At 69.5% G+C, this 54,340-nt stretch carries 66 protein-coding genes (1 of these 66 cut by a window edge); 47 read left to right on the plus strand and 19 right to left on the minus strand.

Translation table 11 applies throughout. The features are described from left to right. Positions 1-317: integrase core domain-containing protein (locus G555_RS0103920; protein WP_028707855.1), on the plus strand; the 317-nt coding region annotated here is incomplete at its 5' end. Here the strand turns inward: G555_RS0103920 and G555_RS0103925 are convergent. Next, positions 318-689, minus strand: a complete 372-nt coding sequence (locus G555_RS0103925) for a hypothetical protein (RefSeq protein WP_028707856.1) — start codon at positions 687-689, stop codon at positions 318-320. 125 nt (positions 690-814) lie between these two features. Between G555_RS0103925 and G555_RS17855 the strand changes: the two genes are divergently transcribed. The 7 genes from G555_RS17855 to G555_RS0103960 all read left to right on the plus strand — a co-directional run bounded on the left by G555_RS17855 (position 815) and on the right by G555_RS0103960 (position 8,495). Beyond that, positions 815-2,842: a thioredoxin domain-containing protein gene (locus tag G555_RS17855; protein WP_084634696.1), complete on the plus strand. Its 2,028-nt coding sequence runs from the start codon at positions 815-817 to the stop codon at positions 2,840-2,842. Positions 2,843-3,099: 257 nt separating this feature from the next. Beyond that, positions 3,100-3,471: a 30S ribosomal protein S12 gene (gene rpsL, locus G555_RS0103935; RefSeq protein ID WP_028707857.1), complete on the plus strand. Its 372-nt coding sequence runs from the start codon at positions 3,100-3,102 to the stop codon at positions 3,469-3,471. Further along, a complete protein-coding gene (gene rpsG / locus G555_RS0103940; RefSeq protein WP_028707858.1) occupies positions 3,471-3,941 on the plus strand; it encodes a 30S ribosomal protein S7 in 471 nt (156 codons plus the stop codon). The genes rpsL and rpsG overlap by 1 nt, the downstream gene beginning before the upstream one ends. Before the next feature lie 77 nt (positions 3,942-4,018). After that, positions 4,019-6,130 (plus strand): elongation factor G, encoded by a 2,112-nt coding sequence (fusA, locus tag G555_RS0103945; protein WP_028707859.1) that lies wholly within the window; start codon positions 4,019-4,021, stop codon positions 6,128-6,130. A gap of 155 nt (positions 6,131-6,285) precedes the next feature. Beyond that, positions 6,286-7,482, plus strand: coding sequence for an elongation factor Tu (tuf, locus tag G555_RS0103950; protein WP_028707860.1), 1,197 nt, complete (start codon positions 6,286-6,288; stop codon positions 7,480-7,482). A 205-nt stretch (positions 7,483-7,687) separates the two neighbouring features. Beyond that, on the plus strand, positions 7,688-8,038 hold the full coding sequence (locus G555_RS0103955; RefSeq protein ID WP_028707861.1) for a thiamine-binding protein: 351 nt from the start codon (positions 7,688-7,690) through the stop codon (positions 8,036-8,038). 88 nt (positions 8,039-8,126) lie between these two features. Further along, positions 8,127-8,495, plus strand: a complete 369-nt coding sequence (locus tag G555_RS0103960; RefSeq protein ID WP_028707862.1) for a hypothetical protein — start codon at positions 8,127-8,129, stop codon at positions 8,493-8,495. Between the two features lie 80 nt (positions 8,496-8,575). On the opposite strand, the gene G555_RS0103965 is transcribed toward G555_RS0103960, so the two are convergent. The 4 genes from G555_RS0103965 to G555_RS0103980 form a co-directional block, all read right to left on the minus strand. Further along, entirely contained in the window at positions 8,576-10,267 is a 1,692-nt protein-coding gene (locus tag G555_RS0103965) for a glutamine--tRNA ligase/YqeY domain fusion protein (RefSeq protein WP_028707863.1), read from the minus strand. A 53-nt stretch (positions 10,268-10,320) separates the two neighbouring features. Next, entirely contained in the window at positions 10,321-11,721 is a 1,401-nt protein-coding gene (gltX, locus tag G555_RS0103970) for a glutamate--tRNA ligase (protein WP_245581191.1), read from the minus strand. A 267-nt stretch (positions 11,722-11,988) separates the two neighbouring features. Further along, positions 11,989-12,228 carry a hypothetical protein gene (locus G555_RS0103975; protein ID WP_028707865.1) on the minus strand — a complete coding sequence of 80 codons (240 nt, stop codon included), beginning with the start codon at positions 12,226-12,228 and terminating at the stop codon, positions 11,989-11,991. Continuing rightward, on the minus strand, positions 12,225-12,896 hold the full coding sequence (locus tag G555_RS0103980) for a DsbA family oxidoreductase (RefSeq protein ID WP_028707866.1): 672 nt from the start codon (positions 12,894-12,896) through the stop codon (positions 12,225-12,227). Before G555_RS0103980 ends, G555_RS0103975 begins: the two co-directional genes overlap by 4 nt. A gap of 379 nt (positions 12,897-13,275) precedes the next feature. On the opposite strand from G555_RS0103980, the gene rpsJ reads away from it, so the two are divergent. From rpsJ to rplO, 21 genes are all read left to right on the plus strand, one after another. Then, entirely contained in the window at positions 13,276-13,587 is a 312-nt protein-coding gene (gene rpsJ / locus G555_RS0103985; protein WP_028707867.1) for a 30S ribosomal protein S10, read from the plus strand. An 8-nt stretch (positions 13,588-13,595) separates the two neighbouring features. Beyond that, entirely contained in the window at positions 13,596-14,255 is a 660-nt protein-coding gene (gene rplC, locus G555_RS0103990) for a 50S ribosomal protein L3 (protein ID WP_028707868.1), read from the plus strand. Then, entirely contained in the window at positions 14,252-15,016 is a 765-nt protein-coding gene (gene rplD / locus G555_RS17860; RefSeq protein WP_084634701.1) for a 50S ribosomal protein L4, read from the plus strand. The genes rplC and rplD overlap by 4 nt, the downstream gene beginning before the upstream one ends. Before the next feature lie 8 nt (positions 15,017-15,024). Then, a complete protein-coding gene (gene rplW, locus G555_RS0104000; RefSeq protein ID WP_028707869.1) occupies positions 15,025-15,324 on the plus strand; it encodes a 50S ribosomal protein L23 in 300 nt (99 codons plus the stop codon). Positions 15,325-15,351: 27 nt separating this feature from the next. Then, complete coding sequence (gene rplB, locus G555_RS0104005; RefSeq protein WP_028707870.1) at positions 15,352-16,188, plus strand: 50S ribosomal protein L2; 837 nt, start codon at positions 15,352-15,354, stop codon at positions 16,186-16,188. A gap of 22 nt (positions 16,189-16,210) precedes the next feature. Then, entirely contained in the window at positions 16,211-16,492 is a 282-nt protein-coding gene (gene rpsS, locus G555_RS0104010; protein WP_028707871.1) for a 30S ribosomal protein S19, read from the plus strand. A 27-nt stretch (positions 16,493-16,519) separates the two neighbouring features. Continuing rightward, complete coding sequence (rplV, locus tag G555_RS0104015; RefSeq protein WP_051208412.1) at positions 16,520-16,921, plus strand: 50S ribosomal protein L22; 402 nt, start codon at positions 16,520-16,522, stop codon at positions 16,919-16,921. A 2-nt stretch (positions 16,922-16,923) separates the two neighbouring features. Further along, positions 16,924-17,739 carry a 30S ribosomal protein S3 gene (rpsC, locus tag G555_RS0104020; protein ID WP_028707873.1) on the plus strand — a complete coding sequence of 272 codons (816 nt, stop codon included), beginning with the start codon at positions 16,924-16,926 and terminating at the stop codon, positions 17,737-17,739. 3 nt (positions 17,740-17,742) lie between these two features. Next, positions 17,743-18,162, plus strand: a complete 420-nt coding sequence (gene rplP / locus G555_RS0104025) for a 50S ribosomal protein L16 (RefSeq protein WP_028707874.1) — start codon at positions 17,743-17,745, stop codon at positions 18,160-18,162. Continuing rightward, positions 18,162-18,407 (plus strand): 50S ribosomal protein L29, encoded by a 246-nt coding sequence (gene rpmC / locus G555_RS0104030; protein WP_036921188.1) that lies wholly within the window; start codon positions 18,162-18,164, stop codon positions 18,405-18,407. Before rplP ends, rpmC begins: the two co-directional genes overlap by 1 nt. Next, entirely contained in the window at positions 18,404-18,673 is a 270-nt protein-coding gene (rpsQ, locus tag G555_RS0104035; RefSeq protein WP_028707876.1) for a 30S ribosomal protein S17, read from the plus strand. The genes rpmC and rpsQ overlap by 4 nt, the downstream gene beginning before the upstream one ends. Before the next feature lie 58 nt (positions 18,674-18,731). Further along, complete coding sequence (rplN, locus tag G555_RS0104040; protein ID WP_028707877.1) at positions 18,732-19,100, plus strand: 50S ribosomal protein L14; 369 nt, start codon at positions 18,732-18,734, stop codon at positions 19,098-19,100. Position 19,101: 1 nt separating this feature from the next. Further along, entirely contained in the window at positions 19,102-19,479 is a 378-nt protein-coding gene (gene rplX, locus G555_RS0104045) for a 50S ribosomal protein L24 (protein ID WP_036921191.1), read from the plus strand. Further along, positions 19,476-20,099, plus strand: coding sequence for a 50S ribosomal protein L5 (gene rplE / locus G555_RS17865; protein ID WP_425413823.1), 624 nt, complete (start codon positions 19,476-19,478; stop codon positions 20,097-20,099). The genes rplX and rplE overlap by 4 nt, the downstream gene beginning before the upstream one ends. A gap of 12 nt (positions 20,100-20,111) precedes the next feature. After that, positions 20,112-20,297 (plus strand): type Z 30S ribosomal protein S14, encoded by a 186-nt coding sequence (locus tag G555_RS0104055; protein WP_028707879.1) that lies wholly within the window; start codon positions 20,112-20,114, stop codon positions 20,295-20,297. An 87-nt stretch (positions 20,298-20,384) separates the two neighbouring features. Continuing rightward, the gene (rpsH, locus tag G555_RS0104060) at positions 20,385-20,792 is read left to right on the plus strand and encodes a 30S ribosomal protein S8 (RefSeq protein WP_028707880.1); all 408 of its coding nucleotides are present in this window, start codon (positions 20,385-20,387) and stop codon (positions 20,790-20,792) included. Between the two features lie 18 nt (positions 20,793-20,810). Beyond that, positions 20,811-21,353: a 50S ribosomal protein L6 gene (gene rplF, locus G555_RS0104065; protein ID WP_028707881.1), complete on the plus strand. Its 543-nt coding sequence runs from the start codon at positions 20,811-20,813 to the stop codon at positions 21,351-21,353. Continuing rightward, the gene (rplR, locus tag G555_RS0104070) at positions 21,353-21,736 is read left to right on the plus strand and encodes a 50S ribosomal protein L18 (protein ID WP_028707882.1); all 384 of its coding nucleotides are present in this window, start codon (positions 21,353-21,355) and stop codon (positions 21,734-21,736) included. Before rplF ends, rplR begins: the two co-directional genes overlap by 1 nt. 16 nt (positions 21,737-21,752) lie before the next feature. Next, positions 21,753-22,364, plus strand: coding sequence for a 30S ribosomal protein S5 (gene rpsE, locus G555_RS0104075; RefSeq protein ID WP_028707883.1), 612 nt, complete (start codon positions 21,753-21,755; stop codon positions 22,362-22,364). Further along, positions 22,364-22,546, plus strand: coding sequence for a 50S ribosomal protein L30 (gene rpmD / locus G555_RS0104080; RefSeq protein WP_028707884.1), 183 nt, complete (start codon positions 22,364-22,366; stop codon positions 22,544-22,546). The genes rpsE and rpmD overlap by 1 nt, the downstream gene beginning before the upstream one ends. A gap of 1 nt (position 22,547) precedes the next feature. After that, positions 22,548-22,988 carry a 50S ribosomal protein L15 gene (rplO, locus tag G555_RS0104085; protein WP_028707885.1) on the plus strand — a complete coding sequence of 147 codons (441 nt, stop codon included), beginning with the start codon at positions 22,548-22,550 and terminating at the stop codon, positions 22,986-22,988. 147 nt (positions 22,989-23,135) lie between these two features. Here the strand turns inward: rplO and G555_RS0104090 are convergent, their stop codons facing one another. From G555_RS0104090 to G555_RS0104105, 4 genes are all read right to left on the minus strand, one after another. Then, entirely contained in the window at positions 23,136-24,095 is a 960-nt protein-coding gene (locus tag G555_RS0104090; RefSeq protein WP_028707886.1) for a sugar-binding transcriptional regulator, read from the minus strand. Between the two features lie 14 nt (positions 24,096-24,109). Next, the gene (locus tag G555_RS0104095) at positions 24,110-25,141 is read right to left on the minus strand and encodes a 2-hydroxyacid dehydrogenase (RefSeq protein WP_028707887.1); all 1,032 of its coding nucleotides are present in this window, start codon (positions 25,139-25,141) and stop codon (positions 24,110-24,112) included. A 166-nt stretch (positions 25,142-25,307) separates the two neighbouring features. Beyond that, positions 25,308-25,967: an IMPACT family protein gene (locus G555_RS23010; RefSeq protein WP_425413824.1), complete on the minus strand. Its 660-nt coding sequence runs from the start codon at positions 25,965-25,967 to the stop codon at positions 25,308-25,310. Then, positions 25,958-26,611 (minus strand): SGNH/GDSL hydrolase family protein, encoded by a 654-nt coding sequence (locus tag G555_RS0104105; RefSeq protein ID WP_028707888.1) that lies wholly within the window; start codon positions 26,609-26,611, stop codon positions 25,958-25,960. The genes G555_RS23010 and G555_RS0104105 overlap by 10 nt, the downstream gene beginning before the upstream one ends. 290 nt (positions 26,612-26,901) lie before the next feature. On the opposite strand from G555_RS0104105, the gene secY reads away from it, so the two are divergent. The 15 genes from secY to G555_RS17880 all read left to right on the plus strand — a co-directional run bounded on the left by secY (position 26,902) and on the right by G555_RS17880 (position 39,946). Further along, positions 26,902-28,206 (plus strand): preprotein translocase subunit SecY, encoded by a 1,305-nt coding sequence (gene secY / locus G555_RS0104110; RefSeq protein WP_028707889.1) that lies wholly within the window; start codon positions 26,902-26,904, stop codon positions 28,204-28,206. Beyond that, the gene (locus tag G555_RS0104115) at positions 28,203-28,775 is read left to right on the plus strand and encodes an adenylate kinase (RefSeq protein WP_028707890.1); all 573 of its coding nucleotides are present in this window, start codon (positions 28,203-28,205) and stop codon (positions 28,773-28,775) included. The genes secY and G555_RS0104115 overlap by 4 nt, the downstream gene beginning before the upstream one ends. Further along, the gene (map, locus tag G555_RS0104120) at positions 28,772-29,614 is read left to right on the plus strand and encodes a type I methionyl aminopeptidase (RefSeq protein WP_084634703.1); all 843 of its coding nucleotides are present in this window, start codon (positions 28,772-28,774) and stop codon (positions 29,612-29,614) included. Before G555_RS0104115 ends, map begins: the two co-directional genes overlap by 4 nt. 282 nt (positions 29,615-29,896) lie before the next feature. Further along, a complete protein-coding gene (locus G555_RS0104125; protein WP_028707892.1) occupies positions 29,897-30,919 on the plus strand; it encodes a zinc-binding dehydrogenase in 1,023 nt (340 codons plus the stop codon). Positions 30,920-30,994: 75 nt separating this feature from the next. After that, positions 30,995-32,620, plus strand: a complete 1,626-nt coding sequence (locus G555_RS17875; RefSeq protein WP_245581189.1) for a circularly permuted type 2 ATP-grasp protein — start codon at positions 30,995-30,997, stop codon at positions 32,618-32,620. Then, positions 32,614-33,540: an alpha-E domain-containing protein gene (locus G555_RS0104135; RefSeq protein WP_028707893.1), complete on the plus strand. Its 927-nt coding sequence runs from the start codon at positions 32,614-32,616 to the stop codon at positions 33,538-33,540. Before G555_RS17875 ends, G555_RS0104135 begins: the two co-directional genes overlap by 7 nt. Then, positions 33,537-34,379 carry a transglutaminase family protein gene (locus G555_RS0104140; protein ID WP_028707894.1) on the plus strand — a complete coding sequence of 281 codons (843 nt, stop codon included), beginning with the start codon at positions 33,537-33,539 and terminating at the stop codon, positions 34,377-34,379. Before G555_RS0104135 ends, G555_RS0104140 begins: the two co-directional genes overlap by 4 nt. A 101-nt stretch (positions 34,380-34,480) precedes the next feature. Further along, positions 34,481-34,702: a translation initiation factor IF-1 gene (infA, locus tag G555_RS0104145; RefSeq protein WP_028707895.1), complete on the plus strand. Its 222-nt coding sequence runs from the start codon at positions 34,481-34,483 to the stop codon at positions 34,700-34,702. A gap of 76 nt (positions 34,703-34,778) precedes the next feature. Beyond that, on the plus strand, positions 34,779-34,892 hold the full coding sequence (rpmJ, locus tag G555_RS0104150) for a 50S ribosomal protein L36 (protein ID WP_013862061.1): 114 nt from the start codon (positions 34,779-34,781) through the stop codon (positions 34,890-34,892). Positions 34,893-35,083: 191 nt separating this feature from the next. Beyond that, the gene (gene rpsM / locus G555_RS0104155) at positions 35,084-35,458 is read left to right on the plus strand and encodes a 30S ribosomal protein S13 (protein WP_028707896.1); all 375 of its coding nucleotides are present in this window, start codon (positions 35,084-35,086) and stop codon (positions 35,456-35,458) included. Positions 35,459-35,485: 27 nt separating this feature from the next. Then, entirely contained in the window at positions 35,486-35,893 is a 408-nt protein-coding gene (gene rpsK / locus G555_RS0104160; RefSeq protein ID WP_028707897.1) for a 30S ribosomal protein S11, read from the plus strand. A gap of 23 nt (positions 35,894-35,916) precedes the next feature. Further along, positions 35,917-36,522, plus strand: a complete 606-nt coding sequence (gene rpsD / locus G555_RS0104165) for a 30S ribosomal protein S4 (RefSeq protein ID WP_028707898.1) — start codon at positions 35,917-35,919, stop codon at positions 36,520-36,522. A 78-nt stretch (positions 36,523-36,600) separates the two neighbouring features. Then, positions 36,601-37,617 (plus strand): DNA-directed RNA polymerase subunit alpha, encoded by a 1,017-nt coding sequence (locus tag G555_RS0104170; protein WP_028707899.1) that lies wholly within the window; start codon positions 36,601-36,603, stop codon positions 37,615-37,617. A 22-nt stretch (positions 37,618-37,639) separates the two neighbouring features. Beyond that, positions 37,640-38,236 (plus strand): 50S ribosomal protein L17, encoded by a 597-nt coding sequence (gene rplQ / locus G555_RS0104175; protein WP_028707900.1) that lies wholly within the window; start codon positions 37,640-37,642, stop codon positions 38,234-38,236. 444 nt (positions 38,237-38,680) lie between these two features. Further along, positions 38,681-39,946 carry an MFS transporter gene (locus tag G555_RS17880; RefSeq protein WP_036921218.1) on the plus strand — a complete coding sequence of 422 codons (1,266 nt, stop codon included), beginning with the start codon at positions 38,681-38,683 and terminating at the stop codon, positions 39,944-39,946. Positions 39,947-40,018: 72 nt separating this feature from the next. Here the strand turns inward: G555_RS17880 and G555_RS0104185 are convergent, their stop codons facing one another. The 9 genes from G555_RS0104185 to trmB form a co-directional block, all read right to left on the minus strand. Continuing rightward, positions 40,019-40,624 (minus strand): superoxide dismutase, encoded by a 606-nt coding sequence (locus tag G555_RS0104185; protein WP_028707901.1) that lies wholly within the window; start codon positions 40,622-40,624, stop codon positions 40,019-40,021. A 111-nt stretch (positions 40,625-40,735) separates the two neighbouring features. Continuing rightward, the gene (locus G555_RS0104190; protein WP_036921197.1) at positions 40,736-41,533 is read right to left on the minus strand and encodes an ECF transporter S component family protein; all 798 of its coding nucleotides are present in this window, start codon (positions 41,531-41,533) and stop codon (positions 40,736-40,738) included. 5 nt (positions 41,534-41,538) lie between these two features. Further along, the gene (locus G555_RS0104195) at positions 41,539-43,125 is read right to left on the minus strand and encodes an ABC transporter ATP-binding protein (protein ID WP_028707903.1); all 1,587 of its coding nucleotides are present in this window, start codon (positions 43,123-43,125) and stop codon (positions 41,539-41,541) included. Further along, positions 43,122-44,366 (minus strand): CbiQ family ECF transporter T component, encoded by a 1,245-nt coding sequence (locus G555_RS17885; RefSeq protein WP_051208416.1) that lies wholly within the window; start codon positions 44,364-44,366, stop codon positions 43,122-43,124. Before G555_RS17885 ends, G555_RS0104195 begins: the two co-directional genes overlap by 4 nt. Then, complete coding sequence (locus G555_RS0104205; protein ID WP_028707904.1) at positions 44,339-45,280, minus strand: hypothetical protein; 942 nt, start codon at positions 45,278-45,280, stop codon at positions 44,339-44,341. The genes G555_RS17885 and G555_RS0104205 overlap by 28 nt, the downstream gene beginning before the upstream one ends. Then, positions 45,277-46,398: a prenyltransferase/squalene oxidase repeat-containing protein gene (locus G555_RS0104210; protein ID WP_028707905.1), complete on the minus strand. Its 1,122-nt coding sequence runs from the start codon at positions 46,396-46,398 to the stop codon at positions 45,277-45,279. Before G555_RS0104210 ends, G555_RS0104205 begins: the two co-directional genes overlap by 4 nt. A gap of 264 nt (positions 46,399-46,662) precedes the next feature. Beyond that, the gene (locus G555_RS0104215; RefSeq protein ID WP_028707906.1) at positions 46,663-47,259 is read right to left on the minus strand and encodes a class I SAM-dependent methyltransferase; all 597 of its coding nucleotides are present in this window, start codon (positions 47,257-47,259) and stop codon (positions 46,663-46,665) included. Continuing rightward, positions 47,256-48,113, minus strand: coding sequence for a tRNA pseudouridine(38-40) synthase TruA (truA, locus tag G555_RS0104220; RefSeq protein ID WP_211223169.1), 858 nt, complete (start codon positions 48,111-48,113; stop codon positions 47,256-47,258). Before truA ends, G555_RS0104215 begins: the two co-directional genes overlap by 4 nt. Then, entirely contained in the window at positions 48,103-48,819 is a 717-nt protein-coding gene (trmB, locus tag G555_RS0104225) for a tRNA (guanosine(46)-N7)-methyltransferase TrmB (RefSeq protein ID WP_051208418.1), read from the minus strand. Before trmB ends, truA begins: the two co-directional genes overlap by 11 nt. A 70-nt stretch (positions 48,820-48,889) precedes the next feature. Between trmB and G555_RS0104230 the strand changes: the two genes are divergently transcribed. Then, entirely contained in the window at positions 48,890-49,303 is a 414-nt protein-coding gene (locus G555_RS0104230) for a YccF domain-containing protein (protein ID WP_028707909.1), read from the plus strand. Positions 49,304-50,069: 766 nt separating this feature from the next. Here the strand turns inward: G555_RS0104230 and G555_RS0104235 are convergent. After that, on the minus strand, positions 50,070-52,124 hold the full coding sequence (locus tag G555_RS0104235; protein WP_028707910.1) for an elongation factor G-like protein EF-G2: 2,055 nt from the start codon (positions 52,122-52,124) through the stop codon (positions 50,070-50,072). A 152-nt stretch (positions 52,125-52,276) separates the two neighbouring features. Here G555_RS0104235 and G555_RS0104240 point away from each other — a divergent pair, with 152 nt between their 5' ends. Next, positions 52,277-53,626: a sn-glycerol-1-phosphate dehydrogenase gene (locus G555_RS0104240; protein WP_028707911.1), complete on the plus strand. Its 1,350-nt coding sequence runs from the start codon at positions 52,277-52,279 to the stop codon at positions 53,624-53,626. 75 nt (positions 53,627-53,701) lie between these two features. Then, positions 53,702-54,340, plus strand: the beginning of a protein-coding gene (locus G555_RS0104245; protein WP_028707912.1) for a ribulokinase. 1,032 nt of this gene lie beyond the right edge of the window; the window shows 639 of its 1,671 coding nt (coding positions 1-639); its start codon is at positions 53,702-53,704; the stop codon falls past the right edge of the window.

A 54,340-nucleotide genomic window follows, 5' to 3' on the forward strand; every position in this document is an offset into this window, starting at 1 on the left:
GTACGGTGCACACCGACAGAGGGTCGCAATTCCGCAGCAGAAAATTCGTCGGTGCGCTCCACCGCCACTCGATGGTCGGATCGATGGGCAGGGTCGGTGCCTGCGGCGACAACGCCGCCATGGAGAGCTTCTTCTCCCTGCTCCAGAAGAACGTCCTCAACCGGCACGCCTGGACCACCCGCGAGGAACTCCGGATCGCCATCGTGACCTGGATCGAACGCACCTACCACCGACGCCGGCGCCAAGACGGGCTGGGCCGATTGACCCCCATCGAGTACGAGACCATCATGACCACGACAGCCACTCAGGCTGCGTGACTAACCACTGTCACCTGATCGTGCAGCAGACCCGGGCTGCTTGCCGCGCTCACGGCTATCGCGGAGGTACTCGTCGCCGAGCATCCGAATGGTCCGGGCGGCGCGGACGTCGGCGCCGGCGGGCGCCTCCTTCTCGGTGTCCAGAGCGGCTTCGGCCTGAGCGAAGATCTTGCGCGCCTCCTCCTCGGAGTTGGCTCGACGCAGCACCCGCTTCCACGGCTTGCCTTCGCCGGCGGGCGCGCGGAACATCACCTGATACTTCGTGCCGCCGTCCTCCGGGGCATACAGCCTCACGCGCCACGGGCGTGCGCTCCCGCCGAGCGTGCGGGGCTTGCCCTGGGCCAGCAGGGTGGGCTTCCTGCGAGTGACCATCGGCGTCCCTCCTAGGCTGGACGAGTGGGAGTCGTTCTAGACTCTCCGAGATTTGTTTCGTGTATCACTCTCGTGTATCACTCGGCCCAAGATGACACACGTGCCACTCGTCAGGAGTCAGAGGAATGGCCAACCGTCTCGTCAACGCGACAAGCCCGTATCTGCTCCAACACGCGGAGAATCCAGTGGATTGGTGGGAGTGGGGACCGGACGCGTTCGCCGAGGCGAAGCGCCGTGATACACCAATTCTGCTGTCAGTCGGCTACGCCGCCTGCCACTGGTGCCACGTGATGGCCCACGAGTCCTTCACCGATCCGGCCGCTGCGGAACTGGTCAACCGGGACTTCGTCGCGATCAAGGTCGATCGCGAGGAGCGTCCCGACGTCGACGCCGTGTACATGCTCGCGACGCAGGCGCTCACCGGCCAGGGCGGCTGGCCCATGACGGTCTTCCTCACGCCCGAGGGGCTGCCGTTCTTCGCAGGCACGTACTACCCGCCGCAGCGGCACGGGCAGATGCCGTCGTTCACCGAGGTCGTCGCTGCCATCGCGGACACCTGGGCGACCCGGCGCGACGAGGTGCGGGCGAGCGCCGACCAGATCGCGGCGGCGATCGCCGATCTTCCGCCCGCGTCCGACGCGACCGCGCCGGTCGGCCTCCGGGAGACGGTGGCGGCCGTCCTCGCCGACTTCGATCCCGTCCACGGCGGCTTCGGCGGAGCCCCGAAGTTCCCGGTCCCCACGCTGCTGGAGGCCCTCCTGGTGAAGGGCGAGCCGGCGTCCGTCGACGTCGCGCAGCGGACGCTGGAGGCGATGGCGCGCGGCGGAATCCACGACCAGCTCGGCGGAGGGTTCGCCCGCTACAGCGTCGACGCCGGATGGGTGGCGCCGCACTTCGAGAAGATGCTGTACGACAACGGTCTGCTGCTCGGCGTCTACACCCGCGCCTGGTGTCGCACGGCCGACCACGACGGTCTCCTGCGGGACTACTTCGCCGGTGTCGTCCGCGGCATCGTCACCTGGCTGGCGACCGAGATGCGCACCGACGAGGGCGGCTTCGCGGCGAGCCTCGACGCCGACAGCGCCGATGTGCGCGGCCGGGTCCACGAGGGCATCTACTACCTGTGGTCACCGGAGCTGCTGGAGGACGCCCTCGGCGCCGCCGACGCCGACTGGGCCGCCGGCGTCTTCCACGTCACGAGCACGGGCTCGTTCGAACACGGGCTGTCCACGTTGCAGCTCCGGGGCAACCCCGACCCGGCCCGGCTGGCGCGCGTGAAGGAGCGGATGCTGGCGGTGCGGGCGGAGCGGTTCCGCCCGATGCGCGTCGAGTCGGTGATCGCCGCGTGGAACGGGTGGACGATCGACGCCCTCGTCCGGGCCGCGCTCGTGTTCGGGGAGCCGGCCTGGCTCGACCTCGCGCGAGCCGCCGCCGCCGCCGTGTGGGAGACCCACTGGATCGACGGGCGGCTGCGGCGCATGTCGCGCGGGGGCACGGCCGCCGCGGCCGCCGGCGTCCTGGAGGACCACGCCGCCCTCGCCGGCGCCTACGTCACCCTCGCAGGGGCGCTCGGCGACGCGACCTGGCTCGACCGCGCCGGCGCGCTGCTGCAGGTGGTCGTCGACCGCTTCGGCGCCGGCGCCGGCTTCTTCGACACGGCCGACGACGCCGAGCCGCTGTTCCGCCGTCCCCGCGACCTCACCGACAACGCCGTCCCCTGCGGCACGAGCGCGGCGGTCTCCGCGCTCCACGCCTACGCGCTGGCGACGGGCGAGACCCGCTGGGCCGACCGGGCGACGGCCGCCGCCGGGACGCTCCGCGAGGTACTGGCCACCACCCCCCGCGCCGCGGGCGCGGCGCTCACGGACGCGCTCGTGTCCGACGAAGCGCGGGCCCGGCTGTTGCGGGGCGCCGTCGGTGTGGCGGCGTCCGATCCGTTCGCCGAACTGGCGCGTGCCGCCCATCGGATGGCTCCCGCGGGCTCGTTCATCCTCACAGCGCCGCCCGGGACGCCCGGGTTCGGCGGGCTGCTCGCGGGCGTCGACGCCCCTGTCGGCGGTGAGCCGGTCGCGGTCGTCCGGCGCGGCGACCGGCTCCTCGGCCCCGCCGACGGCCTGGAACGCCTGCGCGACGCCTTGTGGACGCGGGTGTGATCCGGCGCGGGCGGGCCGCGCTCCGGCTGCCGGCGCCCGTTTTTGACCCGGCGCGTCGGCGCGGCTAACCTAGCTACTCGGGTCAGGAGACTGACCCGAGTGTTCGCGTGCTCCGTCGGCTGCCCTGATGCGCCGAGGGTCCGCGTTCATGGCACTGTTCCGCTCCCGGTGGACGACTGAGCTGCCCAGTGCCCCACCTCACTGGATGCATCCGCGTCGGACGCATCCGGAACCACGACGGAAAGAGACAGCAGCCGGTGCCAACCATCCAGCAGCTGGTCCGCAAGGGCCGCACTGACAAGGTCAACAAGAACAAGACGCCTGCGCTCAAGGGCTCGCCCCAGCGCCGTGGCGTGTGCACTCGCGTCTACACGACGACGCCGAAGAAGCCGAACTCGGCTCTGCGGAAGGTCGCGCGCGTTCGGCTGTCCTCCGGCATCGAGGTGACCGCCTACATCCCGGGCGTCGGCCACAACCTGCAGGAGCACTCGATGGTGCTCGTCCGCGGCGGGCGTGTGAAGGACCTCCCGGGCGTGCGGTACAAGATCATTCGCGGTTCGCTCGACACCCAGGGTGTGAAGAACCGCAAGCAGGCTCGCAGCCGCTACGGCGCGAAGAAGGAGAAGTAATGCCTCGCAAGGGTCCCGCTCCGAAGCGGCCGGTGGTCGCAGATCCGGTCTACGGTTCGCCCCTGGTTTCGCAACTGGTGAGCAAGATCCTCCTGGACGGCAAGAAGACGACCGCGCAGCACATCGTCTACACCGCCATGGAAGGCACCCGTGAGAAGACGGGCATCGATCCCGTGCAGACCCTGAAGAAGGCGCTCGACAACGTGCGCCCCGCCATCGAGGTGAAGAGCCGCCGCGTCGGCGGCGCCACCTACCAGGTCCCGGTGGAGGTCAAGCCCGCCCGCGCCAACACTCTCGCGATGCGCTGGCTCGTCACCTTCTCCCGGCAGCGCCGCGAGAAGACGATGGCGGACCGGCTGATGAACGAGCTGCTGGACGCCAGCAACGGTCTGGGCGCGGCCGTGAAGCGCCGTGAGGACACCCACAAGATGGCCGAGGCGAACCGCGCCTTCGCCCACTACCGCTGGTGATTCCTCGTCACAGCGTCCGGCGACGCCGGATCTGTTCGAGCTGCCCTGAAACGCGAAGGATGAGAGGTTAGATCCGCGTGGCCATCGACATTGACATTGACCTCGCCAAGGTCCGCAACATCGGAATCATGGCCCACATCGACGCGGGCAAGACGACCACCACCGAGCGCATCCTGTTCTACACCGGCATCAACTACAAGATCGGCGAGGTGCACGACGGTGCCGCGACGATGGACTGGATGGAGCAGGAGCAGGAGCGCGGCATCACCATCACGTCCGCCGCGACGACGTGCTTCTGGAAAGACCACCAGATCAACATCATCGACACCCCCGGGCACGTCGACTTCACCATCGAGGTGGAGCGCTCCCTGCGCGTCCTCGACGGCGCGGTGGCGGTGTTCGACGGGGTGGCCGGCGTCGAGCCGCAGAGCCAGACCGTGTGGCGGCAGGCCACCCGGTACGGCGTCCCGCGCATCTGCTACGTCAACAAGCTCGACCGCACCGGTGCGTCCTTCGACTACTGCGTGAAGACGATCCGTGAGCGGCTCAACGCCGTCGCGGCGGTCCTGCAGTTGCCGATCGGTGCCGAGGCCGCCTTCACCGGCGTCGTCGACCTCGTCGAGATGCGCGCCCTGATGTGGCACGGCGAGACGAAGATCGGCGAGGACTACACCGTCGAGGAGATCCCGGCGGACATGACCGACGCGGCAGCGGCCGCGCGCGAGGAGCTCATCCAGACCCTGGCCGACCACGACGACGAGTTCGGCGAGGCGTGGCTGGAGTCCGAGGAGTCCGGTGAGGAACTGTCGGTCGAGCAGATCAAGGGCGCCGTCCGCCGCGCCGTGATCTCCAACAAGATCACCGCGGTCGTCTGCGGCACGTCGTTCAAGAACAAGGGCGTGCAGCCGATGCTGGACGCCGTCATCGACTACCTGCCGTCGCCGCTGGACATTCCCGCCATCGAAGGCTTCAAGCCGGGTCATCCCGACGAGGTCATCGTGCGGCACACGTCCAACGACGATCCGCTGGCGATGCTCGCCTTCAAGGTCGCGGCCGATCCGCACCTGGGCAAGCTGACCTACATCCGCGTCTACTCGGGCGTCCTCAAGTCCGGCACCCAGGTGCTGAACTCGACGAAGGGCCGCAAGGAGCGGATCGGCAAGATCTACCAGATGCACGCCAACAAGCGTGAGGAGATCGAGTCGATCGGCGCCGGCATGATCATCGCGGTGATGGGTCTCAAGGACACCACCACCGGTGAGACCCTGTGCGACCCGGCGAACCCGGTCGTCCTGGAGTCCATGGACTTCCCCGCGCCGGTCATCGAGCAGGCCATCGAGCCGAAGACGAAGTCCGACCAGGAGAAGCTGTCGGCCGCGATCCAGCGGCTGGCCGAGGAGGACCCGACCTTCCGCGTCCACACCGACGAGGAGACCGGCCAGACGATCATCGCCGGGATGGGCGAGCTCCACCTCGAGGTCATGATCGACCGCATGAAGCGGGAGTTCAAGGTCGAGGCGAACATCGGCAAGCCGCAGGTGGCGTATCGCGAGACCCTCCGGCGTCCGGTCGAGAAGGTCGAGTACACCCACAAGAAGCAGTCCGGCGGTTCGGGCCAGTACGGCAAGGTCATCATCGCGCTGGAGCCGCAGGAGGCGGGCGCGGGATACGAGTTCGTGAACGCGGTCACGGGTGGCCGCATTCCGCGGGAGTACATCCCCGCCGTCGACCAGGGCATCCAGGACGCCATGCAGTTCGGGCCGCTCGCCGGCTATCCCGTCGAGGACATCAAGGTCACCTTGCTGGACGGCGCCTACCACGACGTCGACTCCTCCGAACTGGCGTTCAAGATCGCGGGTTCGATGGTCTTCAAGGAGGCGGCGCGGAAGGCCGACCCGGCGCTGCTCGAACCCCTGATGGCCGTCGAGGTGACGACGCCCGAGGACTACCTGGGTGTGGTGATCGGCGACGTCAACAGCCGCCGCGGGCACGTGCAGTCGATGGACGAGGCTCACGGCAACAAGGTCGTGCGCGCCCTCGTCCCGCTGTCGGAGATGTTCGGGTACGTCGGCGACCTGCGTTCGAAGACGTCCGGCCAGGCGTCGTACTCCATGGAGTTCGACTCCTACGGCGAGGTCCCCAAGTCGGTGGCCGAGGAGATCATCGCCAAGGGCCGCGGCGGGGAGTGAGCAACGGATCAGCCCGTAGGGAACAGGTTTGACCTGAGCCGTACGGGTGCAAGAAACTTGTACGGTATGGGTCATTCCGGCCCAGCCGACCAGACCAGAAAGCATGAGAGAGAACCGCCCCGCGAACGCGTGGCGAACATCCAGAAGGAGCCCAAGTGGCAAAGGCCAAGTTTGAGCGCACTAAGCCGCACTGCAACATCGGCACCATCGGGCACGTCGACCACGGCAAGACCACGCTGACCGCGGCGATTACGAAGGTGCTCCACGACCGGTACCCCGAGCTGAACGAGATTTCGGCCTTCGATCAGATTGACAAGGCTCCCGAGGAGCGTCAGCGCGGTATCACGATCTCCATCGCGCACGTCGAGTACCAGACCGAGAAGCGGCACTACGCCCACGTCGACTGTCCCGGCCACGCCGACTACGTCAAGAACATGATCACGGGTGCCGCCCAGATGGACGGCGCGATCCTGGTCGTGGCCGCGACCGACGGCCCGATGGCGCAGACCCGTGAGCACATCCTCCTGGCTCGCCAGGTGGGCGTCCCGGCGATCGTCGTCGCGCTGAACAAGTGCGACATGATCGCCCCCGAGGACGAGGAGCTCATCGACCTCGTCGAGATGGAGGTCCGCGAGCTGCTGTCCGCGCAGGAGTTCGACGGTGACAACCTGCCGGTCGTGCGCGTCGCCGCCTTCCCGGCGATGAACGGCGACGAGAAGTGGTCGGATTCGATCATCGAGCTCATGGACGCCGTCGACGAGTACATCCCGCAGCCGGCGCGCGACACCGACAAGCCCTTCCTCATGCCGATCGAGGACGTCATGACCGTGACCGGTCGTGGCACCGTCGTCACCGGCCGGATCGAGCGCGGCGTCATCCACACCGGCGAGGCCGTCGAGATCGTCGGCATCCGCGACAAGCTGAACTCGACCATCACCGGCGTCGAGATGTTCCGCAAGATCCTCGACGAGGGCCAGGCGGGCGACAACGTCGGCCTGTTGCTGCGCGGCACGAAGCGCGAGGAGGTGGAGCGCGGCATGGTCGTCATCAAGCCGGGCACCACGACCCCGCACACCGACTTCGAGGCCAACGTCTACGTGCTGACCAAGGACGAGGGCGGCCGTCACAAGCCGTTCTTCTCGAACTACAGCCCGCAGTTCTACTTCCGCACCACCGACGTGACCGGCACCGTCCAGCTCCCCGAGGGCCGCGACATGGTCATGCCCGGTGACAACACCGACATGACGGTTCACCTGATGAAGCCGATCGCCATGGAGGAGCAGCTCAAGTTCGCCATCCGCGAGGGTGGACGCACCGTGGGCGCCGGCCGCGTGACGAAGATCGTCAAGTGAGCTGAGCACAGACAGCGCAGGAGGCCCCGTCCCGGGAGGGACGGGGCCTCCTCTTTCTTGTCGCCGTCTGCCCATGAAGGACGCCCCGCAACGCCGGGAAGCGCCTCCTGCTGGCCTCATGGACGGATCGCATCCGTCTCCTCGCCGCCGAGTCGACTCTGTGGACCCGATGGGCGTTCGCCCGGGTGTGCATGACAATGGGACCATGCTCGTCGCCTTCTCCGTGAGTGTCTCCGGGGCACCGATCCCCGCCGACCCGTCCGATCCCGAATACCGTCCCGACTCGCTGCACGACGCGGTCGCGGCCGCCGTGCAGGTGGTGGAGGAGTCAGGACTGCCGCACCGGTCCGACGCCATGTTCACCACCATCGAGGGTGAATGGGACGAGGTGATGGACGTCGTCCGCCGGGCCTGCGAGGCGATCGGACGGTTCGGGCCGCGCGTCAGCCTGGTGCTGAAGGCCGACATCCGTCCGGGCATGACCGGCGAACTCACCGGCAAGGTGGATCGCCTGCGCGCCGCCCTCGCTCGCGCGGCGGACGCCACAGACGCGTAGGGACGAACCCGTGAGCGCGCTCGCGGTGGCCGCGCCGTGGCGTCGTCCGGGTCGTCGCCGGGACGATCCGCGCACCAGGTGAGTACCCATGGTCATCAGGATTGCGATGATCGCGACGGGACTGGTGGGTCTGGTCGCGTTGCACTGGCTGCGTCGGCGGTTCACGGGCTGGACCCGGTACGCGTCGGACCACCGGATGGTCGGCTACGTCGCGCCGCTCACCGGGCTCGCGCTCGCGCTGACCGGGGCAGGGATGTTCTGGAGACCGTCCGCGATCGGCACCGACGTGCTCAACGACGTCCTGCTGGGCGTCTTCCTCGCCGGACTCGCGTGCATCGCGCTCGCCTTCCTTGCGGTGCTGGGCGTGCCGATGCCGCCGGTGCTGCTGCCGCGCTGGTACCGGCGGGCCGGCCGCCCGGGGCCGCAGCAGGATCCTGACGGAGGGGTGGCCCCGTGAGCACGGCGCTCACCGGTCACGGGTCGGGGGCTGCACCGGACAGTGCCGACGGCCCCGCGCTCCGGCGACCCCCGGCGTCCTCAGCGCTGCCGGCGCTGGATCGCCGCCCACTCGTCGCGCAGTCCGACGGTGCGATGGAACAGCATCGGGGTCTGCGGGTCGAGGGCGAAGTACCCGAGCCGTTCGAACTGCACCACGTCACCGGGCACCGTGTCGGCGAGAGCCGCCTCGACGCGGCAGTCGGTGAGCAGTTCCCGCGATGCCGGGTTGAGGTCGTCCAGCGGGTCGCCGGTGTCCTCGCCGGGGAACTCGGCGGAGAACAGCCGGTCGTACAGTGCGGCGGACGCGCTGACGGCGTGCCGAGCGGAGACCCAGTGCATGGTCGACTTCACCTTCCGGCCATCGGGGGAGTCCCCGCCGCGGGTCGCCGGATCGTAGGTCACGTGGACCTCGGTGATGTTCCCGGCGGCGTCCTTCACGACGTCGGTGCAGGTCACGAAGTACGCGCCTCGCAGCCGCACCTCGCGTCCGGGCGAGAGCCGGTAGAACTTCGGGGGCGGCACCTCGGCGAAGTCGTCGGCCTCGATGTACAACTCGTTGCTGAAGGGCACCAGGCGCGTCCCGTCGGCCGGGTTCTCGGGGTTGTTCGACACCGGAAACTCCTCGACCACAGGGGCGCCGGACGCATCGGTCGGCCAGTTCGTGATGACGACCTTGAGGGGTTTCAGGACGGCCATGCGGCGCTGCGCGGTGAGGTTGAGCTGGCGGCGGACGACCGATTCGAGAGCCTCGATGCGCTGCCGTGAGTTCGTGCGCGTCGTCCCGATCTCGCGGCAGAAGTCGCGGATCGCCGTGGCGGGGTAGCCGCGTCGGCGCAGGCCGCGCAGGGTGGGCATCCGCGGATCGTCCCAGCCGTCCACGATGCCGTCGGTGACGAGCTTGGCCAGCTTGCGTTTGGACGTCACCGTGTGTGTGAGCTCCAGTCGTGCGAACTCGATCTGCTTCGGTTTGTCGCCCGGCAGGGGGAGGTGTTCCAGGTACCAGTCGTACAGCGCGCGGTGGGTGTCGAACTCGAGGGTGCAGATCGAGTGCGTGACGCCCTCGATGGCATCGCTTTGCCCGTGCGCCCAGTCATAGGTGGGGTAGAGGCACCACCGGTTCCCGGTGCGGTGATGGGCTGCGTGACGGATCCGGTACATGACGGGATCGCGCAGTTGCATGTTCTCGTGCTGCATGTCGATCTTCGCGCGCAGCACGCGGGATCCGTCGGGGAACTCCCCGGTCGCCATTCGCCGGAACAGTTCGAGGTTCTCCGCGCTCGGGCGGTCGCGGTACGGGCTCTCGACGCCCGGGCGTCCGAAGCCGCCGCGCTGAGCCGAGATCGTCTCGTTGTCCTGGTCGTCGACGTAGGCGAGGCCGGCGTCGATGAGGTGCTCGGCCCAGTCGTACAGCCGCTGAAAGTAGTCGGATGCGTGGAGCACCTGGGCGGGGGCGTATCCGAGCCAGCGGATGTCCTCCAGGATCGAGTCGACGAACTCGGTCTCCTCGGTGTCGGGATTCGTGTCGTCCAGCCGCAGGTTGCAGACCCCGTCGAAGTCGGCGGCGATCCCGAAGTCCACGACGATCGCTTTCGCGTGGCCGATGTGCAGGTACCCGTTGGGTTCGGGGGGGAACCTCGTCTGGACGCGCTGCCGGTACGTCCCCTGCTCGTTGTCGGCGTGGACGATGTCGCGGATGAAGTCCTTCGGTGCGGGCGCGTCGGCGGCGGTCATGCGGATGAGGATATCGCCTCGCGTCGGACCGGGCAGATGCGCCGGATCCGGTGTCAGGCGAGGCGTGCTCGCAGCGCCTCGATCCGCGCCAGCGTCGACGCCCTGCCGAGCAGCGCGATGGACTCGAACAGCGGAGGAGAGACGCGCGTCCCGCTCGTCGCCACCCGTACCGGTCCGAACGCGAACTTGGGCTTGAGCCCCAGCCCCTCGACCAGCGCCGCGCGCAGCGCCGCCTCGACAGCGCGGTCCTCGAACGGCTCCAGCCCCTGCAGCGCGTCGCGGGCGGCGTCGAGGACGCGCGGCGCGTCCGCGGTGAGTGTCGCGAACGCGTCGTCCTCGACGACCAGTTCGTCGTCGGGGGTGAACAGGAAGGTGAGCTTTGGCAAGGCCTCCGACAGGGTCACGAGCCGCTCCTGGATGAGCGGGGTCGCCCGGGTGAGCAGATCGACGCGCGCCGGGTCGGGAGCAGACGGCCACTCGCCGGTCCACGTCAGGTGGGCGACGATCCGTGCGGCCAGCTCGGACGGGGTGAGCGACCGGATGTAGTGCCCGTTGAACCAGTTCAGCTTGGTGAGGTCGAAGATCGGACCGCCCGTGCTGACCTTCGCCCAGTCGAACGCGGCGACGAACTCGTCGAACGTCGCGACCTCGGTGTCGGGCACCACCGGCGGATACGCGAGGATCTGCAGGAAGTTCCGCAGCGCCTCGGGAAGGTAGCCCTGTTCGCGGAACCACATGAGCCGGGCCGCCGGGTTCTTGCGCTTGGAGATCTTCGAGGTGTCCGCGTTCCGCAGCAGCGGCATGTGGGCGAACGCCGGCGGGGTGAGCCCCAGGTAGCGGTACAGCAGAAGGTGCTTGGGCGTGGACGAGATCCACTCCTCCCCGCGGACGACGTGCGTGATCCCCATGAGGGCGTCGTCGACGACCACGGCGAGGTGGTAGGTGGGGAAGCCGTCGGCCTTCAGCAGCACCTGGTCGTCGGGACGCGGGGCGCTCACCGGCCCGCGGATGAGGTCGACGAACCCGAGGTCGACGTCGTCGGGCACGAGCAGGCGCACGACCGGCCGGTCGCTGAACCCGGGCAGCTCGGCCCGCTCCTCGCGGGTCTTCCCGTAGCACAACCGGTCGTACCCGGTGACCGACAGCTTCTGTGCGGCCTGCTCCTTGCGCAGGTCGGCGAGCCGTTCGGGCGAACACCAGCAGTGGTACGCGTGGCCGTCGGCGAGCAGCCTGTCGACGAACGGCCGATAGGTGTCGAGCCGTTCGGACTGCCGGTACGGCGCATAGGGTCCGCCGACGTCGGGTCCCTCGTCCCATGGCAGGCCGAGCCAGCGCAGCGTGTCGAAGATCTGCGCCTCGGAGTCGGCGACGTACCGAGCCCGGTCGGTGTCCTCGATGCGGAGGACGAACTGCCCACCGGTGTGGCGCGCGTAGGCCAGGTTGAACAGGGACATGTACGCGGTGCCGACGTGCGGGTCCCCCGTGGGGGACGGTGCGACGCGTAGCCGGGCGGGAGTCAGTTCGGTCACGTCGGCCTAGCCTAGCGCCGGAGGTCCGCTCGCGATCCGGCTCGCGGCCGCCCCGGTGACGATGCCGCGGCGTCGCTACGCTCCGGTCGGGAAGCTACCCGGGGACGGGTAGCTTCCCGACCTCGGCGTAGCTCCCTGGCCCGACGCGTAGCTACGCGGGCCCCAGAGGGAGGCCCTCGAAGAACCGGAGGCTCAGCGCTGGGTGGGCGGGCGCGGGTCGGGATCGCAGCCGGCCGGTCCGCATACCGGGGCGTCGGCCGCCGGGCCGAACGGCATCAGGCCGGCGAAGGGCCCGCGGGCGCCGAGCGGGGCGTCAGCCGGTGCCTCGGGCACGGAGCCGGTCGAGGCGTCGGGCGCACGGTCGTGGTCGGCACAGCCACGGGGGACGCCCGCCGCGTCCTCGGGCGTCCGCGACGAGCCCGTGCCGGTCATGCTCCTGTCTCCTGCCGCTCGGCGACCACCTGTCGCAGCGCGTCGGTGAAGACCGCGGCGTCCTGGGCGCCGGACACGGCGAACAGCCCCCCGAAGACCGTGAACGGGACACCGGTGACCCCGAGGCGCAGCGCGAGCTCGATATCGGAGGCCACCGCCGCCGCGTATCGCGGATCGTCCAGTGCCGCGGCCGCCGCCTCCCGCGGCAGGCCGGTCCGCTCGGCGGCGGCCACAAGGACGTCGGTCGCGCCGACATCGAGGCCGTCGCGGAAGTGCGCGGCGAACAGCTCGTCCCACAGCGGTGCAGCGACGCCGTGGGCCGCCGCGTACTGGAGGAGCGCGTGCGCACGGGCGGTGTTGGCGGCGAGGGCGTGCTCGACGTCGAACGCGAGACCAGCCGAGCGAGCCGCCGTCGCGACCTGGCCGAGCATGGCGTCCACCTGCTCGAGGTCGGCGCCCGTGCGGGCCGCGAGGCTCTCGCGTTCGGGTACGGCGTGGTCGGCAGGCAGATCGGGCGCGAGCTGGAACGCCCGATGGCGCACCCGCACGTCAGGCGCACGGGGATCCCGCCGGAACGCCTGGATCCCCGCCCGGAGCCGGTGTGTTCCGATGTAGCACCACGGGCAGGCGACGTCCGCCCACACCTCCACGTCGATGGGTTCGCTCATCGTCGGTCTCCCGTCCGCCTCGCTCGTCGGAGGACCCCATTCAAACCGACGACCCAAAACGCCGGCGTGCACTCCGGCGCGGGCGGAGGGGCCGCTGCGGCGAGGTTTTGCGATCGCGGGGCGAATCTGACAAGATTGACGGGTTGCTCCGAGCGGGGCCATCGCTGTGCGCAGTGCGTGCGGGTGGCGACGCGCCAGGCAACCGAAGCCGGGCGGCATTCGCCGCGTAGCACCTCAGAGCCCACAATCTCGTGCGAGATCACGCGGCCTGCAGCGCGCGACACGCCCGACCGCGGGGGTCGGTGCAACAGGGGGAGCTCACCGTGAGCTCCCAACGCCGAACCGGTTCGCCGGGCAAGCAGTACGAGAAGAGGAAACTGTGGCGGGACAGAAGATCCGGATCAGGCTCCGGGCCTATGACCACGAGGTCATCGATTCGTCGGCGAAGAAGATCGTCGACACGGTGACGCGCACCGGTGCCAAGGTTGCCGGCCCCGTGCCGCTTCCGACCGAGAAGAACGTGTATTGCGTCATCCGTTCGCCCCATAAGTACAAGGACAGCCGCGAGCACTTCGAACTGCGGACGCACAAGCGGCTCATCGACATCCTCGATCCCACGCCGAAGACGGTCGACTCGCTCATGCGGCTCGACCTTCCGGCCGGCGTGGACATCGAGATCAAGCTTCCGTGAGGTCACTGATGAGTAACGAACGCCAAGTCAAGGGGCTGCTGGGCACCAAGCTCGGCATGACCCAGTTGTGGGACGAGAACAACCGCGTCGTGCCGGTGACCGTCATCGCGGCCGGACCGTGCGTCGTGACGGCCGTCCGGACCCCCGATACCGACGGATACTCCGCCGTGCAGCTCGGCTACGGGGCTGTCAAGGCCAAGAAGGTGACCAAGCCCGCCGCTGGTCACTTCGAGAAGGCCGGGGTCACGCCGCGCAAGCACCTGCTGGAGATCCGGACGTCCGACGCCTCCGAGTACACACTCGGCCAGGAGCTGGGCAGCGAGGTGTTCGCGCCCGCCGACGTCATCGACGTGACCGGCATCAGCAAGGGCAAGGGAACCGCAGGCGTCATGAAGCGCCACGGTTTCGGTGGCCTGCGCGCCTCCCATGGCGTGCACCGCAAGCACCGTTCGCCGGGCTCCGTCGGCGCCTCGGCCACCCCGAGCCGCCTCTTCAAGGGCCTGCGGATGGCTGGGCGCATGGGCGTCGACCGCGTCACCGTGCAGAACCTCACCGTGCACGCCGTGGACGCCGAGCGGGGCCTCATCCTCGTGAAGGGCGCCGTGCCGGGGCCGAAGGGGTCGCTGGTCGTGCTGCGCACCGCCGCGAAGAAGGGAGTCCGGGCATGAGCTCGCTCACCGTGAAGGTCCTCGGGACCGACAACGCCGCCGTCACGCTCCCCGTCGAGGTGTTCGACGCGCAGACCAACGTGGCGCTCATCCATCAGGTCGTCGTCGCGCAGCTTGCGGCCGCCCGGCAGGGCTCGCACGCCACCAAGACGCGCGGGGACGTCTCCGGCGGTGGCGCCAAGCCCTGGCGCCAGAAGGGCACCGGCCGTGCCCGGCAGGGCTCCCGCCGGGCCCCGCAGTGGACCGGCGGTGGCGTGGTTCATGGCCCGCAGCCGCGCGACTACGCGCAGCGCACACCGAAGAAGATGATCGCGGCCGCGCTGGCCGGAGCCCTGTCCGACCGGGTGCGCGAGGGTCTCGTCCACGTCGTGAAGGACTTCGGCGTGACCGACGTGCCGAGCACGAAGACCGCCCTCCAGGCGCTCAGCGAGGTCGCCGAGGCGCGGCTGCTCGTCGTGCTGGATCGCACCGAGGACGTCGCGTGGATGAGCCTGCGCAACGTTCCCTCGATTCATGTGCTGGTCGTCGACCAGATCAACGCCTACGACGTGCTCCGCGCCGACGAGGTGGTCTTCACCCAGGCCGCACTCGACACCTTCCTGGCCGGCAAGGGCCTGGCTGCCGAGGCGGGCGTGCTCGAGGTCGTCGAATCCGAGCCGTCGCCGGTGAGCGCCGAGTCCGAGCCGTCGCCCGCCAGCGCAGAGTCGGCCCCGTCCGCGGCGAGCGCCGATGACACCGACTCCGAGGAGGACGAGAAGTGAGCGCCGAAATGAAGATCCGCGTCCACGAGGACATCCTCCTGGCGCCGGTCGTGTCCGAGAAGAGCTACTCGCTGCTCGACGAGAACAAGTACACGTTCCTCGTCTCGCCCGACGCCAACAAGACCGAGATCAAGATCGCGGTCGAGACGGTGTTCGGCGTCAAGGTCCTCAACGTGAACACGATCAACCGCGCCGGCAAGCGTCGCCGCACGCGCGCCGGCTGGGGCAGGCGTCCCGACACCAAGCGGGCGATCGTGACCGTGGCCGACGGGCAGCGCATCGACATCTTCGGAGGGCCGGTCGCCTGACCGGCGTGAGCTGAGAACGAGGAACTGATGGGTATCCGTAAGTACAAGCCGACAACGCCGGGCCGTCGTGGCTCGTCCGTGGCGGACTTCGTCGAACTGACTCGCTCCACGCCGGAGAAGTCGCTGGTCAAGCCGAGCCCGAAGACCGGTGGCCGCAACAACCAGGGCCGCGTGACGACCCGCCACATCGGCGGCGGTCACAAGCAGGCCTACCGCGTCATCGACTTCAAGCGCTACGACAAGGACGGCGTCTCGGCCAAGGTCGCGCACATCGAGTACGACCCGAACCGCACCGCCCGCATCGCCCTGCTCCACTACGTAGACGGCGCGAAGCGCTACATCATCGCCCCCAACGGGCTGAAGCAGGGCGCGATCGTCGACTCCGGTGTGGAGGCCGACATCAAGCCGGGCAACAATCTGCCGCTGCGCAACATCCCGGTCGGCACCACGGTGCACGCTGTGGAGCTGCGCCCCGGCGGCGGCGCCAAGATGGGCCGGGCTGCCGGCGCGGGCATCCAGCTCGTGGCCCGCGAGGGCCGCATGGCCACGCTGCGCATGCCGTCGGGCGAGATGCGGATGGTGGACGTCCGCTGCCGCGCGACGGTCGGCGAGGTGGGCAACGCCGAGCAGGCCAACATCAACTGGGGCAAGGCCGGACGCAACCGCTGGCGCGGTGTCCGCCCGACCGTCCGCGGTGTCGCGATGAACCCGATCGACCATCCGCACGGCGGTGGCGAGGGCAAGACCTCCGGCGGACGTCACCCGGTCACCCCGTGGGGCAAGCCTGAGGGCCGCACCCGCGACAAGAACAAGGCGAGCACCCGGATGATCGTGCGTCGTCGCAAGTCCGGCAAGAAGCGCTGAGTGGGAGTGTTGAGAGGAAGCCATGCCGCGTAGCTTGAAGAAGGGTCCTTTCGTCGACGACCACCTCGCGAAGAAGGTCGAGGCCCAGAACGAATCGAACAGCAAGCAGGTCATCAAGACCTGGTCGCGTCGTTCGATGATCACCCCCGACATGATCGGGCACACGATCGCCGTGCACGACGGGCGTAAGCACATCCCGGTGTTCATCACCGAGTCGATGGTCGGGCACAAGCTGGGCGAGTTCGCCCCGACCCGGACCTTCCGCGGTCACATCAAGGATGACAAGAAGTCGCGCCGCCGCTGAGCGGACGAGAAGAGGATTGACTGACCAATGAGCGAAACCGCAGAGCTGTCCAAGCGGCGCCTTGCCCTGCTCGGGGACCGTCCTGGCTCGTTCGCCGTCGCACGCCACGTCCGGATGTCGCCCCAGAAGGTGCGCCGGGTCGTCGACCTGGTCCGCGGCCTGGACGTGACCGAAGCACTTGCCGTGCTCACGTTCGCCCCGCAGGCGGCGAGCGCGCCCGTGTACAAGGTGGTCGCCAGCGCGGCCGCCAACGCCGAGAACACCGAGTCGCTGCGTCGCGATGAGCTGTACATCTCGCAGGCCTTCGTGGACGAGGGGATGACGCTGCGGCGCATCCGTCCTCGAGCCAAGGGGTCGGCGAGCCGAATCATGAAGCGCGCCAGCCATATCACTGTCGTTGTCGAACCCAAGGAACAGAAGGGAGCCTAGGCATGGGCCAGAAGATCAACCCCCACGGCTTCCGCCTCGGGATCACCACCGACCACAAGACCCGGTGGTACGCGGAGAAGAACTACTCGTCCTATGTGGGCGAGGACGTCAAGATCCGCCGGTACCTCACGAAGACGCTCGAGCGCGCCGGCATCTCGTCGGTCGAGATCGAGCGCCGCAGCGAGCGGGTCACGATCTTCCTGTACGCCGCTCGTCCGGGCATCGTCATCGGGCGCAACGGCGCAGAGGCGGAGCGGGTGCGCTCCGACCTGGAGAAGCTGACCGGCAAGCAGGTGCAGTTGAACATCCTCGAGGTCAAGGACCCCGAGCTCGACGCGCAGCTCGTCGCCCAGGGCATCGCCGAGCAGCTCAGCGCCCGTGTCGCCTTCCGGCGCGCGATGCGCAAGGCGCAGCAGAGCGCGATGCGGGCCGGCGCGGCCGGTATCCGGATCCAGTGCTCCGGTCGTCTCGGCGGCGCCGAGATGAGCCGGTCGGAGTTCTACCGCGAGGGACGCGTGCCGCTGCACACCCTGCGTGCCGACATCGACTACGGCTTCTACGAGGCCCGCACCACCTTCGGCCGGATCGGCGTCAAGGTGTGGATCTACAAGGGCGAGGTCTCCGGCACCCGCGCCGAGCGCGCGGCGCAGAAGGCAGCCCGCCAGAGCGCCGGCGGTCGCGCCCGCAGCAACCGCGGTCCTCGTCGCGACGGCGGGGCGCGTGGCGGCCGTGCTCCGCGCGGTGGCAGCCGGCGCGCCGAGAACGCCGCCGAGGCGACGGCGTCCGCCCCGGCCACGACTCAGAACGCAGGAGCGTAGGACATGTTGATTCCCCGTCGCGTCAAGCACCGCAAGCAGCACCATCCCTCGCGGACCGGCGCTGCCAAGGGCGGCACGAAGCTCGCCTTCGGCGACTACGGCATTCAGGCGTTGGAGTCGTCCTACCTGACGAACCGGCAGATCGAGTCCGCCCGTATCGCCATGACCCGCCACATCAAGCGTGGTGGCAAGGTCTGGATCAACGTGTACCCCGATCGCCCGCTCACCAAGAAGCCGGCCGAGACCCGGATGGGTTCCGGCAAGGGCTCGCCCGAGTGGTGGGTCGCGAATGTGAAGCCGGGCCGGGTGCTCTTCGAGCTCTCCGGGGTCCACGAGGACATCGCCCGCGAGGCCATGCGCCTCGCCATCCACAAGCTCCCGTTCCGGGCGCGGTTCATCAAGCGTGAGGCAGGTGAGATCTGATGGCCAAGACTCTGATCGCCGCCGACCTGCGCAACCAGACCCGCGACGAGCTGAACACGCTTCTGCGGCAGTTGAAGGAAGAGCACTTCAACCTGCGGTTCCAGGCGGCCACCGGGCAGCTCGAATCCCATGGCCGGTTGCGGGAGGTCCGCAAGGACATCGCCCGCATCTACACGGTGTTGCAGGAGCGCAACCTCGGCATCGTGCCGGAGATCGACGACGAAGACAAGGATGGTGCGAAGTGAGCGCCGAGCAGATCGAGCGCGGAGGCCGCAAGGTCCGGGAGGGCGTCGTCGTCTCCGACAAGATGAACAAGACCATCGTCGTCTCCGTCGAGTCGCGGGTGAAGCATCCGCTGTACGGCAAGGTCATGACGCGGTCCGAGAAGCTGCACGCCCACGACGAGGCCAACTCGGCCGGTGTCGGCGACCGCGTGCGCGTCATGGAGACCCGGCCGATGTCGGCGTCCAAGCGCTGGCGTCTGCTCGAGATCGTCGAGAAGGCCAAGTAACAACGAGTTCCGCCAGGCCAGCCCCGCGGCTGGAACCGGCGAGACAGAGGAGATAGCAATGATCCAGCAGGAGACGCGACTGCGAGTCGCCGACAACACGGGGGCGAAGGAACTTCTTTGCATCCGTGTGCTCGGCGGGTCCAAGCGTCGCTACGCCTACCTCGGCGACACGATCGTCGCCACGGTCAAGGACGCGATTCCCGGCGGAAACGTCAAGAAGGGCGAGGTCGTCAAGGCCGTCGTCGTGCGCACCCGGAAGGAACACCGGCGGGCGGACGGCTCCTACATCAAGTTCGACGAGAACGCGGCGGTCATCCTGAAGGGCGACGGGGAGCCTCGCGGCACCCGCATCTTCGGCCCGGTCGGCCGTGAACTCCGCGAGAAGCGCTTCATGCGCATCATCTCGCTCGCGCCGGAGGTGATCTGACATGGCGAACTCCCTGCACGTCAAGAAGGGTGACCGCGTCAAGGTCATCGCCGGCAAGGACCGGGGCGTGGTCGGCGAGGTCCTCGCCGTCTACCCGGCCGAGCAGAAGGTGATGGTCCAGGGCGTCAACATCGTGAAGCGCCACCTGAAGGACCGGCAGGCCGGCACCCGCAACCCCGTCAAGGGGGGGATCATCGCCTCCGAGGCGCCGATCCATGTGTCCAACGTCCAGTTGGTCGTGAAGGTCGGGGGCAAGGAGGTCGTCACGCGCGTCGGCTACGAGCGCGTCGAGGTGACCAAGCGGCGTCCCGACGGCACCGAGTACACCGGCACTCGGAGCGTTCGCATCGCCCGCAAGACCGGCAAGGAGATCAAGTGAGCACGGCCGTCCGCGAAATGCCGCGACTGAAGAAGCGCTACCGCACCGAGGTCGTCGAGGCACTCCAGAAGGAGTTCGCCTACGACAACGTGATGCGGATCCCCGGCCTGGTGAAGATCACCGTCAACATGGGCGTCGGCGAGGCCGCTCGCGACTCCAAGGTGATGGACGGGGCCGTGCGTGATCTCACGGCCATCACCGGCCAGAAGCCGACCGTGACGAAGGCCCGCAAGTCCATCGCGCAGTTCAAGCTGCGCGAGGGCATGCCGATCGGGTGCCACGTGACGCTCCGCGGTGACCGCATGTGGGAGTTCGCCGACCGGCTGCTGACGCTGGCGCTGCCTCGGATCCGTGACTTCCGTGGCTTGTCGGCCCGCCAGTTCGACGGTCAGGGCAACTACACCTTCGGCCTCACCGAGCAGGTCATGTTCCATGAGATCGACCAGGACAAGATCGATCGGGTCCGTGGCATGGACATCACGTTCGTGACCACCGCCACGACCGACGAGGAGGGGCGGGCTCTGCTGAAGGCGCTCGGCTTCCCCTTCAAGGCCCCTGAGAACGACCCCAAGAAGGTCGTCGTCCGCACGAAGCGTCCCATCGTGGGCAAGAAGAAGTGAGCTGAGTAACCGATGGCAAAGACAGCGCTGAAGGTCAAGCAGTCCCGCAAGCCGAAGTTCTCCGTCCGGGCGTACACCCGGTGCCAGAAGTGCGGGCGGCCGCGCTCCGTGTACCGCAAGTTCGGCCTCTGCCGGATCTGCCTCCGGGAGATGGCCCACCGCGGCGAGCTTCCCGGCGTGATCAAGTCGTCCTGGTGACCACCGAGCCGTCCCGTTCCTTAGTTCGATCCGATCCGCGTAGGTCACCGGTGGGTGAAACCCCGCGAGAAAGAGGCTGACACAGCCATGACAATGACAGACCCGATCGCAGACATGCTGACCAGGCTGCGGAACGCCAATCAGGCGTACCACGACCAGACGAGCATGCCCCACAGCAATATCAAGGTGGGCATCGCCGAGATCCTCCGGGCGCAGGGGTACATCTCCTCGTTCGAGGTGGCCGACCCCGCCGAGGGCGAGGTGGGCAAGACTCTGACGATTCAGTTGAAGTACGGCAACAGCCGCGAGCGTTCGATCAACGGCCTGCGCCGGATCAGCAAGCCGGGTCTTCGCGTGTACGCGAAGGCGACGGCGTTGCCGAAGGTCCTGGGCGGCATGGGGATCGCGATCATCTCGACCTCGCAGGGGTTGCTGACCGACAAGGAAGCCAAGGCCAAGAGCGTCGGCGGGGAAGTCCTCGCCTACGTCTGGTGAGGAAGAGGAGCTGAAGGTATGTCTCGAATCGGAAGGCTCCCGATCGACATCCCCGCGGGTGTCGAGGTGACCCTGGACGGTCAGCAGGTGTCCGTGAAGGGTCCGAAGGGAACCCTGAACCACACTGTTGCGACACCGATCGGAGTGGGCAGGAACGACGCCGGTCAACTGGAGGTCACGCGCCCCAACGACGAGCGGCAGGTGCGGGCGTTGCACGGTCTGACCCGGACGCTGGTCAACAACATGGTCATCGGCGTGACGCAGGGCTTCGAGAAGAAGCTCGAGATCGTCGGGGTCGGCTACCGCGTCGTCTCGAAGGGCCCGCAGCAGTTGGAGTTCGCGCTCGGCTACAGTCACCCGATCGTGGTGAGCGCCCCCGAGGGCGTCAGCTTCACGGTCGAGTCCAACACCCGGCTGACGGTGCTGGGCATCGACAAGCAGGCTGTCGGCGAGGTCGCGGCGAACATTCGCAAGCTGCGCAAGCCTGAACCGTACAAGGGCAAGGGCGTTCGCTACGCCGGAGAGAGAATCCGGCGCAAGGTTGGAAAGGCTGGTAAGTGATGGGCAGGTCGCTGTCTGTGCGCAAGATGACCGCCGACAAGACGTCTGCGCGGCTGCGTCGGCAGTCTCGCGGCCGCAAGTCGATCTTCGGCTCGGCCGAGCGCCCGCGCCTCGTCGTCACCCGTTCCAGCCGGCACATCCTGGCGCAGGTGATCGACGACTCGCGCGGAGTGACGCTGGCGTCGGCCTCCACCATGGAGGCCGACCTGCGGGTGGCCGAGGGCGACAAGTCGGAGCGGGCCAAGAAGGTCGGCGCCCGCGTCGCGGAGCGTGCCAAGGCCGCCGGGGTCGAGACCGTCGTGTTCGATCGGGCCGGCAACAAGTATCACGGCCGTGTGGCCGCCCTCGCCGAGGGCGCACGCGAGGCCGGACTCGGATTCTGACGGGAAGGTGGAGATAGTGGCGAACGGAACCCAGCGTCGCGGGGCCGGCGCAGGTGGTGACCGCCGCGGCCGCGATGACCGTCGTGGCCAGCAGGGTCAGCACGAGAAGGAACGGAACAACTACCTGGAGCGCGTCGTCGCGATCAACCGCGTCGCGAAGGTCGTCCAGGGCGGACGCCGGTTCAGCTTCACCGCACTGGTCGTCGTCGGCGACGGCGACGGCACGGTCGGTGTCGGCTACGGCAAGGCCAAGGAGGTCCCGGCGGCGATCGCCAAGGGCGTCGAAGAGGCCAAGAAGCACTTCTTCCGCGTGCCGCGGATCCAGGGCACGATTCCGCACCCCGTTCAGGGCGAGCGGGCCGCGGGTGTCGTGATGCTGCGTCCGGCATCGCCCGGTACCGGCGTCATCGCCGGTGGTTCGGCGCGCGCGGTCCTGGAGTGCGCGGGTGTGAAGGACGTCCTGGCGAAGTCGCTGGGCTCGGCGAACGCGATCAACGTGGTTCACGCCACGGTGGCCGCGCTGCAGGGCCTTGAACAGCCCGAGGACGTCGCGGCTCGTCGCGGTCTGCCGATCGAGGATGTCGCTCCGGCAGCGCTGTTGAGGGCGCGGAAGGAGGGGACCGCCTGATGGCCAGGTTGCAGGTGACCCAGACCAAGTCGCCGATCGGCGGCACGAAGAGCCAGCGCGAGACCCTGCGGTCGCTCGGTCTCAAGCGCATCGGGGACACGAAGGTGTTGGAGGATCGGCCCGAGTTTCGCGGCATGATCGGCGCCATCACCCATCTGGTCTCCGTCGAGGAGGTTGAGTGATATGGCGCTGAAGCTGCACGACCTGCGTCCGGCACCGGGCGCGAAGACCGCCAAGACCCGTGTGGGTCGCGGTGAGGGGTCGAAGGGCAAGACGGCCGGTCGCGGCACCAAGGGCACCGGTGCGCGGAAGAACACGCCTGAGAACTTCGAGGGCGGGCAGATGCCGCTGCACATGAGGATGCCGAAGCTGCGCGGGTTCAAGAACCCGTTCCGCGTCGAGTTCCAGCCGGTGAACCTCGGCAAGATCGCCGAGTTGTTCCCCGGCGGCGGCAAGGTGACGGTCGCGGACCTGGTGGCCAAGGGCGCGGTCCGCAAGGATTCGCTGGTGAAGGTGCTCGGCGGCGGCGAGGTGTCGGCGGCCTACGACATCGACGCCCACGCGTACAGTGCGTCGGCGAAGGCCAAGATCGAGGCTGCGGGAGGCACGGCGAACGAGCTGTGACGCGGCGTCGCCGGATGCGATCCGGCGGCGTCGGAGGCGGGGTGGCTGCGGCCGCCCCGCTTTCTGCGTCCTACGGAGTGCGCCGAACGCTCCCAAACCCCCGGATTCCAGCGGTTTTCCGGGGGTTTGGGAGCGCTCGGCGTGGGGTCAGCGGTCGGCGAGCAACGCCACCGCGGTGTCGTGATCGGTGCACAGGTGCGTGGCGAGGCCCGTCGCGAGCGTGGCGCGCAGGGCGACGAGCTTGTGCGGGCCCGACGCGACGACGAGCCGGCGGGGGATCGCCCGCATCTGTGCGAGCGTCAGCCCGATGACGCGGCGGTCCATGGTGCTGTCCACGGGTTCGCCCACCGCGTCGAAGAAGCGCGCGGACGTGTCACCGACCGCGTGCCGCGCGGTCACCGCGACCCGCTCGGCGTCGGTCATGCTCGAACGCAGCGCGTACGTCGCCCAGTTGAGGCCGCCGACGCCGAAGACCGCAGTGTCGGCCGCCGCGGCCGTCGCGAGCGCTTCGCGGACCTCCGGCATGGCCGCGATCCGCCCGGCCAGCTCGGCATCGGTGGCCAGCAGAGGAGCTGGGAACGCCAGGGCGCGGCCCCCGAAGACGGCGGTGAGGCGGGCGGGCAGTTCGGCCGGGTTCGGCCACTGGAGCCAGCCGCCCCACCCGCCCGCCATGGGGACGAAGCTGATCGGGCGCTCCGGCGGCGTGACCGGCGTCCGGGTCAGGTGATGCACGACAGCGGCGAGCACCGAGGACAACCCCACGGCGACGAGAGACGCGTCCGCCAGCACGCGGGTGAGGGCGGCTCCGCCCGTCACCGCGAGCGACTCGGCCGCGCGGTCCGGCCGGGCGAAGCTGGGTGAGATCCACACGCCGTCCAGACCGAACCGCGCCCCCAGGTCCACCGCCAGCTCGGCGAACGGCTCGGCGTCGCCGCGGATCGTGATCTCGACGACGCCGAGCTCGCGTGCCTGGGCGAGCGTCCGGGTGACCTTCACGCGCGTCAGGCCGAGCTGATCGGCGATCTCCTGGTGGGTCATCCGGTGCTCGTAGTGCATCCGGGCGATGACGACCACCGCAGGGTCGACCCTCTCGCCGTCCTCGGGCATGTCAGGCCCTCTCGCTAGCCCTTGAGCACCTCGGGGTTCATGAGGTGCACCGGAGCCTCGCCGTGGGCGAAGCGGGCGATGTCGTCGGCCCCGATCCTGGCGGCCAGCTCGGCCGCCTGCTTCGACGCGCCCCCGAGGTGCGGGGTGAGCGTGAGCCGGGGCGTCCTCGTGAGACGGTGCCCGGGCGGCAGCGGTTCGGACGGCAGACAGTCGAAGGACGCCGCGAACAGGTGACCGGAGTCGAGAGCGTCACAGGCGGCGTCGTAGTCGAGCAGCGATCCGCGGGCGCAGTTGACCAGGATCGACCCACGGGGCATGAGCGCGATCTGCGGAGCGGCGATCATGTGGTGGTTCTCGGGTGTCACGCGCGCATGGATGGTGACGATGGTGGAGCGGGACAGCAGGGCGTCCAGCGCCGGCACCAGTTCCACGCCCGGTGCGACCCGGGAGGGGTCCACCCACGGGTCGTACACGAGCACGGTCGCGCCGAGAGCCTGCATCGCGGCCGCCACGCGCGAGCCGACCGCTCCGTACCCGATGACGCCCACCGTCGAACCCCGGACCTCCGGCCCGACCTTCTCGTACTCGTAGTAGTCGCCGTGCCATTCGTCGGCGATGAGCTCGATGTGGCGCGGGACGAGCTGGCGGACGGCCGCGAGGATCATCGCGATCGTGTGCTCGGTGGTGGCGGTGGCGTTGCGGCCGGGCGTGTTCGTGACCATGATCCCGCGGCGCGTGGCGGCGGCGATGTCCGCGTTCACGGGACCGCCGCGGCAGACGGTGACCAGCTTCAGGTCGGGGCTGGCGGCCATCACCTTGTCCGTGATCGGCCCGGTGTGGGTGAAGCAGACCGAGGCCCCCTGCAAGGCGGCGATGAGCTCGTCCTCGTCGCCGGTGGCCTCCTTCACCCCGCCGAAGTCGGTCTGGGGCTCGACCGGCCATCCGAACTGCAGCGCGGCGGTCTCCGCCTCCGGCAGGGCGGCGCTGATCGCCGCGCCCAGCACGTCAGGGGTGACGAATCCGTCGCCCGCGAGCAGGACTTTCATGCGTATCCCTCTCAGTGATTCTCCAGTGATCCGACGGGGGAGCGCACGTCTCCGGGCGTCGACCCCTCGGTTGGGTTCGAGCCTAGGCAGCGTGAACATCGAGCACTGTCGCCGAACAATTGTTCATCGAGAAGCAGCAGATGAGCGGCGCCGTGGTCGAGGCCGGTCAGCGAAGGTCCACCCAGGCGGTGTCCGCGACGGTGACGTCGCACCGCCCCGAGGTGAGAGCGTCGATGCGGGCGGCGACGGCGTCCGGGGGCTCGGCGGCGGCCACGGCGAGGACGAGTCGCACGCCGTCGGGAAGGTGCTCGGTCTCCGTGACGGCCATCCCCGCGCCGCGGATCTCGGTCTCGAGGCGTCCGGCCACGCCGTAGCCGAGGCGGAGCTCATAGCGGCGGCGGAGCTCTCGCGTCAGGATCGGGGTGCGCTCCAGCGTCTCCGCGACGCACTGTGCGTACGCCCGGGTCAGCCCGCCCGCTCCGAGCAGGATGCCGCCGAACCACCGGGTCACCACCGCGACCGTGTCGGAGAGGTCCGGCGCGCCGTGGAACCGGCTGAGGGCGTCCAGCATCGGGGCCCCGGCCGTGCCGGCCGGCTCGCCGTCGTCGCTGGACCGCGCGACATCCCGGCGCGGGCCCAGCAGGAACGCCGAGCAGGTGTGACGCGCATCATGGAAGGCCCGGCGCCGCTCGGCGATGGTGGCCCGCGCCTCCTCCTCGGTCTCCACCCGCCGCACGGCGCACAGGAATCGGGAGCGCTTGATCTCGATCTCGTGCTCGCCGGACGCGGCCGGGACACGATAGGACGTCGGCCCGCTCAGCCCCACAGACCCGCGACCGTCCGGGCGACCGCGCGCCCGAGGGCGGCGTTGTTCTCGCGGGTGAAGTGCACGCCATCGGCGCCGCCGGTCGTCAGGACGGCGCCTGCGTCGAGGAATGCCGTGCGGTTGCGGGCGGCGAGCGCGGCCAGCAGGGGCGTCAACTCGCCGAGCCGCTCGTTGCCCTGTGCGAGTTGGGCGCGGGTCCACGGATCCGGGTGGGCCCCGAGCGGCGGGGGAGCGATGACGAGCGCGCGGGGCGCGGGATAGGAGGTGCCGCTCCCGCCCGCTGCCGCGATCTGCTTCAGGAGCAGCGCGATCCCTGCTGCAATATCGGTCGCGGACCGGTGCAGGTGCGCCTTCAGGTCGTTGGTGCCGAGCATGACGATCACGAGGTCGAGCGGCAGGTGGCTCGCCAGCGCCGCGGGCAGGTATGCGGCGCCGTTGAGGCGCGGATCGAGAGGGTCGTCCACGCTCGTGGTGCGGCCGTTGAGCCCCTCCTCGATCACCTCGTGGCCGGGGCCGAGCGCTGCGCGCATGATGCCCGGCCACCGGTCGGCGGCGGCGTAGCGCGTCGTCGACGCGCCCACCTCCGTCACCGGGGTCCACCCCCAGGTCAGCGAGTCACCGAAGCAGAGGATGCGCCGTGTCATGGCACCACATCATGCCAGGCGGGAACCGCCGGCCGGGCGGGTTGGCCACGATCGCGGGCGACGGCCGGCGGAGCCGGCCGCGGTCGCGTCGAGCCGCTCACGTCGCGGTGGGCGACAGGCGCGGTCCCACGGCCGCCTCGCCCGCCGGACGGGAGGCGCGTCGACCACGTCGAAGGGCCAGCCGCCTACCGCAGCGGGATTCTTCGGTGTCGGCTCGGGCTGATAGAGTTCGACAGGTTGCCTGACCGGGCGATGCTGTCACCTGCCCAGAGAACGGAGAGAGGGCGCGGATGCTATCGGCCTTCGTGAACGCGTTCAGGAGTCCTGACCTGCGGAAGAAGATCCTGTTCACGCTCTTCATCCTTGCGGTGTTTCGGCTCGGCTCGGTCATACCGACCCCGAACGTCAACCTGCAACAGATCGAGTACTGCCGTACCCAGGCCGCGAGCGGTTCCCAGGCCAGCCTGTACTCCCTGATCAACCTGTTCTCCGGCGGCGCGCTGCTGCAGTTGTCCATCTTCGCGCTGGGCATCATGCCCTACATCACGGCGTCGATCATCCTGCAGTTGATGACGGTCGTCGTCCCGCGGCTGGAATCCCTCAAGAAGGAGGGCGGCGCCGGAACGCAGAAGATCACCCAGTACACGCGCTACCTCACGCTGGTGCTGGCCGTCCTCAACGCGACGGCGTTCGTGACCCTCGCCGCCAACGACCAGCTCTTCACCGGCTGCACGGGCGTTCTCTACAGCGACAACCTGTTCTCGATCATCGTCATGATCCTCACGATGACGGCCGGCACCGGCGTGATCATGTGGATGGGCGAACTCATCACCGACCGAGGCGTCGGCAACGGCATGTCCGTCATGATCTTCACGCAGATCGCCGCCCGCTTCCCGTCCTCGCTGTGGGGCATCAAGGAGTCCCGCGAGGGTGCCCAGGGCTGGATCGCCTTCGCGGCCGTCCTCGCCGTGGGACTGCTCATCATGGCCGCGGTCATCTACGTCGAGCAGGCCCAGCGTCGCATCCCGGTGCAGTACGCCAAGCGGATGGTCGGGCGCCGGCTGTTCGGAGGGAGCACGACCTACATCCCGCTGAAGGTCAACCAGTCGGGCGTCATCCCCGTCATCTTCGCGTCGTCGATGCTCTACCTGCCGGTGCTGTACGCCCAGTTCCAGCCCGACTCGCCGGTGGCGAGCTGGATCTCGACCAACCTCGCCAGCACGTCGGTGTGGCACAACGCGATCTTCTTCGTCCTCATCATCTTCTTCGCGTACTTCTACGTGGCGATCACCTTCGACCCGAAGGAGATCAGCGACAACATGAAGAAGTACGGCGGCTTCATCCCGGGCATCCGGGCGGGCAAAGCCACCGAGAAGTACCTTGCGTTCGTGCTGTCGCGGCTGACCGCCCCGGGGTCGCTGTACCTGGCGATCATCGCGCTCATCCCGCAGCTCGCCTTCGTGTTCCTCGGAGCATCACAAGAGTTCGTTTTCGGAGGAACGTCGATTCTCATCATCGTGGGCGTCGGTTTGGATACTGTGAAGCAGATCGAGAGTCAGCTCCAACAACGCAACTACGAAGGGTTCCTTAAATGAGGCTCCTCATCATGGGTGCACCCGGCGCTGGCAAGGGAACTCAGGCCAAGGGCATCGCAGCCCACTATGAGATCCCTGCCATCTCCACCGGTGACATCTTCCGTGCGAACGTCAAGAACCAGACCGCCCTGGGCAAGGAGGTTCAGCGCATCATGGCGGCCGGCGACTACGTTCCCGACGAGATCACCAACGCCATCGTCGAGGATCGCCTGGGCCAGCCCGACGCCGAGATCGGCTTCCTGCTCGACGGGTACCCGCGCACGGTCGTCCAGGTCGGCGCGCTCGACGAGATGCTGCACAAGCTCGACCAGGAGCTGGACGCCGTCGTCTCGCTCGACGTCGACCCCGAGGTGCTCATCGCGCGGCTCCTGAAGCGCGCGGAGCTCGAGAACCGGGCAGACGACACCGAAGAGACCATCCGGCGTCGGATGGAGGTGTACACCGCCGAGACCGAGCCGCTGCTCGCGATGTACCGCGAACGCGACCTGCTCGTCCCCGTGGACGGCATGGGTGACGTCGACGAGGTTCTCGAGCGGATCGTCGCCGCCCTCGACGCGAAGGTCGGCTGACGCGGTTGAGGGGTCTGGAGCGGAAGCGTCCCGGCCAACTGCTCCAGATGCGAAAGGCGGGTCTTCTCGTCGGCCGCGTGCTGGCCGCGTTGGCCGAGCACGCCGCTCCGGGCGTCACGACCGGCGAGCTCGACCGGCTCGCCCGTGAACTGCTCGCCGAGGCGAAGGCGGCGTCGTCCTTCCTCGGCTATGGCGCTGCGTTCGGCCTGCCGCCGTATCCGGCCGTGACGTGCATCTCGGTGAACGACGAGATCGTTCACGGGATCCCGGGCGAGCGGGTGCTGGCGGCCGGCGACCTGGTGTCGGTCGACTTCGGTGCGTCCGTGGACGGCTGGCACGGGGACTCCGCCCGCACGTTCGGCATCGGCGATCTTGCCCCCGAGGCGGCCGCGCTGTGCGAGACCACCCGCGTCGCAATGTGGGACGGGATCGCGGCGGGCCGCGTCGGCGGCCGCGTCGGGGACATCTCGCACGCGATCGAGGCGTCCATCGACGCACACGTCCACCAGTACGGGATCGTCGCCGAGTACACGGGTCACGGCATCGGCACCGCCATGCACCAGCCCCCCGACGTGCCCAACTACGGGCGTGCCGGGCGGGGGGAGCGCATCCTGGACGGTGTGTGCCTCGCCATCGAGCCGATGGTCACGCTGGGCTCGGCCGACGCCGCGACCCTCGCGGACGAGTGGACGGTCGTCACGCGTGACCGCTCGTGGGCCGCCCACTGGGAGCACACGGTCGCCTTCACCGGAGCCGGGCTGTGGGTGCTCACCGCCGAGGACGGCGGCGAGGCCGAACTGACCGCCCGCGGCATCCCGTTCGCCCCGCTCGGCGACTGAGGCGGTCCGCGTTCCTGGCCGTCGGCCGGTGCCGACGCCCTTTCCCAACGGGCGCTGGTCGACTCCGCGGCGACGCCCGTGCGGTGTGGACCGCGGGCGGGAGCCCGCGTCCGGCCGCGTTCGAGATGTGGATGGCCGTGCTCGGCGGACGCCGACGGGCGATGTTGCGCGAGTTGGATCGCGAAGCAGCGAAATCCGCGGCGGCAAGGGGGAGCGCACAGTTTTTCGAGCGTTCGGGCGCTCAGGCGTCCACGCGGCGACCGCCGGTGCCAAGCTTGGACCATGCGAGCAACAGTGCTGACCGCGCCCTACGAGGTGCAGCTTCAGGACGTCCCGGAGCCCATCATCTCCGAGCCGACGGACGCCCTCGTCCGAGTGGCCGCGACCTGCGTCTGCGGGTCCGACCTGTGGAACTACCGCGGGATCAATCCGTTCGTCCGGCCTCGAAGCATCGGCCACGAGTCCATCGGCGAGGTCATCGAGGTCGGGCCCGACGTCCGCAAGGTGTCCGTGGGCGACTTCGTGATCATCCCCTTCGACTACAGCGACGGCACCTGCCACAACTGCCGTTCGGGCTTCCACAACGCCTGCGTGCACGGCGGCGTGTTCAGCGCCAGCCAGGCGGAGGTCGTACGCGTCCCGCTCGCCGACGGCACGCTCGTCCCCACGCCCGAGGCTCCCGACGACGATCTGCTGCCCGATCTGCTCACGCTGTCGGACGTGATGGGCACCGGTTGGCACGCGGCGGTCGCGGCGGGAGTGGAGCGGAACCGGTCCGGCACGGTCGTCGTCGTGGGCGACGGTGCGGTCGGTCTGTGCGGGGTTCTCGCGGCCTCGCAGATGCACGCGGAGCGCATCATCGCCATGTCGCGGCACGCGCCGCGGCAGGAGGTCGCGAAGGCCTTCGGCGCGACCGACATCGTCGCCGAGCGCGGCGAGGAGGGAGTCGCGGCGGTCCTCGAGTTGACGCAGGGCGTCGGCGCGGATGCGACGCTGGAGTGCGTCGGGACGAACGACTCGATGGCGCAGGCGGTGTCGCTGACGCGCGCGGGCAGCACGGTCGGGTTCGTGGGCGTTCCGCACGGTGTCGAGCTGCCGATGCGCCAGATGTTCGAGCGCAACGTCGGCGTCTTCGGGGGCATGGCGCCGGTGCGCCACTATGTGCCGATCCTGCTGCAGCGCGTCTGGGCACGGAAGATGAACCCCGCCAGGGTGTTCGATCTGACGCTCAGGCTCGACGATGTCGCCGAGGCGTACAAGGCGATGGACGAGCGGCGCGCGATCAAGGTGCTGCTGCAGCCGTAGCCCTGCTGCGAAACGGAGCCGGCTCTTCGGCGGGCCGAAACTCGCTCGTTACACCGAGGACCTACGTTGTTCGATGTGACCGGATTGTTCGACGACTACGCGGGCCCTCCTGACGCCTTCGACGAGATGATCGGGCCGGACGGCATCCGCGGGGCGTACGCCGCCGTGCGCAGCTATATGGACCGGCTCGCGCCCGACGAGATCCGGGCGCGGGCCGACTACCTCAAGTCCTCCTACCTCTACCAGGGGGTCACGTTCGACATCGGCGGGGAGGAGCGCCCCTTCCCGCTCGACATCGTGCCGCGGGTCATCGAGGCGGCCGAGTGGTCCGTGGTGGAGCAGGGCGTCGCGCAGCGGGTGCAGGCGCTGGAGAAGTTCCTCGGCGACGTGTACGGACCCGGAGAGGTGTTCCGGGACGGGGTCGTGCCGCGTCGCGTCGTCGTGAGCTCGCCGCACTTCCACCGGATCATGCACGGCATCCAGCCGCCGAACGGCGTCCGGGTCCACGTCTCCGGGATCGATCTCGTCCGGGACGGCGAGGGCCGGTTCCGCGTGCTGGAGGACAACGTCCGCATCCCGTCGGGCGTCTCCTACGTCATGACGAACCGCCGCGCGATGTTCTCCGCGCTGCCCGAGGTCACGTCCCGGCATCGCATCCGCGCCGTCGAGAGCTACCCGCAGCGGCTGCTCGCGGCCTTGCAGGCCTGCGCGCCGAAGGGGATCAGCGACCCCAACGTGGTCGTGCTGACGCCCGGCGTGTACAACTCCGCCTACTTCGAGCACACGCTGCTCGCGCGGATGATGGGTGTCGAGCTGGTCGAGGGTCGCGACCTGGTGTGCCGCGCCGGCGAGGTGCTCGTGCGGACGACGAGGGGGCTGCGGCCGGTCCACGTCATCTACAAGCGCGTCGACGACGAGTTCGTCGATCCCGCGCACTTCCGGGCCGACTCGATGCTGGGATGCGCCGGGCTGATGAACGCCTACCGCGCCGGCAACGTGACGATCGCCAACGCGGTCGGCAACGGTGTCGCCGACGACAAGCTCATCTACACCTATGTGCCCGATCTCATCCGCTACTACCTCGGCGCCGAGCCGATCCTGCCGGCGGTCGACACGTGGCGGCTGGAGGATCCGGTGCACCGCGAGCTCGTCCTGGACCGGCTCTCCGAACTCGTTCTCAAGCCGGTGGACGGCTCGGGCGGCAAGGGCATCGTGATCGGTCCCGCGGCCGACGAGAAGACGCTGGCCCGGCTGCGGAGGACCATCCTGAAGAATCCACGGGGCTGGATCGCGCAGCCCGTCGTGCAGTTGTCGACGGTGCCCACGATGATCGACGGCACGATGGCGCCACGTCACGTCGACCTGCGGCCCTTCGCGGTCAACGACGGGTCGAACGTGTTCGTCCTGCCGGGCGGCCTGACGCGGGTGGCGCTGCCCGAGGGCGAGCTCATCGTGAACTCGAGCCAGGGCGGCGGGTCCAAGGACACGTGGGTGCTGGCGCGCGACGGCATCCGGGGCCGGAAGGCGAAGAAGCAGCCGCGGGTCAGCGTGCGCGGCGTCCCGGTGGAGGGGGTCGAGATCACCCAGGCGAGCCCGGTCGAGCACCAACAGCAACAGCAGCAGCAACAACAGCAGCAGCAGCGGGTGGGACCGCCTGTTGCGGGCCGTGCCGCCACCTGCGGGCGGGGGGCGCCATGCTGAGCCGCATCTCCGAATCGCTGTTCTGGATCGGCCGCTACGTCGAGCGGGCCGAGGACACGTGCCGCATCCTGAACGTCCACCAGCAGTTGCTCGTCGACGATCCGCAGATCGACGAGACCGTCGCTGCGCAGGAACTGCTGCGCGTGATGGGGGTCGCCGAGAGCGAGGGGGTGGCCGCGCCGGCGGCGGTGTCGCAGGCGCTCTTCCACGACGACGACTCGCCGTGCTCGGTGACCGCATCGCTGTTCGGCGCCCGCGAGGCGGCCCGGCGGGCGCGGGAGACCGTGTCGGCCGAGATGTGGGAAGCCGTCAACGGGACGTGGTTCTCGGTGAGCGGTGGCCGCCTGCAGCGGATGCGGCCGGCGGCGGCGTTCGTGCACGTCCAGGAACGCTGCGCGGTGATCGCCGGTCTCGCCGACAGCACGATGAGCCGGGACGAGGGATGGTCGTTCTTCACTCTCGGACGCAGCCTCGAACGGGCCGACATGACCGCGCGGCTCATCGCCGCGTCCATGTCCGTGGGGTCCAAGAGCGCCTGGAACATCGTGCTCCGGGGGTGTGGCGCCCACCATGCGTTCATCCGCACCTACGGCGGTGCGACGTCCGACCGGGACGCCGCCGAGTTCCTCCTGCTGGACCGCCTGTTCCCGCGGTCGATCGTGTTCACGCTGAACCTGGCCGAGGAGGTCCTCGTGGATCTCGAGCAAGGGCGTCGCCGGGCGGGTTTCGGCGACGAGGCGCTGCGGCTCATCGGGAACGCGCGCGCGACGCTGGAGTACCGGCCCAAGAACGAGATCCTCAACGACCTGCAGGAACGGATGACCCACCTGCAGCAGGTGTGCAACCGGGTCACGCGGGCGGTCTCGGCGCGGTACTTCGAGGGCGCGATCGCTCCCGAATGGCATGGAGGTGAGTGGTGAACCGCCTGCAGATCGTCCACACGACCGGCTACCGGTACTCCGAGGGCGCGGCGACGTCCTTCAACGAGGTGCGCATGACTCCGCGGACGACGCGCGAGCAGTTCGCGCGCTTCTGGCGGGTCGAGGTCTCGCCGCAGGCATGGACCCACACCTACACCGACTACTGGGGCACCCAGGTGACGGCGTTCGAGGTCGATGAGCGGCATGAGCGCCTGAAGGTCGTCGCGACGTCGACGGTCGAGGTCGACCGGCAGGCGCACGAGGGCAAGCGGGTCACCTGGGAGGATCTCCGGGCGCCGCAGTTCACGGAGGACATGGTCGAGTCGCTGGTCTTCGGCGGGCACACCGATCCGGGCCCCGAGCTGACCTCCATCGCGAAGCGTGTCGCGAAGGAGGCCGAGACACCCGCCGAGGTGGTGGCTCCGGTCATCGCGGCCGTCCGCGAGCACGTCCGGTACGTGAAGGGCGTGACGCGGGTGCAGACGCGGGCGTTCGAGGCCTGGGAGGCCGGGGCGGGCGTGTGCCAGGACATGGTGCACCTCACGGTCGGGGCGCTCCGCTCGGTGGGGATTCCGGCGCAGTACGTGTCGGGATATGTGATGCCCAGCCGGGATCCCGTCGTCGGCGAGGCGGTCGTCGGCGAGTCTCATTCGTGGGTGCAGTGGTGGGACGGCGCCTGGCTGGCCTACGACCCGGCCAACGATGTCGTGCCGGGGAACTATCACGTCGAGGTCGGCGTGGGCAGGGACTACTCCGACGTTCCCCCGCTGAAGGGCGTGTACGCGGGCGGCGGGGAGTCGGACATGTACGTCCAGGTCGAGATGACCCAGCTCGCCTGAGGAGGGGATTTGGCCTGCATCGGTCTCGTCCCGTAAAGTTGCTCCTCGGTCACCTGTGCCGGGTGACTGACGTGCGCGTCCGGATGGACAGATCGGAAGCAATGGCCAAGAAAGAAGGAGCCCTCGAGCTCGAGGGGACCGTCGTCGAAGCCCTGCCCAACGCCATGTTCCGTGTGGAACTGGCCAATGGCCACAGGGTGTTGGCGACCATCAGCGGCAAGATGCGGCAGCACTACATCCGTATCCTCCCCACTGACCGGGTGGTCGTCGAGCTCTCGCCATACGATCTGACCCGAGGTCGCATCGTCTACCGGCACAAGTAGCCGACCCGCAAGCCACGAAATCAACCCGGCTGGGCAAGGCAGTCGCGCGCCCAGACATGAGTCAGGAAGTTGCTCGATGAAGGTTCAGCCGAGCGTCAAGAGGATCTGCGACAAGTGCAAGGTGATCCGCCGTCACGGTCGCGTGATGGTGATCTGTGAGAACCCGCGCCACAAGCAGCGTCAAGGCTGAGGCCGGGGTCGCAGGCCACAGCCGGTCTCTGATCGGCACCAACAGGACAACGTGATCGCACCTGTCCGCCACCCGGCGGGCAGCCACCCTCGGACGAAGGCCGAGGCCCGGTGCAGGCAACCGGGACGCATCACGCCAGACACCTTCGCGAAGCACCCCGGTGCTTCGACATCCGGAAAGGTATCGCCCATATGGCACGCCTCATCGGTGTGGACCTCCCGCGCGACAAGCGCCTGGAGGTGGCCCTCACCTACATCTTCGGCATCGGGAAGACCCGTGCCGCCGAAACCCTGGCCGCCACCGGCATCAGTGGCGACGTCCGTGTCCACCAGCTCACCGACGAGCAACTCGTCACGCTGCGCGATCACATCGAGGCCAACTACGAGGTCGAAGGCGACCTGCGACGCACGGTCGCCGCAGACATCCGCCGCAAGATCGAGATCGGCAGCTACCAGGGCCGCCGTCACCGCAGCGGTCTTCCCGTCCGTGGTCAGCGGACCCGGACGAACGCCCGCACGCGCAAGGGCCGCAAGAAGGCCGTCGCGGGCAAGAAGAAGAAGAAGTAACGGCGGGACAGGGAGACACACAGACACATGGCAACAGCAGGCCGCGGCGCCGCTTCCAAGAGCAAGGTCCGCCGCAAGGAGAAGAAGAACATCGTCGCCGGACAGGCGCACATCAAGAGCACGTTCAACAACACGATCATCACGATCACGGATCCGACCGGCGCGGTGATCGCGTGGGCGTCCGCCGGCACCGTCGGCTTCAAGGGCTCCCGCAAGTCCACGCCGTACGCGGCCCAGATGGCCGCCGAGGCGGCCGGCCGCCGCGCTATGGAGCACGGCCTGAAGCGGGTCGACGTGTTCGTGAAGGGTCCGGGATCGGGCCGCGAGACCGCGATCCGCTCCCTCGGGGCCATCGGCTTGGAGATCGGTCCGATCTCCGACGTGACGCCCGTTCCGCACAATGGCTGCCGCCCGCCGAAGCGGCGTCGCGTCTAGGTCGAGAGGAGACGAGGAGAACCATGGCCCGTTACACAGGTCCGATCACCAAGAAGTCCCGTCGGCTCGGCACCGACCTGGTCGGCAACGACAAGGCGTTCGAGCGTCGTCCCTTCCCCCCCGGCGTGCACGGCCGCGGCCGCACGAAGGACTCGGAGTACCTCCTGCAGTTGCGGGAGAAGCAGAAGGCCCGTTTTGCGTACGGCGTGCTGGAGAAGCAGTTCCGCCGCTACTACCAGGAGGCCCATCGGCAGGCCGGCAAGACCGGTGACAACCTGCTGATCATCCTCGAGTCGCGCCTCGACAACGTCGTGTACCGCGCGGGCTTCGCGTCGACGCGCCGCCAGGCGCGCCAGCTCGTCGTCCACGGGCATCTGCTGGTCAACGGCAAGTCGGTCAACGTGCCGTCCTACCGCGTCAGCCAGTACGACATCATCGACGTGAAGCCGAAGTCGGTGAACCTCGATCCATTCGTCATCGCTCGCGAGACGTTCGACGATACGACCGTTCCGGCGTGGCTCACCGTGCGTCCGAACCGGATGCGGATCCTCGTGCACCAGCTCCCGGTGCGCGAGCAGATCACCATCGACGTGTCCGAGCAACTGATCGTCGAGCTCTACTCCAAGTAACACACCGGCCGGCCGGGAACCCCCCGGCCGGCTCCCTCCCGTCAGCCGTCATATAGCGGGCGGCCGAAAGGAACAAACATGCTCATCGCACAGCGTCCCACGCTCACCGAGGAAGTCGTCGGCGACTACCGCTCGCGTTTCGTCCTCGAGCCCCTGGAGCCGGGCTTCGGCTACACCCTCGGGAACTCCCTGCGCCGCACGCTGCTGTCGTCCATCCCGGGCGCGGCCGTGACCAGCGTCAAGATCGCCGGCAACCAGCACGAGTTCTCGACCATCGAGGGCGTCGTGGAGGACGTCACCGAGATCATCCTCAACCTGAAGGGTCTGGTGCTGTCCTCCGAGGAGGACGAGCCCGTCGTCATGTACCTGCGGAAGGCCGGCCCCGGCGAGGTCACCGCGGCCGATATGGCTCCGCCGGCGGGGGTCGAGGTGCACAACCCCGACCTGCACATCGCGACGCTGAACGAGAACGGCAAGCTCGAGATGGAGCTCGTCGTGGAGCGTGGCCGCGGCTACGTGTCGTCCATCCAGAACAAGCATCCCGACGCCGAGATCGGCCGGATCCCGGTCGACTCGATCTACTCGCCGGTGCTGAAGGTGACCTACAAGGTCGAGGCGACGCGCGTCGAGCAGCGAACCGACTTCGATCGGCTCATCATCGATGTCGAGACGAAGCCGTCCATCCGCCCGCGGGACGCCGTCGCGTCCGCCGGGCGCACCCTCGTCGAGCTCTTCGGGCTGGCCCGTGAGCTCAACGTCGACGCCGAGGGCATCGAGATCGGCCCGTCGCCGGTCGATGAGCAGCTCGCGGCGGACCTCGCGCTGCCGGTGGAGGATCTCAACCTCACCGTGCGGTCGTACAACTGCCTCAAGCGCGAGGGCATTCACACCGTCAGCGAACTCGTGTCCCGCTCCGAGCAGGATCTCCTCGACATCCGCAACTTCGGTTCGAAGTCGATCGAAGAGGTCAAGGAGAAGCTCGCCGAGATGGGGCTCTCGCTGAAGGACAGCAACCCCGGATTCGATCCGCTCAAGGCCATCGGCCGGTACGACGAATCCGAGGAAGCGGACTACGCCGATTCCGAACAGTTCTGAGTGACACCAGGAGAACCACACCATGCCCAAGCCCACGAAGGGGGCCCGCCTGGGCTCCAGCCCCGCCCATGAGCGGATCATCCTGGCGAATCTCGCGAGCCAGCTCTTCGAGCACGGCCGGATCACGACGACCCAGGCACGTGCCAAGCGTGTTCAGCCGCTCGCCGAGTCGCTGATCACGAAGGCGAAGAAGGGTGACCTGCACAACCGGCGGCTGGTGCTGCGCCGGCTCACCGACCCGGGCATCGTGCACGTCCTGTTCACGGAGATCGCGCCGTCCCTGGCCGATCGTGAGGGCGGTTACACCCGGATCACGAAGGTGGGCATGCGGCAGGGCGACAGCGCGCCGATGGCCGTCATCGAACTCGTCACTGAGTCCGTCGAGGAGTCGCGGGCCCGCAAGGAGAAGGCCGCGAAGCCGACGGCCAAGAAGGCCCCGGCCGCCGCCGCGGCAGAGACCGATGTCGTCGAGGCCGAGGAGGTCGTGGAGGCCGACGCGGTCGACACCGAGGACGCCGAGACACCCGACGAATCCGAGACCGTGGCGGAGGCCGACACCGACGCCGACGCCGAGGACGAGGTCGCCGACGAGGCCGAGGACACGACCGAGGCGAAGTAGTCGAATCCGCCTCGGTCGCCATCGACCGGGGCCGGAACAGCGAGGTGGGGGAGAGCGATCTCCCCCACCTCGCTGTTCGGTGTCTCGCGACGTCACGTTGTGCTGTGTTCATTGAAGAGCCCTGATCGGATCGCAGGGCGTGGTGTGGCCCCGACGATGGCGCGGGCGCTGACCGCCAGGTTGTGCGGCATACCGGCCCCGATGCCGGTATGCCGGAGAGGTGACCGCCGCCTTGTGAGGCATATGGCCTCGTGGACCCGCGCTCGTAACCCGTGCAAGGTGGCGGTCAGTCCGCGGCGGCGGCGCGGCCCAGGCCCGTATGCCGCACAAGGTGGCGGTCTTCGACGACGGCAGGAAAACGGTTTGCCCGTGCCCCGGAACCGCGAGATGATCGACGGGTCTGGTCCACTCGGACCGTCCCCCGCCATGTCGAAGGGAAGCAGCATGCGTGCGTCCGCCGCCACCCGTGGCCTGCTCACGAGCCGGCCTTTCGTCACGCTGCTCGCCGCTCGCACGCTGTCGATGCTCGGGCTGTCGTTCTCGCCCGTCGCGCTCGCGTTCGGAGTCCTCGCCCTTCCCCACAGCGGGGCCGGCGAGCTCTCGATCGTCCTGGCGTCGCAGATGGTGCCCCTCGTCGCCTTCCTGCTCGTCGGCGGCGTCGTGGCCGACCGCTACCCGCGCTCGAGGGTGCTGCTCGCCGGTGCGCTGCTCAGCGCCCTCGCGTGGGGCACGATCGGGCTCATGTTCCTATCGGGATGGGCTCCCCTGTGGGCGCTGTGTACGGCGGCCGCCTTCGCGGGCCTCGCGGGCGCCCCCGTGTACCCGGCGCTCAACGGGATCATCCCCGACCTCGTCCCGGTCGAGCATCGTCAGCAGGGCAACGCGTGGCTGGCCATGGGAGCGTCGGGCGCCCGCCTCGCGGGGCTCGTCGCGGGCGGGGCGATGGTCGTGTGGCTGGGCGGGGGCTGGGCGATGATCGCCGCCGGAGGCATGTATCTCGGGGCGGCGATCCTCGTGAGCACGCTTCCGCGCGTGGCCGACACGCTGGCCGACAGCGAGACGAGCCCGCTGCGGCAGTTGATCGAGGGGTGGAGCGAGTTCTCGTCACGGCGCTGGCTGTGGGCGACCGTGGCGCAGTGGGCCGTGATGATCATGGTGCTCCAAGCGGCCAACGGGGTTCTCGGCCCGGTCATCGCGGAGACCGAGCTGGGCGGCGCGGGGGTCTGGACGACCGTGCTCGCCGCCGAGGCGCTCGGCGCGGTGGTGGGCGTCGCCCTGTCGATGGTCTGGCATCCTCGCCGGCCGATCCTGGCCGCGACGCTGCTGACGCTCAGCGCGGGCCTCCCGGCGCTGCTGCTCGGCGTGTCGGCACCTGTGTGGACGGTTGTGGCTGCGGCATTCGTCGCGGGCATCGGCTTCGACCTGTTCGGTGTCTGGTGGATGACGACGATGCAGGACGAGGTGCCGGCCGAGTCCCTGTCGCGCGTCGCATCCTATGACGCGCTCGGATCGCTCATGCTGGGGCCGGTCGGTCTCGCCCTCGCCGGGCCGGCCGCTGTGGTGTTCGGCGCCCACGCCTCGCTCGTCGGCGCCGGCCTCATCGCCCTCGCCGCGACAGTGTTCACCCTGAGCGTGCCCGAAGTCCGCACGCTGCGGGCGCGGCGGCACACCGTCGCCGATCCGGGCGACGTCCTGGTGCCGACGTCCTGACGAGCCCGGCGCCCGAGAACGGGAACGGGCGGTCTTTCCGTCAGCCGGAAGACCGCCCGTCGAGCGTGAGGGTCAGAGCGTGGCGGCCTTGGCCTTCGTGAAGCGCTCGGTCACGTCGGCCCAGTTGACCACGTTCCACCACGCGTTCACGTAGTCGGCCTTGACGTTCTTGTACTGCAGGTAGAACGCGTGCTCCCACATGTCGAGCTGCAGCACCGGCAGTTGGCCGACCGGGACGTTGCCCTGCTGATCGTAGAGCTGGTTGATGTTCAGCCGGCCACCCAGGGTGTCCCACACGAGGAGGGCCCACCCGGAGCCCTGGATGCTGTTCGCCGTGGCCGCGAAGTGCCCCTTGAAGCCCGCGAAGGAGCCGAAGTACTCGTCGATGGCCGCCGCCAGCTCCCCGGTCGGCTCGCCGCCGCCGTCGGGAGACATGTTCTTCCAGAAGACGGAGTGGTTGATGTGGCCACCCAGGTTGAAGGCCAGGTCCTTCTCCAGCTTCGGGACGGCTCCGAAGTCGCCGGTCGCGCGGGCCTCCTCCAGCTTCTCCAGCGCGGTGTTCGCTCCCGCGACATAGGCCGCGTGGTGCTTGTCGTGATGGAGCTGCATGATTTCGGGCGCGATGTGCGGGGCGAGGGCGCCGTAGTCGTAATCGAGATCGGGAAGGGTGTAGACCATCGGTTGCTCCTGTTCGTTCACGGATGATCGGGGTGCTCTTCTGTGCAACCTAGCCCACCAGGACGGTATTCCCCAGTGCCGGAGCGTGAGACGCGAACGGCCCGCGCACCGTCAGCCCGTGGCCGGGACGAAGTGGGCCTTGCGCACCGAACGGCGCAGGATCGACAGCAGCGGACCGCCCATCACCGCGATCATGAGCACGGTCGTGACGGCCCTGCCGAGGTTCCATCCCATCGACGTTGCGATGTTGTACAGGACGAAGGTGTGGATGTTCTCCAGCGCCCCGGCGGCCGGGTCGAAGCTGAACTGCGTGTGGGAACCGACCCCGAACGGCCAGAACGCGAAGTCCATGAGCCAGCCGTAGGCGAACGAGGCAAGGGCGCCGTAGGCACCGAGCAGCACGAGTTCCCACCGGCGTCCGGCGGGGGGCAGGAGCCCGGCGAAGAAGCCGACGAACCCCGAGGCCACCATCTGGTACGGGAGCCAGGGCCCGACGCCTCCGGTGAGGATCGCCGACGCGAACAGGGACAGGTTTCCCATCGCGAACCCGAACCCCGGCCCGAACACCCGGCCGGCGACGATCATCGGGAAGAACACGAGTTCGAGCCCGGCTGTCCCCGCGCCGAGCGGGCGCAGCGCGGCCCCGACCGCCGTCATGACGCCGAGCATGGCCAGCGACTTCGCGTCCATTCCGCTGCTGCCCAGTTCGGACAGCACGACGGCGAGGACGAACGGCAGGACGACCGCGAACACCAGCGGCGCCTGCGTCGCGGGCAGATCCCAGGTCGGCGGGATGATCAGCGGCCACGCGAACGCCGCGAGCCCGGCGACGGCCGTGAGGACCAGGGTGACGCGGCTCATCCACGTGAGGCGGACGAGTCCGCCGCGGGGCGCCGGGGCCACGAGCATCCGGCTCATGTCACGACCACCTCCCTCACCGACATGATCGGCTGCGGCGCGAACACCTTCGCCAGTTGCGGTGCGAAGGCGGGCGACGACCCGCACACCTCGCGGGTCGTCCCGTCGGCGACGATCTCGCCCTCGGCCATCAGCAGGGCGCGGTGGGTGGCCGCGGCGGCGAACTCCACATCGTGCGTGACGACGACGACGCAGGCGCCGTCGGCGGCGAGGCCGTCCACGATCCGCGACAGATTCGCCTTCATACGGTAGTCGAGCCCGCGGGTCGGCTCGTCGAGGAGCACCACGGGCGGAGCGGCGGTGAGCTGGATGGCCAGCACCAGCGACAGGCGCTGCCCCTCGGACAGATCGCGCGGGTCGGCGTCGGGGCGGACGCCGCCGTCCAGCCGGGCGAGCACCGTCGCGCAGGTGCCGGCGGGCGCCAGGGATTCCCTGTCGGCCTGCGCGCATTCCGCCGCCACGGTTCGCAGGTACAGCAGGTCGCCGGCCGATTGCGGCACGAGGGTGACCCGTCGGCGTGCGGCCGCCGCCGACAGCGACCGGGGATCGACGTCCCCCGCCACGACGAGTTCCCCGGTGCTCTTCACGGCTCCCTGCAGGGCGTTCACCAGCGATGACTTGCCCGAGCCGTTGCGGCCCATGAGCGCCGTGATCGTCCCGCCGGCGAGGTCGAGGGAGACGCCCTTCACGGCACGGAGGTCGCCGTAGGAGACGGTGAGGTCGCGCGCGGACAGGAGCGGCGGTCCGTCCGGAACGGGGGCGTCCGCGACCTCCGCCACGGTGATCCGCTCGCGCGCGATGCGCCGGCGCGCCTCCCGCACCGACAGCGGGACCTCGTCCCAGCCGAGCGTGTGTGCCAGGGCGGCGAGGGGAGGCACGACGTCGGCCCGGCCCAGGATGCTGCGCGGCGGCCCCGATTCGACCGTCCCGTCGCCGGTGACCCACACCGCGACGTCGGCTGCCTGCATGACGCGCTCGAGCCGGTGCTCGGCGAGCACGATGGTGAGCCCGACCTCGTGGACGAGGGTGGTCAGCGCCGCGAGGACGTCCTGCGCGGCGGTGGGGTCGAGTGCGGAGGTCGGCTCGTCGAGGACGAGGACGCGCGGCTGCGCGGCGAGGACCGACGCGATGGCGACCCGCTGCTGCTGCCCGCCGGACAGGTCGAGCAGAGGTCGCCTGCGCAGTTCGGCGATGCCCATCAGGTCGAGGGTCTCCTCGACGCGCTTGCGCATCGCGACGGGGTCGACGCCCAGTTGCTCCATGCCGTAGGCGATCTCCTCCTCGACGGTGTCGGTGACGAAACCGTGGAGCGGGTTCTGCCCGACGTACCCGACGACCTCGGCCATGTCCTTCGGCCGGTGCTGCGACGTGGTGCGCCCGTCGACGGTCACGGCCCCCGACAGGGTCCCGCCCGTGAAGTGCGGGACGAGGCCGTTCATGGCTCCGAGCAGCGTCGACTTGCCGGTTCCCGTGCGGCCGACCACGAGGGCGAGGTCGCCCTCGCCGATTCTGAGATCGACGTCGCGGAGCGTGGGCCGCGCAGCGCCGTCGTAGGTGAAGGAGACCCGGTCGAAGACGATCACGACGTCACCAGCTCTTCGTCGGGACGCCGAGCGCCGGGGTCGGCGATGCCGGTGCGGCCGGTCGCGGCGGCATCGCCCCGCCGGGTCGCCGGGGGTGTCCGGCCGGGGGCGCGGGTGACGAGGATCGGAAGGGCCGTGAGGGCGGCGGCGACCACGAGCGCCGGGTGCAGGGAGGGCCACGTGGCCGGCATGAACGACGGGTTGAGGACGTCGGGGTCGAGGGTCGCGCCGAAGAGGGCCCAGACGCTCTCGTTGCCCAGTGCCAGCACGATCGCGAGCACCAGCAGGCCCGACACCGTCACGGTCCACTCCTGGATCCCCCACGGGTCGGGGCGGTACCGGGTGACGGCGATCTTGTCGCGGGACGCGCGCAGGCCGGCGACGACGCCGAGCGCACCGGCACCGAGGCAGCCGAAGGCGACCGGTCCGGGGTCGCCGGAAGAACTGAGCAGCAGGAAACCGCCGAGGGTCGCGACCATGGACGAGACGAGCAGCAGGGCGTTCGTCCACGTGCGTCGCCGGCTGGTCGTGCGGGTGCGGCCGAAGCCCCGCGCCTCCATCGACGCGGCCAGGGACACGGAGCGGTCGACGGCGTCGGCGAGGATCGGCACCAGGTAGGCCTTCACGGCATCGAGCCCGCGGGCCCGCCCGCCGCGCAGGCGACGTGCGGTGCGGACGCGGAAGGCGCTTTCGACGAGCTGCGGGGCCACGCTCAGGGCGATGACGACGGAGACCGAGATGTCGTGGAGTGCAGCCGGGACGGCGCGCAGAGCCCGGCGGGGATTGGCGAGTGCGTTGGCCGCGGCCACGGCCACGAGCATGACGACGAGCCGCAGGCTGTCGTACAGCGTGTAGAGGATGCCCTCCAGGGTGACGTCGCCTCCGAGCCGGATCCCCTGTGCCCAGTCGGGCAGCGGGATCTCGGGCAGCGTGAACAGGACCGTCTCGCCGAACCCGCCCCCGACGAGGATGCGGAAGAACATCCGCACGCCGATGACGACGCCGGCCAGCCAGAAATAGGCGCTGATCGAGCGTGCCCAGGGAGCGTCGCTGCGCCGCAACAGGATCACCGCGAGCAGCGCCAGCCCCACGAGCACGAGGAAGAGCGGGTTGGTCGTGAGATTGACGGCGATCGCGACGCCGAGCGCCCACGCCCACCAGGCCCACGGGTGGAGGATCTGGTCCGCAGGCCTGGCGAGGGTCGGGCGAGGGGTCAGCGGAACCGTCCGATCCGCAGCCACCACACGCCGAGCCCGCCGGCGACGAGCGCGACGCCGCCGAGGGTGCCGATGAGGGCCCACGGGGTCGCGCCGCCCGAGGCGGCCTGGTCGGCGGACGAGCCGCTGAGCGCGCCGGCGGTCTGATCGGGATCGGTGGCGGCCGTCGTGCTGCTCGCCGGGGAGGCGGAGGAGGACTCCGCCGGGGACGGGGGTGCCGACGCCGCGCTCGTGGACGCGCTGCCGGCCGCCGTGGACGCCGGAGAGGCCGTGGCGGTCGCGGAGCCGGACCTCTTCGTCGAGCCGGAGCCCGTCTTCGTGGAGCCGGAGCCCGTCTTCGTGGAGCCGGAGCCGCCTGAGGTGGACCCGCCGGAACCTCCCGAGGCCGACGATGTCTTCGTGGCTGTCGTCGCCGGGGCCTTCGTGGTGGCCGGGGCGGTGACCGTGGGCGGGTACTGCCCCGGCGCGGGGGGCTTCGTCGTGTTGACGTCGATGAACCGCCAGCCCTCGGCGCTGCCCTTGGCGGGCTTGTACACCCCGGCGCCCTGCTGCGAATAGCTCCACGTCGACCAGGTGCCGTCCGAGTTCGGGCTGGAATGCCAGTACGACCAGTACGAGGACGCGGTGACCTTCCCGTTCGAGGGGACGCCGTCGATGCGGTTGAGGAAGCCCGCCGACTTCTCCGTGTAGCTGAACCCGGCGCTGGTCAGCGCCTGCATACCGGTCCCGTACGACGTCGCACAGCCACGGCTGATGCCATCGCCCAGTGCCGAGGCGTCCACGATCACCCACACCCCGGAGCAGGTGGCCGGCGCGGCCGGCTGCACCGGCCCGGGTGCGGCCATCGCCGCGGGGGCGCCCGCCGCCAGCAGCAGCGCGGCCGCTCCCGCGGCGATGGAGGTCGCGATCCGGGCGGGCCGGGGGCGCGCAGTGGTCACGCCCGCGGCTTCCTGCGGACCAGCAGCGCCGTGCCCGCTCCGGCGGTGACCACCGACAGGGCGAGCAGGCCGGCGCCGACGTCGGCGCCGGTGTCGGCCAGCTCCTCGCCGGATGCCGTGGAGGACGCCGTGGCGGACGCCGTCGTGCCCGTTGCCGTCGAGGTCGCCGTCGTCGTCGGCGAGCCGGTCGTCGTGGCGGTGGGCGACGTGGAGCCGGATTGCGTGGAGGTCGGCGTCGCCGTGGGGGCCGTCACGGTGTAGGTGATCGTCAGGAACGTCTCTCCGGTGAGCGCGAGGATGCCCTGCTGCGTGGCGAGCAGGTCGGGGTCGTTCGCGCCCGAGGCGCCGGTCTTGAGCCCGCCGTTCGCCACCTGCTGCGACACGACGTAGTCGGCGGCGTTCGTCGCTGCGGCTCCGGTCATGAGCGGCCCGAGCAGACCCGTGGAGTTCACGGGGGAGTAGTTGGACCAGCTCCCGTCGGGCTGCTGCTGGGTGGCGACGAAGGCCAGCGCGTCGGCCAGCGCGGGATCGGTGGACTGGGCCGCCTGCAGTCCCAGGATGGCGAGCGCCGTCATGTCGGTGTCGTAGGTGGACTCGCCGGTGGCCCAGGTGAAGCCGCCGTCGGCGGACCGGTAGGTCAGCAGGTAGGTGACCATGCTCGACGGGATGGTCTCACCGTTGCGAGCCAGTGCGACCATGGCGATCCCGGACGAGAACGGGCCGGGCCAGTCGCCGATCGAGCCGTCGCCGCCGATGCCCGCCTGGACGAGCGCGATCAGGTCCTGACCGCCGAAGTCGGAGGCGTCCTGGCCGGTCGCGGCGGCGACGATGGCCAGCTTGGCCGCCGTCACCGCGTCGCCGGAGGCGATGTAGGACGCCGCCTGCGCCTTCAGGTAGGTGAGGCGGTTGAAGATCTCGTCGTTGTAGGCCGTATCTCCCGTCGACGCGAGCGCCAGGACGTCATCGGCGACGGTTCCGGGCGTCCAACCGGACTGGGTGTGGTTCGCGACGATCCAGTCCGCCGCCTTGGTGGCCTCGGCGCTCGCCGCCCTGGCGGGGCTGACGAACACGACGAAGGAGAGCGCGATCGCTGCAAGGATCGCGAGAGTGCGTTTCATCCGCTTGTCCTTTCTGTGAGTCATCCACACCTTGGGCAAGCGGACCTCGGCGCGTTGACGGTCGGGATCACCAGGCATTCCGGCTATACGGCTGCGCGTCAGTCCCGGAGTCTCACCGGGTTCCCCTGCAGATCCGAGGGACACTCTAGTTCACTTCGGGCGGCGCCATCGCCGCGGGGCCAGGCGGTCGCGTGCCGGTCGGCGACGACGGGGCGCCCGTGCCCGCAGGAGGTCACCGGATCGGGCGTCCAGGGCTGCCGCTGCTCACCGCGGACGGGTCACCGTGAGGACGCGGAAGCCCTTCGCGCTCGCCGTGCGGGAGGCGTCCCAGCCCTGCCCCTGGAGCCACGACTGCAGCGAGTCGGCTCCGAGGTTCCGGCCGACGACGAGTTGCGCGACACCGTCGTCGGCCAGGCGGCCGAGCCACGTGACGAGCAGGTCGTGCAGGGCGGTCTTGCCGATCCGGATGGGCGGGTTGGACCAGATCTCGTCGTAGCGGTCCGATCGGCTCGCCTCGTCGGGCCGTAGCGCCCGGATCCGGTCGCCGAACCCGTGGCGGGCGGCGTTGTCGCGGGTCAGCTCCAGCGCGCGGTCGTTGACGTCGACCGCGTCGACGGTCGCCGCGGGGCACGCGGCGGCCAGCGCCAGCGCGATCGGCCCGTACCCGCACCCGAGGTCGAGGAGCCGGCGGGATCCGGAGCGGGGAAAGACCGAACGGAGCAGGACGGCGGTGCCGAGGTCCAGCCGGTCGCCGGAGAAGACCCCTCCCGACGTCTCGACGGTGAAGGGGGTGTCGAACAGGGTGACCGTGATCTCGCGGCGGACGTCCGCGCCGGACGGTGTCTCGAAGTAGTGGCTCACGGCTCCCCCAGGGTGCGCACGGCACGGGCTTCGCGTGCCCGCGCGGCCAGCTCGGCCGGCGAGGGATAGCCGACCTCCTCCAGCACCAGGCCGTTGGCCGCCATGACGCGGATCTGGCTGCTGCGTGTGCGGGCGGCGAGGGTCCGGTCGAGCCAGGCGCCGTCGCGGCGGCCTTCGCCGACGGCGACGAGCGCGCCGACCAGCGAGCGGACCATCGAGTGGCAGAAGGCGTCGGCGACGACCTCGATCTCGATGAGGCCGTCGGCGTCCTGGGTGAGGGTGAGCCGCTGCAGGTCGCGGATCGTCGTCGCCCCCTCGCGAGCCTTGCACAGCGAGGCGAAGTCCCGCAGGCCGACGAGGTGGGGGACGGCGTCCCGCATCGCGGCGACGTCCAGCGGCTGCGGGTACCGGGCGACGAAACCACGCCGCAACGGGTCGACGGCCCCGTCGGCGTCGAGCAGCCGGTACACGTATCGCCGCCAGATCGCGGAGAACCGCGCATCGAATCCGGGGGGTGCGGGAGCGACGGCGCGCACCGCGAGATCCTCCGGCAGTGCCCGCCGGTAGCGCTGTGCGAGCTCACCCGCGAGCGCGCCCGCGTCGTCGGGTGTGCCCGGGAGGTCGACGTGCGCGACCTGGCCGCGCGCGTGAACGCCGGCGTCGGTCCGGCCCGCACACGTGAGTTCCACCGGGTCGGGGAGCCGCAGGATGCGTTGCGTCCAGTCCTCCAGGTCGCCTTGCACGGTGCGCAGGCCCGGTTGGGCGGCCCAGCCGTGGAAGGCGGTGCCGTCGTAGGAGATGTCGAGGCGCAGCCGCACCGTCGTGGTCGCGTGGAGCGTGTCGTCAGTGGTCATCGGCCCGTCCGTATTCGAGGTCGCGAATCGTCCGCCCGGCGGCCAGGCCTCGGGCCTCGAACCGGGTGAGCGGGCGGACGTCGGGACGCGGGGCCCACCCGGCGTGCAGGTTCACCAGGCCGGGGCACGCGTCGAGGACGTCGCGCATCACCAGCGCATAGTCCTCCCAGTCGGTCGCGAGCCGCCACGTCCCGCCCGGCGCGAGACGCTCGGCCACGAGTCCGGCGAAGCGCGCGTCCACCAGGCGCCGTTTGTGGTGCCGGGCCTTGTGCCATGGATCGGGGAAGTAGGTCACGACCTGCGTCAGGGAGCGGGGCCCGAACAACGTGCGCAGCCCTTGCTCGCCGTCGGCCTGCACGAGGCGGACATTGGTCGTGCCCGCAGCGTGCAGTCTGGCGACGATCCCGGCGATCGCGGGCTCGAACACCTCGAAACCGATGATGTCGAGGTCGGCCCGTTCCAGCGCGAGGGACACGATGCTCTCGCCGTGGCCGGGCCCGATCTCGACGACGCGCGGCGCGGAGCGGCCGAAGGCGGCATCCCAGTCGACGTGGGCGTCGGCCGCGATCGACGTGGACCGGTCGGCGGTGTCGACGGGGACGAGGTACCGGGAACCGTACCGGTCGAGGGCGGCGCGGAGGTTGGGCCGCATCCGAGTGCTGCGTCGCACGTAGGAGACAACCTGACGGTGGCTCGGGTGCGACATGGGGACAATCTAGCGAAACCCCTGATATGCCCGGGGGCGGGCATCGGCTTCACTGGTAGCGGAGGTCTACATGCGCACACTGCTCAACATCATCTGGCTCGTCACCGGCGGGATCTGGCTCGCGCTGGGTTATGTCCTGTTCGGGATCGTCGCGTGCGTCTTCATCGTGACGATCCCGGCGGGTGTCGCGTCGTTCCGGATGGCCCGCTACGCCTTCTGGCCGTTCGGTCGGGCGGTCGTCGAGCGCCCGGGAGGCTCAGGGGTGATGTCCGGCGTGTCGAACGTCGTCTGGTTCCTCGTCGCCGGGCTGTGGCTGGCCGTCGGCCACGTCTCGACCGCCGCGGCGCAGTTCGTCACCATCGTCGGCATCCCGCTGGCCATCGCCAACCTGAAAATGATCCCCGTCACCTGCTTCCCGTTCGGCAAGCAGATCGTCGATTCGGATCAGTTGCCGCCCGGAGTGCGGCCCCTGCACTCGCTGTGACGGTCGACGTCCGTCCGTTCCGTCGTCTGACCGCCAGGTTGTGCGGCATATCGGGCCGGTTGCCGGGCTGGAGCGGGCTGACCGCCAGGTTGCATGGCTTATGCGGCTCGAATTCGACGTCGTATGCCTCGCAAGGTGGCGGTCACCTCTCGCGGGCCGCGGCATCGGGGTCTGTATGCCCCACAACCTGGCGGTCAGTGCCCGGGGCGCGACCGGACGCCACCCGCGCCGAGGTGGGCGTGTGGTCTTGTGGTTCGGGCGGATGGTGTCGGGGAGCGTGGTTGGGGCTGGCCCGCGCCGAGGTGGGCGTGTGGTCTTGTGGTTCGGGCGGATGGTGTCGGGGAGCGTGGTTGGGGCTGGCCCGCGCCGAGGTGGGCGTGTGGTCTTGTGGTTCGGGCGGATGGTGCCGTGAGCGTGGATGGGGCTGGCCCCCGCCGAGCTTGCGAGGCGGGTGGTTGCGAACGGCACCATCCCCCGAACCACAAGACCGAGCCGAGCGCAGCGCATGTCCGAACCACAAGACCGAGCCGAGCGCAGCGCATGTCCGGACCACAAGACCGAGCCGAGCGCAGCGCATGTCCGGACCACGGGGTCGAACCGAGCGCAGCGCATGTCCCGAACCACAAGACCGAGCCGAGCGCAGCACACGTCCCGGACCACGGGGTCGAGCCGACCGCAGCACACGTCCCGACACGGGACCGACCCGATCCCCCGGATCGACACGACAGAGCCGGGCGGTCCGAGGGACGTCACCGGGCCGGACGCATCACTGCTTCAGGTATGCCTCCGCCAGGTTGGACGGCAGCAGCTCGTAGCCGTGGAACTCGCGGGTGAACTTGCCCGTGCCGCGGGCCAGCCCCCGCAGGTCGATCGCATAGCGGGTGAGCTCGGCCTGCGGCACCAGCGCGGTGATGATCGCCTGGTGCGAGGTGTTCGAATCGGTTCCCAGAAGCTGACCGCGCCGGTTGGACAGGTCGGTCATCACCGCTCCCATGTACTCCTCGCCGACCGTCACGGTCACGAGGTCGAGCGGCTCCAGCAGCGCGGCCGTCTTCCCCGGCACGGCCGCCTCCTTCATCGCCAGCGAGCCGGCGAGCTGGAACGCCATGTCGGACGAGTCCACCGAGTGGGCCTTCCCGTCGAACAGGGTGACCCGGACGTCCACCATCGGGTATCCGGCGATGACGCCCTTCTCCAACTGGGTGCGGACGCCCTTCTCGACGCTCGGGATGAACTGGCGGGGGACCGCACCGCCGACGACCTTGTCCACGAACTCGAAGCCTGCGCCCCGCTCCAGCGGCTCGACCTCGATGTCGCACACGGCGTACTGGCCGTGCCCGCCGGACTGCTTCACATGGCGTCCCTTGGCGGTCGCCTTGGCGATCATCGTCTCTCGTAGCGGAATGCGCAGGGGCTCCTGCTCGACGCTGACGCCGTAGCGCTGCGTGAGCCGGTTCAGCAGCAGGTCGGCGTGTGCCTGACCGGCGGTCCACAACACGATCTGCTCACCGCTGGAGCGGTCGACCCGGACGGCGGAATCCTCCAGCGACAGCCGCTGCAGGGCGGCGGGGAGCTTGTCCTCGTCGTTGCGGGTCACGGCCTTGATCGCGATCGGCAGGAGCGGCTCGGGCAGCGTCCACGGCTCGACGGTGACGTAGTTGTCGATCGCCGACAAGGTGTCGCCGGTCTCGGCCTTCGACAGTTTCGGCAGCATCACGATCTCACCCGCGATGGCGGACGTGCGCGACTTCAGCTCCGTGCCCACGGCGATGCTGAGCTGCCCGATGCGCTCCTCGGCGGCGGTGGTCATGTTCGAGAGCCGGACGGTCGAGTCGGCGTGCAGCGTCCCGCTGAACACGCGGACCATCGAGAGCCGCCCGGCGAACGGGTCGGTCGTCGTCCGGATGACCTGGGCCACCAGCGGGGCGTCGGGAGCGGCCGGTGCAGGGCCGAGGCTCTCGCCCTGCGGGTTGAGCAGGTCGGGATTGGGGTGCAGCGACGGTGTGGGGAAGCCCTTCTCGATGAGGGAGATCAGTTCGTCGATCCCGACGCCGTTGTGCGCCTGGACGGGGACGACCGGGTAGAGGTTCGCCGAGGCGACCGCGCGGCACATGTCGGCATACAGCGAGGCGCCGTCGATCTCGTCCCCGGCGAGGTAGCGGTCCATCATCGCGTCGTCCTCGGACTCCTGGATGATGCCCTCGATCAGCGGAGGACGCAGCTCGTCGAGGACCTCGGCGTGCTCGGCGCCGGACGGCCCGTCCACACGGGAGCCGCCGGCGTAGTCGTGGAGGTTCGTCGAGACGAGGCTGAGCACCTGCAGAATCCGCCCATCGTCGTCCACGTACGGGTAGTGGCTGGCCTGCACGCCCGCGCCGAAGACCTGCTGGCAGTTGTCGAGGGCGGTGATGAAGTCGGTCCGTCCGGCGTCGAGCTTCGTGAGGGCGATCGCGCGCGGCAGGTTCGCCTCGGTGGCCTCCTGCCACAGGCTTGCTGTCGCGGCGTCCACGCCGTCGGCCGCCGACACGACGAACACCGCGGCGTCGGCGGCGCGCATGCCCGCCCGCAGCTCGCCGACGAAGTCGGGGTGCCCCGGCGCGTCGAGGACGTTCACCCAGGCGGGACCGGCCGTGAAGGACGTCAGGAACAGGGCCGCGGCGCGCTCGGGGCTTTCCTTCTCACCGCGATAGCCGGGCACGCGAGATTTCAGGAGCTGTTCGAGGAGCGTGGTCTTGCCGGATCCGGCCGCCCCCACGAGGACCACGTTCCGCAGCTGGTCTGCCGACGTCACCTGTGTGCTTTCGTTCACCTTTGAACTCATGTTTGTCCACCTTGATTCAGCTGAGTGTCACAAATGTAGCCTGCTTTGGTTGACCCATGGCTCCTTTGCGAGACCCCCTGGTTCCACTGGTGGGCACACCGCGTCCCGGCTAGGCTCAAAACTGTTGTCTCAGAGCGACAGAAGGAGCGTTGATGCCCGAGAGCCTGATCGACAAGGCCCTTGAAACCGCGACCGACACCCATGCGATCGAGATCGGTCGGGGCGTCGTCGCCACCACGGGGCGCCTCTTCGCGGAGCGTTTTCCCGGCAGGGCGGGCATCATCGTCGCCGACGAGAACCATTGGCGGGTCGCGGGCCGGCAGGTCGTCGAGTCCCTCACCAGCGCGGGCGTGCGCCTGCTCGATCCGTACGTCTTTCCCGGCACGCCGACGTTGTACGCCGGGTACGACAACGTCGAGACCGTCCGCGAGGAGCTCCGCGGCAAGGACGCCGTCCCGATCGCCGTGGCGTCGGGCACCCTCAACGACATCGTGAAGCGGGCCTGCGGCGAGCTGGAGATCGAGTACCTGTGCGTCGCGACCGCGGCCTCGATGGACGGTTACGCGTCGTACGGGGCGTCCATCACGAAGGACGGCTTCAAGCAGACCCTCACGTGTCCCGCGCCGGCGGTCATCGTCGCGGACCTCGACATCATGGCGGGTGCGCCTGAGCGCCTCACCGCGACGGGCTTCGGGGACCTCATCGAGAAGGTCCCGGCCGGGGCCGACTGGATCATCTGCGACGAGCTCGGCATCGAGAAGATCGACCCCTATGTCTGGAGTCTCGTGCAGGGGCCGCTGCGGGAGTCGCTGGCCGATCCGCAGGGGTGCAAGGACGGCGATCCCGAGGCGATCAGCGGCCTCGCGTCGGGTCTGGTCATGTCGGGTCTGGCCATGCAGGCCTACCAGTCGTCACGCCCCGCGTCGGGAGGCGGCCACCACTTCAGCCACCTGTGGGAGATGGAGCACTACGGGCTCGACTGGGATCCGCCGTTGTCGCACGGCTTCAAGGTCGGGCTCGGGACGGTCTCTGTCGCCGCGCTGTACGAGGTCGTCCTGGCGGCGGACCTGGCGTCCGCGATCGACGTCGACGCCGCCGTCGCGGCCTGGCCGACCTGGGACGAGACCGAGGCACAGCTCAAGGCGGCGCTCACGCCCGATCTGCATGAACCGGCGCTGGCGCAGACCCGGGGCAAGTACCTCGGCTCCGACGAGGTCCGTGCCCGGCTGGAGCTGACCATCGAGCGCTGGCCGGTCATCGAGAAGCGGCTGCGCGAGCAACTGCTGCCCGCCGCGGTCCTGAAGGAGAAGCTCGACACCGTCGGGGCGGTCACCCACCCGTCCCAGATCGGGATGCCGATGGACCGCTTCCGCGACACCTACCATCGGGCCCGGTGGATCCGCACCAGGTTCGTCCTCACAGATCTGCTCACCCAGGCCAACCTGCTCGATCCGTTCGTCGACGAACTGTTCGCTCCGGGCGGGTTCTGGGCCGAACAGTAGCGTCACCTCACGCGCTGGCTCCCGCCGGCGAACCCATGGCCGTTCCCCCGGCCCCGAGAAAGGAATCTCACAACGATGTCAGATGAAAAGTACGTGTGCGGGATCGACTTCGGCACGCTGTCCGGACGCGCGATCATCGTTCGAGTCAGCGACGGAGAGGAGATGGGCAGCGCCGTCCACGAGTACAAGAACGCGGTGATGGACCGCGTCCTCACGGCGCATGCCGACGAGCCGCTGCCGCCCGACTTCGCCCTGCAGTACCCGGAGGACTACATCGAGGTCCTGAAGATCGCGGTGCCCGAGGCGATCCGCCGCTCCGGCGTGAAGCCCGAGGACATCATCGGCGTCGGCACCGACTTCACGTCGGCCACGATGATCGCCACCGACGAGAACGGCTGGCCGCTGTGCCAGCGTCAGGAGTTCGCCGACCACATCCACGCGTACGTGAAGCTGTGGAAGCACCACGGCGGGCAGGCCGAGGCCGACCAGATCATCGCCCTGGCGAAGAAGCGCGGCGAGAAGTGGCTGAAGCGCTACGGCGACACCCTCTCGTCGGAGTTCATGCTGCCGAAGCTGCTGGAGACCTTCCACAAGGACCGCGCCGTGTACGACGCCATGAAGTGCTACGTGGACGGCGTGGACTGGATCGTGTGGCAGCTCACCGGCAACTACGTGCGTTCCGCCGGCGCCACCGGGTACAAGGCCCTCTACCAG

The organism is Propionicicella superfundia DSM 22317 (genome assembly GCF_000423465.1).
In the GTDB taxonomy this organism is placed as follows: Bacteria; Actinomycetota; Actinomycetes; order Propionibacteriales; family Propionibacteriaceae; genus Propionicicella; species Propionicicella superfundia.

Coding starts and splice junctions, on each gene's coding strand:
- rpsM (WP_028707896.1), top strand. CDS start 35,084: ATGGCACGCCTCATCGGTGTGGACCTCCCGCGCGACAAGCGCCTGGAG.
- rplB (WP_028707870.1), top strand. CDS start 15,352: ATGGGTATCCGTAAGTACAAGCCGACAACGCCGGGCCGTCGTGGCTCG.
- G555_RS0104055 (WP_028707879.1), top strand. CDS start 20,112: ATGGCAAAGACAGCGCTGAAGGTCAAGCAGTCCCGCAAGCCGAAGTTC.
- G555_RS17855 (WP_084634696.1), top strand. CDS start 815: ATGGCCAACCGTCTCGTCAACGCGACAAGCCCGTATCTGCTCCAACAC.
- G555_RS0104095 (WP_028707887.1), bottom strand. CDS start 25,141: ATGAAAGTCCTGCTCGCGGGCGACGGATTCGTCACCCCTGACGTGCTG.
- rplN (WP_028707877.1), top strand. CDS start 18,732: ATGATCCAGCAGGAGACGCGACTGCGAGTCGCCGACAACACGGGGGCG.
- rplX (WP_036921191.1), top strand. CDS start 19,102: ATGGCGAACTCCCTGCACGTCAAGAAGGGTGACCGCGTCAAGGTCATC.
- G555_RS0104090 (WP_028707886.1), bottom strand. CDS start 24,095: ATGCCCGAGGACGGCGAGAGGGTCGACCCTGCGGTGGTCGTCATCGCC.
- G555_RS0104240 (WP_028707911.1), top strand. CDS start 52,277: ATGCCCGAGAGCCTGATCGACAAGGCCCTTGAAACCGCGACCGACACC.
- rpmD (WP_028707884.1), top strand. CDS start 22,364: ATGGCCAGGTTGCAGGTGACCCAGACCAAGTCGCCGATCGGCGGCACG.
- G555_RS0103960 (WP_028707862.1), top strand. CDS start 8,127: ATGGTCATCAGGATTGCGATGATCGCGACGGGACTGGTGGGTCTGGTC.
- G555_RS0104190 (WP_036921197.1), bottom strand. CDS start 41,533: ATGCTCGTGGCCCCGGCGCCCCGCGGCGGACTCGTCCGCCTCACGTGG.
- G555_RS0104230 (WP_028707909.1), top strand. CDS start 48,890: ATGCGCACACTGCTCAACATCATCTGGCTCGTCACCGGCGGGATCTGG.
- G555_RS0104125 (WP_028707892.1), top strand. CDS start 29,897: ATGCGAGCAACAGTGCTGACCGCGCCCTACGAGGTGCAGCTTCAGGAC.
- G555_RS0103965 (WP_028707863.1), bottom strand. CDS start 10,267: ATGACCGCCGCCGACGCGCCCGCACCGAAGGACTTCATCCGCGACATC.
- rpsC (WP_028707873.1), top strand. CDS start 16,924: ATGGGCCAGAAGATCAACCCCCACGGCTTCCGCCTCGGGATCACCACC.
- rplC (WP_028707868.1), top strand. CDS start 13,596: ATGAGTAACGAACGCCAAGTCAAGGGGCTGCTGGGCACCAAGCTCGGC.
- rplF (WP_028707881.1), top strand. CDS start 20,811: ATGTCTCGAATCGGAAGGCTCCCGATCGACATCCCCGCGGGTGTCGAG.
- G555_RS0104115 (WP_028707890.1), top strand. CDS start 28,203: ATGAGGCTCCTCATCATGGGTGCACCCGGCGCTGGCAAGGGAACTCAG.
- infA (WP_028707895.1), top strand. CDS start 34,481: ATGGCCAAGAAAGAAGGAGCCCTCGAGCTCGAGGGGACCGTCGTCGAA.
- G555_RS0104105 (WP_028707888.1), bottom strand. CDS start 26,611: ATGACACGGCGCATCCTCTGCTTCGGTGACTCGCTGACCTGGGGGTGG.
- rpmC (WP_036921188.1), top strand. CDS start 18,162: ATGGCCAAGACTCTGATCGCCGCCGACCTGCGCAACCAGACCCGCGAC.
- rplO (WP_028707885.1), top strand. CDS start 22,548: ATGGCGCTGAAGCTGCACGACCTGCGTCCGGCACCGGGCGCGAAGACC.
- rpsH (WP_028707880.1), top strand. CDS start 20,385: ATGACAATGACAGACCCGATCGCAGACATGCTGACCAGGCTGCGGAAC.
- G555_RS0104185 (WP_028707901.1), bottom strand. CDS start 40,624: ATGGTCTACACCCTTCCCGATCTCGATTACGACTACGGCGCCCTCGCC.
- G555_RS0103925 (WP_028707856.1), bottom strand. CDS start 689: ATGGTCACTCGCAGGAAGCCCACCCTGCTGGCCCAGGGCAAGCCCCGC.
- rplW (WP_028707869.1), top strand. CDS start 15,025: ATGAAGATCCGCGTCCACGAGGACATCCTCCTGGCGCCGGTCGTGTCC.
- trmB (WP_051208418.1), bottom strand. CDS start 48,819: ATGTCGCACCCGAGCCACCGTCAGGTTGTCTCCTACGTGCGACGCAGC.
- truA (WP_211223169.1), bottom strand. CDS start 48,113: ATGACCACTGACGACACGCTCCACGCGACCACGACGGTGCGGCTGCGC.
- rpsD (WP_028707898.1), top strand. CDS start 35,917: ATGGCCCGTTACACAGGTCCGATCACCAAGAAGTCCCGTCGGCTCGGC.
- rplR (WP_028707882.1), top strand. CDS start 21,353: ATGGGCAGGTCGCTGTCTGTGCGCAAGATGACCGCCGACAAGACGTCT.
- G555_RS0103955 (WP_028707861.1), top strand. CDS start 7,688: ATGCTCGTCGCCTTCTCCGTGAGTGTCTCCGGGGCACCGATCCCCGCC.
- rplV (WP_051208412.1), top strand. CDS start 16,520: ATGAGCGAAACCGCAGAGCTGTCCAAGCGGCGCCTTGCCCTGCTCGGG.
- rplP (WP_028707874.1), top strand. CDS start 17,743: ATGTTGATTCCCCGTCGCGTCAAGCACCGCAAGCAGCACCATCCCTCG.
- rpsS (WP_028707871.1), top strand. CDS start 16,211: ATGCCGCGTAGCTTGAAGAAGGGTCCTTTCGTCGACGACCACCTCGCG.
- G555_RS17880 (WP_036921218.1), top strand. CDS start 38,681: ATGCGTGCGTCCGCCGCCACCCGTGGCCTGCTCACGAGCCGGCCTTTC.
- G555_RS0104210 (WP_028707905.1), bottom strand. CDS start 46,398: ATGAAACGCACTCTCGCGATCCTTGCAGCGATCGCGCTCTCCTTCGTC.
- rplD (WP_084634701.1), top strand. CDS start 14,252: ATGAGCTCGCTCACCGTGAAGGTCCTCGGGACCGACAACGCCGCCGTC.
- G555_RS0104135 (WP_028707893.1), top strand. CDS start 32,614: ATGCTGAGCCGCATCTCCGAATCGCTGTTCTGGATCGGCCGCTACGTC.
- G555_RS0104235 (WP_028707910.1), bottom strand. CDS start 52,124: ATGAGTTCAAAGGTGAACGAAAGCACACAGGTGACGTCGGCAGACCAG.
- gltX (WP_245581191.1), bottom strand. CDS start 11,721: ATGTCCCTGTTCAACCTGGCCTACGCGCGCCACACCGGTGGGCAGTTC.
- rpmJ (WP_013862061.1), top strand. CDS start 34,779: ATGAAGGTTCAGCCGAGCGTCAAGAGGATCTGCGACAAGTGCAAGGTG.
- secY (WP_028707889.1), top strand. CDS start 26,902: ATGCTATCGGCCTTCGTGAACGCGTTCAGGAGTCCTGACCTGCGGAAG.
- rplQ (WP_028707900.1), top strand. CDS start 37,640: ATGCCCAAGCCCACGAAGGGGGCCCGCCTGGGCTCCAGCCCCGCCCAT.
- G555_RS0104170 (WP_028707899.1), top strand. CDS start 36,601: ATGCTCATCGCACAGCGTCCCACGCTCACCGAGGAAGTCGTCGGCGAC.
- rpsK (WP_028707897.1), top strand. CDS start 35,486: ATGGCAACAGCAGGCCGCGGCGCCGCTTCCAAGAGCAAGGTCCGCCGC.
- G555_RS0103980 (WP_028707866.1), bottom strand. CDS start 12,896: ATGAGCGAACCCATCGACGTGGAGGTGTGGGCGGACGTCGCCTGCCCG.
- G555_RS0103975 (WP_028707865.1), bottom strand. CDS start 12,228: ATGACCGGCACGGGCTCGTCGCGGACGCCCGAGGACGCGGCGGGCGTC.
- rpsG (WP_028707858.1), top strand. CDS start 3,471: ATGCCTCGCAAGGGTCCCGCTCCGAAGCGGCCGGTGGTCGCAGATCCG.